Source organism: Bradyrhizobium sp. SZCCHNGR1005 (assembly GCF_032489995.1).
Taxonomy (GTDB): Bacteria; Pseudomonadota; Alphaproteobacteria; order Rhizobiales; family Xanthobacteraceae; genus Bradyrhizobium.
The window spans coordinates 1-56,844 of the sequence record NZ_JAUEZC010000001.1 but is presented as its reverse complement, the minus strand read 5'-3'; the positions used below and the strand labels follow the sequence as shown (position 1 = coordinate 56,844).

General features: G+C 63.8%; 49 protein-coding genes (1 of these 49 only partly in view). 30 read left to right on the top strand and 19 right to left on the bottom strand.

The features are described from left to right. The 4 genes from QXZ85_RS00245 to QXZ85_RS00230 all read left to right on the top strand — a co-directional run. Positions 1-674, top strand: partial view of a methyl-accepting chemotaxis protein gene (locus QXZ85_RS00245; RefSeq protein ID WP_315706255.1) — the end only. The gene continues 1,018 nt to the left of window position 1, outside the view; the window shows 674 of its 1,692 coding nt (coding positions 1,019-1,692); its start codon lies beyond the left edge, outside the window; its stop codon occupies positions 672-674. A gap of 419 nt (positions 675-1,093) precedes the next feature. Next, positions 1,094-2,779, top strand: a complete 1,686-nt coding sequence (locus QXZ85_RS00240; protein WP_315706254.1) for a methyl-accepting chemotaxis protein — start codon at positions 1,094-1,096, stop codon at positions 2,777-2,779. Between the two features lie 219 nt (positions 2,780-2,998). After that, a complete protein-coding gene (locus QXZ85_RS00235) occupies positions 2,999-6,181 on the top strand; it encodes an efflux RND transporter permease subunit (RefSeq protein WP_315806209.1) in 3,183 nt (1,060 codons plus the stop codon). Then, positions 6,171-7,367 carry an efflux RND transporter periplasmic adaptor subunit gene (locus tag QXZ85_RS00230; protein WP_315706252.1) on the top strand — a complete coding sequence of 399 codons (1,197 nt, stop codon included), beginning with the start codon at positions 6,171-6,173 and terminating at the stop codon, positions 7,365-7,367. The genes QXZ85_RS00235 and QXZ85_RS00230 overlap by 11 nt, the downstream gene beginning before the upstream one ends. 90 nt (positions 7,368-7,457) lie before the next feature. On the opposite strand, the gene QXZ85_RS00225 is transcribed toward QXZ85_RS00230, so the two are convergent. Then, entirely contained in the window at positions 7,458-8,153 is a 696-nt protein-coding gene (locus tag QXZ85_RS00225) for an alpha/beta hydrolase (protein ID WP_315706251.1), read from the bottom strand. A 503-nt stretch (positions 8,154-8,656) separates the two neighbouring features. Between QXZ85_RS00225 and QXZ85_RS00220 the strand changes: the two genes are divergently transcribed. Together QXZ85_RS00220 and QXZ85_RS00215 are read left to right on the top strand one after the other, a co-directional pair. Next, positions 8,657-9,652, top strand: coding sequence for an MBL fold metallo-hydrolase (locus QXZ85_RS00220; RefSeq protein ID WP_315729077.1), 996 nt, complete (start codon positions 8,657-8,659; stop codon positions 9,650-9,652). Between the two features lie 33 nt (positions 9,653-9,685). Next, positions 9,686-10,819, top strand: coding sequence for a J domain-containing protein (locus QXZ85_RS00215; RefSeq protein WP_315706249.1), 1,134 nt, complete (start codon positions 9,686-9,688; stop codon positions 10,817-10,819). Positions 10,820-10,867: 48 nt separating this feature from the next. Here the strand turns inward: QXZ85_RS00215 and QXZ85_RS00210 are convergent, their stop codons facing one another. After that, positions 10,868-12,406, bottom strand: a complete 1,539-nt coding sequence (locus tag QXZ85_RS00210; protein ID WP_315741526.1) for an acetyl-CoA acetyltransferase — start codon at positions 12,404-12,406, stop codon at positions 10,868-10,870. 177 nt (positions 12,407-12,583) lie between these two features. Here QXZ85_RS00210 and yghU point away from each other — a divergent pair, with 177 nt between their 5' ends. Next, positions 12,584-13,459, top strand: a complete 876-nt coding sequence (gene yghU, locus QXZ85_RS00205; protein WP_315706247.1) for a glutathione-dependent disulfide-bond oxidoreductase — start codon at positions 12,584-12,586, stop codon at positions 13,457-13,459. A gap of 377 nt (positions 13,460-13,836) precedes the next feature. Here the strand turns inward: yghU and QXZ85_RS00200 are convergent, their stop codons facing one another. Beyond that, positions 13,837-14,448 carry a flavin reductase family protein gene (locus QXZ85_RS00200; protein WP_315741525.1) on the bottom strand — a complete coding sequence of 204 codons (612 nt, stop codon included), beginning with the start codon at positions 14,446-14,448 and terminating at the stop codon, positions 13,837-13,839. 175 nt (positions 14,449-14,623) lie between these two features. Between QXZ85_RS00200 and QXZ85_RS00195 the strand changes: the two genes are divergently transcribed. Next, the gene (locus tag QXZ85_RS00195) at positions 14,624-14,911 is read left to right on the top strand and encodes a hypothetical protein (protein WP_315741524.1); all 288 of its coding nucleotides are present in this window, start codon (positions 14,624-14,626) and stop codon (positions 14,909-14,911) included. Positions 14,912-14,980: 69 nt separating this feature from the next. Here the strand turns inward: QXZ85_RS00195 and QXZ85_RS00190 are convergent, their stop codons facing one another. From QXZ85_RS00190 to QXZ85_RS00180, 3 genes are all read right to left on the bottom strand, one after another. Further along, complete coding sequence (locus QXZ85_RS00190; protein WP_315741523.1) at positions 14,981-15,178, bottom strand: hypothetical protein; 198 nt, start codon at positions 15,176-15,178, stop codon at positions 14,981-14,983. Positions 15,179-15,656: 478 nt separating this feature from the next. Then, on the bottom strand, positions 15,657-16,499 hold the full coding sequence (locus QXZ85_RS00185; protein WP_315741522.1) for an alpha/beta hydrolase: 843 nt from the start codon (positions 16,497-16,499) through the stop codon (positions 15,657-15,659). Positions 16,500-16,727: 228 nt separating this feature from the next. Further along, positions 16,728-17,507 carry an SDR family oxidoreductase gene (locus QXZ85_RS00180; RefSeq protein ID WP_315741521.1) on the bottom strand — a complete coding sequence of 260 codons (780 nt, stop codon included), beginning with the start codon at positions 17,505-17,507 and terminating at the stop codon, positions 16,728-16,730. A 171-nt stretch (positions 17,508-17,678) separates the two neighbouring features. Here QXZ85_RS00180 and QXZ85_RS00175 point away from each other — a divergent pair, with 171 nt between their 5' ends. The 3 genes from QXZ85_RS00175 to QXZ85_RS00165 are packed head-to-tail and all read left to right on the top strand — an operon-like array spanning position 17,679 to position 19,836. Then, on the top strand, positions 17,679-18,470 hold the full coding sequence (locus QXZ85_RS00175) for an enoyl-CoA hydratase/isomerase (RefSeq protein ID WP_315706241.1): 792 nt from the start codon (positions 17,679-17,681) through the stop codon (positions 18,468-18,470). Beyond that, entirely contained in the window at positions 18,467-19,453 is a 987-nt protein-coding gene (locus tag QXZ85_RS00170; protein WP_315741520.1) for a phosphotransferase family protein, read from the top strand. Before QXZ85_RS00175 ends, QXZ85_RS00170 begins: the two co-directional genes overlap by 4 nt. 2 nt (positions 19,454-19,455) lie before the next feature. Beyond that, positions 19,456-19,836 (top strand): DUF6285 domain-containing protein, encoded by a 381-nt coding sequence (locus tag QXZ85_RS00165; RefSeq protein WP_315706239.1) that lies wholly within the window; start codon positions 19,456-19,458, stop codon positions 19,834-19,836. Between the two features lie 127 nt (positions 19,837-19,963). Here QXZ85_RS00165 and QXZ85_RS00160 read toward each other — a convergent pair whose 3' ends face one another. After that, positions 19,964-20,743 (bottom strand): enoyl-CoA hydratase-related protein, encoded by a 780-nt coding sequence (locus tag QXZ85_RS00160; RefSeq protein ID WP_315706238.1) that lies wholly within the window; start codon positions 20,741-20,743, stop codon positions 19,964-19,966. Positions 20,744-20,924: 181 nt separating this feature from the next. Between QXZ85_RS00160 and QXZ85_RS00155 the strand changes: the two genes are divergently transcribed. Next, complete coding sequence (locus QXZ85_RS00155; RefSeq protein ID WP_315806679.1) at positions 20,925-22,199, top strand: acyl-CoA dehydrogenase family protein; 1,275 nt, start codon at positions 20,925-20,927, stop codon at positions 22,197-22,199. 17 nt (positions 22,200-22,216) lie between these two features. On the opposite strand, the gene QXZ85_RS00150 is transcribed toward QXZ85_RS00155, so the two are convergent. After that, a complete protein-coding gene (locus QXZ85_RS00150) occupies positions 22,217-23,092 on the bottom strand; it encodes an SDR family oxidoreductase (protein ID WP_315706236.1) in 876 nt (291 codons plus the stop codon). A gap of 101 nt (positions 23,093-23,193) precedes the next feature. On the opposite strand from QXZ85_RS00150, the gene QXZ85_RS00145 reads away from it, so the two are divergent. Next, positions 23,194-24,003, top strand: coding sequence for a crotonase/enoyl-CoA hydratase family protein (locus QXZ85_RS00145; protein WP_315762199.1), 810 nt, complete (start codon positions 23,194-23,196; stop codon positions 24,001-24,003). 99 nt (positions 24,004-24,102) lie between these two features. Then, the gene (gene ppc / locus QXZ85_RS00140) at positions 24,103-26,907 is read left to right on the top strand and encodes a phosphoenolpyruvate carboxylase (protein WP_315762197.1); all 2,805 of its coding nucleotides are present in this window, start codon (positions 24,103-24,105) and stop codon (positions 26,905-26,907) included. Positions 26,908-26,966: 59 nt separating this feature from the next. Here ppc and QXZ85_RS00135 read toward each other — a convergent pair whose 3' ends face one another. The 4 genes from QXZ85_RS00135 to QXZ85_RS00120 form a co-directional block, all read right to left on the bottom strand. Next, positions 26,967-28,079 (bottom strand): SMP-30/gluconolactonase/LRE family protein, encoded by a 1,113-nt coding sequence (locus QXZ85_RS00135; RefSeq protein WP_315706233.1) that lies wholly within the window; start codon positions 28,077-28,079, stop codon positions 26,967-26,969. 131 nt (positions 28,080-28,210) lie between these two features. Beyond that, positions 28,211-29,125: an SDR family oxidoreductase gene (locus tag QXZ85_RS00130; RefSeq protein WP_315769503.1), complete on the bottom strand. Its 915-nt coding sequence runs from the start codon at positions 29,123-29,125 to the stop codon at positions 28,211-28,213. Positions 29,126-29,224: 99 nt separating this feature from the next. Beyond that, positions 29,225-30,364, bottom strand: a complete 1,140-nt coding sequence (locus tag QXZ85_RS00125; protein WP_315769501.1) for a thiolase C-terminal domain-containing protein — start codon at positions 30,362-30,364, stop codon at positions 29,225-29,227. A 4-nt stretch (positions 30,365-30,368) separates the two neighbouring features. Continuing rightward, the gene (locus QXZ85_RS00120) at positions 30,369-30,782 is read right to left on the bottom strand and encodes a Zn-ribbon domain-containing OB-fold protein (protein ID WP_315769499.1); all 414 of its coding nucleotides are present in this window, start codon (positions 30,780-30,782) and stop codon (positions 30,369-30,371) included. Positions 30,783-31,007: 225 nt separating this feature from the next. On the opposite strand from QXZ85_RS00120, the gene QXZ85_RS00115 reads away from it, so the two are divergent. The 8 genes from QXZ85_RS00115 to alkB all read left to right on the top strand — a co-directional run bounded on the left by QXZ85_RS00115 (position 31,008) and on the right by alkB (position 38,604). Further along, on the top strand, positions 31,008-32,255 hold the full coding sequence (locus QXZ85_RS00115) for an ABC transporter substrate-binding protein (RefSeq protein ID WP_316173704.1): 1,248 nt from the start codon (positions 31,008-31,010) through the stop codon (positions 32,253-32,255). Positions 32,256-32,298: 43 nt separating this feature from the next. After that, positions 32,299-33,225 (top strand): branched-chain amino acid ABC transporter permease, encoded by a 927-nt coding sequence (locus QXZ85_RS00110; RefSeq protein WP_315706228.1) that lies wholly within the window; start codon positions 32,299-32,301, stop codon positions 33,223-33,225. Continuing rightward, the gene (locus QXZ85_RS00105) at positions 33,218-34,138 is read left to right on the top strand and encodes a branched-chain amino acid ABC transporter permease (protein ID WP_316173706.1); all 921 of its coding nucleotides are present in this window, start codon (positions 33,218-33,220) and stop codon (positions 34,136-34,138) included. Before QXZ85_RS00110 ends, QXZ85_RS00105 begins: the two co-directional genes overlap by 8 nt. Further along, positions 34,128-34,859 (top strand): ABC transporter ATP-binding protein, encoded by a 732-nt coding sequence (locus QXZ85_RS00100; protein ID WP_315706226.1) that lies wholly within the window; start codon positions 34,128-34,130, stop codon positions 34,857-34,859. Before QXZ85_RS00105 ends, QXZ85_RS00100 begins: the two co-directional genes overlap by 11 nt. After that, positions 34,849-35,559, top strand: coding sequence for an ABC transporter ATP-binding protein (locus QXZ85_RS00095; protein WP_315706225.1), 711 nt, complete (start codon positions 34,849-34,851; stop codon positions 35,557-35,559). The genes QXZ85_RS00100 and QXZ85_RS00095 overlap by 11 nt, the downstream gene beginning before the upstream one ends. A 125-nt stretch (positions 35,560-35,684) precedes the next feature. Continuing rightward, entirely contained in the window at positions 35,685-37,037 is a 1,353-nt protein-coding gene (locus QXZ85_RS00090) for an amidase (protein ID WP_316173708.1), read from the top strand. Between the two features lie 166 nt (positions 37,038-37,203). Continuing rightward, the gene (locus tag QXZ85_RS00085; protein ID WP_316173710.1) at positions 37,204-37,944 is read left to right on the top strand and encodes a 2OG-Fe(II) oxygenase; all 741 of its coding nucleotides are present in this window, start codon (positions 37,204-37,206) and stop codon (positions 37,942-37,944) included. A gap of 6 nt (positions 37,945-37,950) precedes the next feature. Beyond that, positions 37,951-38,604 carry a DNA oxidative demethylase AlkB gene (gene alkB / locus QXZ85_RS00080; protein WP_316173712.1) on the top strand — a complete coding sequence of 218 codons (654 nt, stop codon included), beginning with the start codon at positions 37,951-37,953 and terminating at the stop codon, positions 38,602-38,604. 6 nt (positions 38,605-38,610) lie between these two features. Here the strand turns inward: alkB and QXZ85_RS00075 are convergent, their stop codons facing one another. From QXZ85_RS00075 to QXZ85_RS00050, 6 genes are all read right to left on the bottom strand, one after another. Continuing rightward, positions 38,611-40,236, bottom strand: coding sequence for a thiamine pyrophosphate-dependent enzyme (locus tag QXZ85_RS00075; protein WP_315769488.1), 1,626 nt, complete (start codon positions 40,234-40,236; stop codon positions 38,611-38,613). A gap of 23 nt (positions 40,237-40,259) precedes the next feature. Next, positions 40,260-41,135 (bottom strand): fumarylacetoacetate hydrolase family protein, encoded by an 876-nt coding sequence (locus QXZ85_RS00070; RefSeq protein WP_315706220.1) that lies wholly within the window; start codon positions 41,133-41,135, stop codon positions 40,260-40,262. A gap of 10 nt (positions 41,136-41,145) precedes the next feature. After that, positions 41,146-42,684: a 5-carboxymethyl-2-hydroxymuconate semialdehyde dehydrogenase gene (gene hpaE / locus QXZ85_RS00065; protein ID WP_316173714.1), complete on the bottom strand. Its 1,539-nt coding sequence runs from the start codon at positions 42,682-42,684 to the stop codon at positions 41,146-41,148. Continuing rightward, complete coding sequence (locus QXZ85_RS00060; RefSeq protein WP_315741508.1) at positions 42,677-43,075, bottom strand: 5-carboxymethyl-2-hydroxymuconate Delta-isomerase; 399 nt, start codon at positions 43,073-43,075, stop codon at positions 42,677-42,679. The genes hpaE and QXZ85_RS00060 overlap by 8 nt, the downstream gene beginning before the upstream one ends. A gap of 38 nt (positions 43,076-43,113) precedes the next feature. Continuing rightward, a complete protein-coding gene (gene hpaH / locus QXZ85_RS00055; protein ID WP_316173716.1) occupies positions 43,114-43,920 on the bottom strand; it encodes a 2-oxo-hept-4-ene-1,7-dioate hydratase in 807 nt (268 codons plus the stop codon). A gap of 65 nt (positions 43,921-43,985) precedes the next feature. Continuing rightward, positions 43,986-44,150: a hypothetical protein gene (locus QXZ85_RS00050; RefSeq protein ID WP_315730972.1), complete on the bottom strand. Its 165-nt coding sequence runs from the start codon at positions 44,148-44,150 to the stop codon at positions 43,986-43,988. Between QXZ85_RS00050 and hpaR the strand changes: the two genes are divergently transcribed. From hpaR to QXZ85_RS00030, 4 genes are all read left to right on the top strand, one after another. After that, positions 44,092-44,553, top strand: a complete 462-nt coding sequence (gene hpaR / locus QXZ85_RS00045; RefSeq protein WP_316173718.1) for a homoprotocatechuate degradation operon regulator HpaR — start codon at positions 44,092-44,094, stop codon at positions 44,551-44,553. The two genes, QXZ85_RS00050 and hpaR, sit on opposite strands and share 59 nt — an antisense overlap. Positions 44,554-44,695: 142 nt before the next feature. Beyond that, on the top strand, positions 44,696-45,781 hold the full coding sequence (locus QXZ85_RS00040; protein WP_315706216.1) for a malate/lactate/ureidoglycolate dehydrogenase: 1,086 nt from the start codon (positions 44,696-44,698) through the stop codon (positions 45,779-45,781). Positions 45,782-45,854: 73 nt separating this feature from the next. Next, positions 45,855-46,634, top strand: a complete 780-nt coding sequence (locus tag QXZ85_RS00035) for an HpcH/HpaI aldolase family protein (RefSeq protein ID WP_316173720.1) — start codon at positions 45,855-45,857, stop codon at positions 46,632-46,634. 111 nt (positions 46,635-46,745) lie between these two features. Then, the gene (locus QXZ85_RS00030) at positions 46,746-48,269 is read left to right on the top strand and encodes an altronate dehydratase family protein (RefSeq protein ID WP_316173722.1); all 1,524 of its coding nucleotides are present in this window, start codon (positions 46,746-46,748) and stop codon (positions 48,267-48,269) included. A 101-nt stretch (positions 48,270-48,370) separates the two neighbouring features. On the opposite strand, the gene QXZ85_RS00025 is transcribed toward QXZ85_RS00030, so the two are convergent. Next, positions 48,371-48,568: a hypothetical protein gene (locus QXZ85_RS00025; RefSeq protein ID WP_315706213.1), complete on the bottom strand. Its 198-nt coding sequence runs from the start codon at positions 48,566-48,568 to the stop codon at positions 48,371-48,373. A 751-nt stretch (positions 48,569-49,319) separates the two neighbouring features. Here QXZ85_RS00025 and QXZ85_RS00020 point away from each other — a divergent pair. The 4 genes from QXZ85_RS00020 (at position 49,320) to QXZ85_RS00005 (ending at position 56,568) form a co-directional block, all read left to right on the top strand. Next, positions 49,320-52,628, top strand: a complete 3,309-nt coding sequence (locus tag QXZ85_RS00020) for a transglutaminase family protein (protein WP_316173723.1) — start codon at positions 49,320-49,322, stop codon at positions 52,626-52,628. 30 nt (positions 52,629-52,658) lie between these two features. Further along, positions 52,659-55,202, top strand: a complete 2,544-nt coding sequence (locus tag QXZ85_RS00015; RefSeq protein WP_315706211.1) for a circularly permuted type 2 ATP-grasp protein — start codon at positions 52,659-52,661, stop codon at positions 55,200-55,202. Next, positions 55,199-56,077, top strand: coding sequence for a transglutaminase family protein (locus tag QXZ85_RS00010; protein WP_316173724.1), 879 nt, complete (start codon positions 55,199-55,201; stop codon positions 56,075-56,077). The genes QXZ85_RS00015 and QXZ85_RS00010 overlap by 4 nt, the downstream gene beginning before the upstream one ends. A gap of 110 nt (positions 56,078-56,187) precedes the next feature. Beyond that, the gene (locus tag QXZ85_RS00005) at positions 56,188-56,568 is read left to right on the top strand and encodes a hypothetical protein (protein ID WP_316173726.1); all 381 of its coding nucleotides are present in this window, start codon (positions 56,188-56,190) and stop codon (positions 56,566-56,568) included. The last annotated feature ends 276 nt before the right edge of the window (positions 56,569-56,844 follow it).

The window sequence follows — 56,844 nt, the reverse complement described above, 5'->3', positions numbered from 1 at the left end:
CCGCCAATGTTCAGTCGGTCGCGACCGCGACCGAAGAGATGGCCTCGTCGGTCAATGAGATCAGCCGGCAGGTGCAGGAATCGGCGCGGATCGCCAACGAGGCGGTCGACCAGGCGCGCAGCACGACCGGCCGCGTCAGCGAGCTGTCGCGGGCGGCGACACGGATCGGCGACGTCGTCGAGCTCATCAATACCATCGCAGGTCAGACCAATCTCCTGGCCCTGAACGCCACCATCGAGGCGGCGCGCGCCGGTGAAGCCGGTCGTGGGTTCGCCGTCGTCGCCACCGAAGTGAAGGCGCTCGCCGAGCAGACCGCAAAGGCGACCGGCGAGATCGGGCAGCAGATCTCCGGCATCCAGGCGGCCACGCAGGAATCGGTCAGTGCGATCCGCGATATTTCGTCGACGATCGAGAAGCTGTCGGAGATCGCCTCGACCATCGCCGCTGCAGTCGAAGAGCAGGGCGCCGCCACGCAGGAAATTTCGCGCAACGTGCAGCAGGCCGCGCGCGGCACGCAAGACGTGTCGTCCAATATCACCGACGTTCAGCGCGGCGCGACCGAGACCGGATCGGCATCGTCCCAGGTGTTGTCGGCCGCCCAGACATTGTCCGGCGACAGCAATCGCCTCCGCCAGGAAGTCAGCAAGTTCCTGACCTCGGTGCGCGCGGCGTAGAATCCTAAGTCTGGCAACGGACCATCGTCGAATGCTTCAGGGAGCCGCGGCGTACCGCCGCAGCTCCCTGTTTGCGTCGCTAGTGCGAGGCATTTGAAGTTTCGGCCGGTTTGTCCGCGCGCACGACACCGCGGAGCCCTATGAAATCAGATTGTTGCAAGTGCTCTTCGGCTCCGACGCTCGCAAACGCGATAGCCGCGAGATGATGTGAATTTCGGAATCGGAGCGCCAGAATCGCAGCCCTCGAGTCGGCTACGTAATTTCACGGTGCGGCAATTTAACGCGATCCTAGCCTTTTCGCTCGATCCTTAATCATTCGCTGCCACCTCAGGCGGCAGATGTTCGTGATTCAGTTCCTGATTCCTGGCGGTGCACGCAATTGTGCGGTTGCCGATCGTGATTGCCCTGAAAGATCTGCCATGCGTAAGAATTTGCCTGTCACCACCGTCGAATATCCGGTCACCGACGAAACCCTGATCGTGTCGCAGACCGACACCAAGGGAAAGCTGACATTCTTCAATGAGGATTTCATCGCCGCCTCGGGCTTTACGCCCGCGGAGCTGATGGGCCAGCCGCACAACATCATCCGCCATCCGGACATGCCGCCGGAAGCCTTCGAAAATCTCTGGAGCACGCTCAAATCCGGCAAGCCCTGGGTCGGCGCGGTGAAGAACCGGCGCAAGAACGGGGACTTCTATTGGGTGCTGGCAACCGCCTCGCCGATCCGCCAGAACGGGCAGGTGACCGGCTACACTTCGGTACGCACCAAGCTGCCTGCCGACCAGCGCGCCGAGGCCGAGCAGGTCTATGCGGCGATCCGCGAGAAGCGGTCGCATAACTACAAGATCGCGGCCGGCGTCATCCGTCGCCGTTCGGTTTTTGACATCTTTGCGATGTTCACGCGCACGCTCAACGCGCGGCTCCTGACGCTCCTCGCGGTGCAGACGGCGATGATACTTGGGATCGCGGCGAGCGCGCTGTTCGGCCTGCCCGGCATCGCGGTGTCGGCATTGGCGGTGCTTGACGCCGCCTTCGCGGGCCTGCTGGTGATGCAACTGCTCCAGGCGCTCGGCGCGCCGCTGCGGCACCTGAACGAGACCATGGGCAACATCGTGCAGGGCAAGCTCGACACCCGCGTGATGATCGAACGTGACGATGAGATCGGCGAGGCCTTACGCAATCTCCAGACTGTGCAGACCATCGTTCGCTTCAGCAAGGAGGAGCTGAAGGCCTCCGAGCACCGCGCTGCGCTCCAGCGCCGTAGTGAAATGACCAAGCTGGCCGACATGTTCGAGGGCGCGGTCGGAGAGATCGTAGAGACGGTCTCTTCGGCCTCGACCGAATTGGAAGCATCCGCCACGACGCTGTCCTCCACGGCCGACCGCAGCCAGGAACTGGCGAGCGTCGTCGCCTCCGCCTCCGAGGAAGCGTCCACCAATGTGCAGTCGGTGGCCTCCGCGAGCGAAGAGATGGCATCCTCGATCCAGGAGATCGGCCGGCAGGTCCAGGAATCGGCGAAGATGGCCGGCGAGGCGGTGCATCAGGCTCGCGCCACCAACGATCGCGTCGGCGAATTGTCCAAGGCCGCAACCCGGATCGGCGACGTGGTCGAGCTGATCAACACCATCGCCGGCCAGACCAACCTGTTGGCACTGAACGCGACGATCGAGGCGGCGCGTGCCGGCGAAGCCGGCCGCGGCTTCGCCGTGGTGGCCTCGGAAGTGAAGGCGCTGGCGGAGCAGACCGCGAAAGCCACCGGCGAGATCGGCCAGCAGATTTCCAGCATTCAGGCCGCAACACAGGAATCGGTCAGCGCCATCCAGGCCATCAGCGTCACCATCGAGCGGCTGTCCGAAATCTCTTCGGCGATTGCGGCTGCGGTGGAGCAGCAGGGTGCAGCGACGCAGGAGATTTCCCGCAGCGTCCAGCAAGCGGCGATCGGCACCCAGGAGGTCTCCTCCAACATCGCCGACGTCCAGAATGGCGCAACCGAGACCGGCTCGGCCTCCGTGCAGGTGCTTTCCGCCGCCAAATCGCTGTCGGACGAGAGCAACCGTCTGAAGCTCGAAGTGGACAAGTTCCTGGATTCGGTACGGGCCGCCTGAGGGCGTCAAAGAGCAGGATAGCGACGCAGGGAGCTGTTCGAGAACCGTCCGCCGCGGCGTAGGGCGCGCCGTGCGGACGGCCTCGTCCAGCATTGTCATGCAGAAGTGAGAGGGGAGCATTCCGCTCCCCTCTTTTCTATTTTGCTGCAGTTGCGCTAGATCAATGCGAATGCTTCCATATGACGTCCGCGCGGGGGCGGGCCTGGAAAAGCTTGATCCATGATTGCACTGGTCCGCATCGCCCTGAGCCGGCCGTACACCTTCGTCGTGCTCGCGCTGCTGCTTCTGATCGTCGGGCCGCTGGCCGCATTGCGGACGCCGACCGACATCTTTCCCGATATTCGCATTCCCGTGATCGGCGTCGTGTGGCAGTACACCGGACTACCGCCCGACCAGATGTCTGGCCGTATCACGACGCCGTTCCAGCGGGCGCTGACCACGACCGTCAACGACATCGAGCACATCGTCGCCAATTCCTATAACGGCTTCGGCATCATCAAGATCTTCTTCCAGCCCGGCGTCGACATCCGCACCGCGAACGCGCAGGTGACGGCGATCTCGCAGACGCTGCTGAAGCAGATGCCGCCGGGCGCGACGCCGCCCTTGATCCTGAATTACAGCGCCTCCACCGTGCCGATCATCCAGGTCGCGCTGTCCGGCGAGGGGCTGACCGAGCAGAACCTCGCCGATATCGGCATCAACCAATTGCGCACGCCTCTGGTGACGGTCCCGGGTGCGGCCATCCCGTATCCGTTCGGCGGCAAGCAGCGCCAGGTGCAGATCGATCTCGACCCGACAGCGCTGCAGGCCCGCGGCCTGTCCGGCCAGGACGTTGCCAATGCGCTGGCCGCGCAAAACCTGATCACGCCGGTCGGCACGCAGAAGATCGGCGGCTTCGAATACAACATCCAGCTCAACAACTCGCCTCTGAAGATGGAGGAGCTCGGCAACCTGCCGATCAAGGCCGTGAACGGGGCGATGGTCTATATCCGCGACGTCGCATCGGTCCGCGACGGCAACCCGCCGCAGACCAACATCGTTCACGTCAACGGCAACCGCTCGGTCCTGATGATGGTGCTGAAGGCCGGCGCCACGTCGACGCTCGACATCATCTCCGGCATCAAGCAGAAGGTGATCGAGGTCCGCGACCAGCTGCCGGACGCGCTCAAGATCGGCTTCATCGGCGACCAGTCGGTGTTCGTGCGCTCGGCCATTTCGGGCGTCGCCTTCGAGGGCGTCATCGCCGCGCTGCTCACCAGCGTGATGATCCTCCTGTTCCTCGGCAGCTGGCGCTCGACCATCATCATCGCCGTCTCGATTCCGCTGTCGGTGCTGGGCGCGATCATCATGCTGGCCGCGATCGGCGAGACGCTGAACATCATGACGCTCGGCGGGCTGGCGCTCGCGGTCGGCATCCTGGTCGACGACGCCACGGTGACGATCGAGAACATCAACTGGCACCTGGAGCAGGGCAAGGACGTCGAGCCCGCGATCCTGGACGGCGCCAACCAGATCGTGACGCCGGCCTTCGTCTCGCTGCTCTGCATCTGCATCGTGTTCGTGCCGATGTTCTTCCTGACCGGCGTCGCCCGCTTCCTGTTCGTGCCGATGGCGGAAGCGGTGATGTTCGCGATGATCTGGTCGTTCATCCTGTCGCGCACGCTGGTGCCGACCATGGCGAAATATCTGCTGAAGCCGCATGTCGCCCATGGCGAGCATGGCCCGGCGCCGACCCGCAATCCGTTCGCGCTGTTCCAGCGCGGCTTCGAGGCGCGGTTCGAGCGCATCCGGTCCGGCTATCGCGGGCTTCTGACCCTGGCGATGCAGGGGCGGGCGGTGTTCCTGCTGGGCTTTCTCGCCTTTGTCGGGCTGTCGTTCCTGCTGGTGCCTTATCTGGGCCGCAACTTCTTTCCCGCAGTCGATGCCGGCTCGATCCTGATGCATGTGCGCACCCAGGTCGGCACCCGCATCGAGGAAAGCGCCAACCAGTTCGCCGAGGTCCAGAAGGCGATCCGCAAGATCATCCCGCCCGGTGAGATCGAGACGGTGGCCGACAACATCGGCATGCCGATCTCCGGCATCAACATGACCTACAACAACACCGGCGTGATCGGCGCGCAGGATGGCGACATCCAGATCAAGCTGAAGGAGGGCCATCGCCCGACCGAGACGTATGTGCAGGCCCTGCGCGAGCAGTTGCCGCGTCAGTTTCCGGGCATGAGCTTCGCATTCCTGCCGGCCGATATCGTCAGCCAGATCCTGAATTTCGGCGCGCCGGCGCCGATCGACCTGCAGGTGCGCGGCGCCAATGTCGCGGCCAACTTCGCCTATGCGGGCAAGCTGCTCGCCCGCATCCGGCATATCCCGGGCATTGCCGATGCGCGCATCCAGCAGTCGGCGAGCAACCCGACCTTCAACATCGATGTCGACCGCACCCGCGCGCAATATGTCGGCCTGACCGAGCGCGACGTCACCAACAGCCTGGTCGTCAACCTCGCCGGGTCATCGCAGGTCGCGCCGACCTATTATCTCAATCCCGATAACGGCGTGTCCTATTCGATCGTGATGCAGACGCCGCAATTCGCGATCGACTCCCTGAGCAAGCTGGAGACGCTGCCGATCTCCGCGACCAATTCGCCTTCGGCGCCGATCCTGGGCGGCATCGCCGACATCAAGCGCTCGAGCTCGAGCGCGGTGGTCTCGCAATACGACATCCAGTCGATGGTGCAGATCTATGCGACCACGCAGGGCCGCGACCTCGGCGCCGTGTCGAACGATGTGAGAGCCGCGATCGCCGACACGTCCAAGGAGGTGCCCAAGGGCTCCTCCGTGGTGCTGCTCGGCCAGGTGCAGACCATGAACAGCGCGTTCTCCGGCCTGCTGTTCGGCCTGCTCGGCGCCGTCGTGTTGATCTACCTCCTGATCGTCGTCAACTTCCAGTCATGGTCCGATCCGTTCGTGATCATCACCGCGCTGCCGGCGGCGCTCGCCGGCATCGTCTGGATGCTGTTCCTGAGCCACACCACGCTGTCGGTGCCGGCGCTGACCGGCGCCATCATGTGCATGGGCGTGGCGACCGCCAACAGCGTGCTCGTGATCAGCTTTGCCCGCGAGCGTTACGAGGAGCTTGGCGATCCCATTGCGGCGGCGATCGAGGCCGGCTTCGTCCGCTTCCGTCCGGTGCTGATGACCGCGCTCGCCATGATCATCGGCATGACGCCGATGGCGCTGGCCCTGGGTGAGGGCGGCGAGCAGAATGCACCGCTCGGCCGCGCCGTGATCGGCGGCCTGATTTTTGCTACCTTCGCCACCTTGATGTTCGTTCCCGTCGTGTTCAGCCTCGTGCATAAGAAGCGCGCCGGCAAAGACGCCGCCGCATTGGAGACCGCGCATGCCCACTGAAACGCACAAGCCGGTCTCGCGCGCAAAGCTCGGGATGTTCGCGCTTGCCGCCGGTGCGGGGCTGGTGTTTGCGGTGGTCACCGGGATCCGCGCCCGTGAAGACAGCGACGCCAAGCTCAAGGAATGGACTGACGACCAGGCGATCCCGACGGTTGCGGTGATCAGTCCCGATGCGAAGGCGTTGAGCTCGACGTTGGATGTGCCGGGGCGGTTGGAAGCTTATTATCGCGCCCCGATCTTCGCCCGCGTCAGCGGTTACTTGAAGAGCTGGAGCGCCGACATCGGCGCGCCGGTGAAGGCGGGCCAGGTGATTGCGGAGATCGAGGCGCCCGACCTCGATCAGCAGCTGTTGCAGGCCCGCGCCGACCTGACCAGCGCGCAGGCCAGTGCTGCGCTGTCGGAAGCGACGCTGAACCGGCGTAAGACCCTGATCGCCTCGAACTTCGTCTCGATGCAGGAGATCGACGAGCGCACCGCCGACCTCAACAACAAGAAGGCCGCGGTGAAGTCCGGCCAGGCCAATGTCGAGCGGCTGGAGGCGCTGGCCGGCTACAAGAAGATCACCGCCCCATTCGACGGCGTCGTCACCGCGCGCGACACCGATGTCGGCGCGCTGATCAATGCCGGGGGCGGCGGGACGCCGATGTTCGTCATTTCGGACATCAAGAAGCTGCGCGTCTATGTCAACGTGCCGCAGAACTACGTGCCGGCGGTGAAGATCGGCGCCAAGGCCACGATATCGGTGCCGGAATATCCGACCCGAAGTTTCGAAGCGACGGTGGAAGCCTCGGCTCAGTCCGTCGACGTCGCTTCCGGCACCACGCGGATGCAGCTCGGGCTCGATAACAGCAAGAGCGAGCTGATGCCGGGCGGCTACGCCAGCGTGAAGCTGAACCTGCAGCGGGACAGCAAGCCGTTGTACATCCCGGCCAGCGCCGTTCTGTTCGATCAGAACGGCCTGCGCGTCGCCACGGTGGATGCGGACAACAAGGTCAAGTTCAGGTCGGTGACGATCGCGCGCGATCTCGGCCGCAACATCGAGCTCGGCTCCGGGTTGACGGTGGGGGATCGCGTCATCGTCGCGCCCCCGGATGGCTTGGCCAATGGCGATCAGGTCCGCGTCGCCGGTCCCAAGAAGGATGCCAAGCCCGAGAAGCTCTCCGCCGCGCAGGACGGCAAGGGCTAGGGCGGCTGCAAACGTTAGCGGGAGCATGCTCTGCGAGCGTCGCCCAGCGTAGCGCGAGCTGTCTCGTCCGGATTAGCTGGACGTCTCCGACTAACTTTCGAGCAGTTCGTCCACGGCCTTCAGAATCGCCGATTTGTTCTCCTCACTATGAGTGGCCCAGCCGTGAAGATTGTGGGGCGCGCCGGGCAAGGTGAGCAGCCTGAACTGTCCATTTTTCCGGAGCTCTTCGCCGTAGATCTCGACGACCCGAGGCGGAATGATGCGGTCATCCTCGCCGATGATCAGGAGCGACTTACCGCAAAAGCGCGCCAGATTCCGCTTCAGTGAGCAGCGTTCGAAGCTGGACGGTTTCCTGATCGCCTCGGTGAAGCGGTCGTCGAATGGCAGGTCAGTGCTGTCATCGGCATACAGGGCAGGGCAGAATAGGACCAGAAATGCCGGAGCGGTGGCCGTGAGGATGCTGGTAGCGACATGGCCACCCATGCTCGTTCCGATCAGAATGGTCGGCCGCTCGTTCATCTCACGGAGCGCAGCAGCGGCTTGGGACGAGCGCCTCGAGAGACTGGAGTGCGCAAGATGCCCTGAGCTGTCGCCGTGGCCGGAGAAGTCAAAGCAGAACAGGCTCGATCCGCCCGAGACTAAATGTTCCGCTAGATACCTGATGCGCTCACGGCCCGCAGGACCCGCGCCATGCAACGAAAGCGCCACCTCGTGAGGGGCGTTCGGTGGGATATAGTGTGAATAGGCGAGGGTCTCGCCGTCGGCCTGAAAAATTCCGGTCAACATGTTCTAGATTTCGGAGTGTTAGGCGGCGGTCGATCCTCGCGGAAGCACCTTACCACTCGTTGCTCTGGTGCGCCATTGCCGGTCACGATGATCTCTAACCAGACCGGCGCGCGAACCATGCTCAGCGGATATGCGAGTGCGATCTTATGACCCGCTGGACTATGACGAAAACGTCAGCGCTCGACGCGCCGAAGGCAAGTTGATCGGCTGCGAACGTAATGAAGACCCCCACTACGCTATCGAGCGCCGTCCAAGTCTCGGAGGATCGACTACGTATACTCCTCACTAATCTCGCCGATTTGAAGGCAAAGCCGTGCTGATCGCGATCGCTACCGGTTGATCGCATCGATCGGCATGGACCTGCATAAGCGTGTGATGAGCACGCGGCCAACAACCTTCTCGTCGAAGGGCCGCCATGGCGCCATATTCCCGGTTACGTTGCGAGCTTGCCTCCCAAGTCGGGGCCTATTCGATTGACGGTCCAATATTCGTGGTAGTGGCTCATGACATATTGTCCTTCGCGACGGAGGCTGCTGCTGTCGGCTTCCAGCGCTGCGGCCGCATTTGGCCTTGATGCCAAGCTGGCCGTCGTTGCGGCGCGGCCGCATCGTCGTACCGAGGATCCGGAGCCGGGCTATTTCCGCGCTCGGATCGGCGAGGCAGAGATCATTGCATTGTACGATGGCGTCTGGGAGAAGCCGCACGAAACGGGCTTCATCAGCAACGCGAGCGTGAGCGAGACCAAGCAGGCGCTCGCCGCGGCCGGCCTGCCATCCGCATTCGTCACGATCCCGATCACGACCTATGTCGTCAGGTTGAAGGGCAAGACCGTGCTGTGTGATGCCGGCGGCGGGGGCCAGGTGCAGGGCTTCAATCCCGATTCGGTGTTCGTGTCCGGCCGCATGCTCGGCAATCTGAAAGCGGCCGGCATCCAGCCCAGGGACATCGACACGATCCTGGTGTCGCATTTTCATCCCGATCATATTTTCGGTCTGCTCGGCGAGGACACCAACGCGCCGGTCTTTCCCGATGCCGAGATCATCGTCGCTGCGACGGAATACAAATGGTGGACCGATGCGTCACTCACTGGCCGGTTGCCGCCGGGCCGGCAGCCGCTGGCCCACCGCATCCAGACCGTGATGCCGAACTGGAAGAATATCTTGCCGGTCGAGGGAGAGGATGAGGTCGTTCCCGGCATTCGCTTCGTCAGCGTGCCCGGCCATACGCCTGGGCACACGGCCTTTCATCTCAGCTCCGGAAACGAGCAGCTGATGATCTCGAACGATACCGCCTACGTGCCGGCGCTGTGCGCGCGGCATCCCGGCTGGCACGGCGCATTCGATCAGGACGGCCCGATGGCGGAGGCCAGCCGCCGCAAGCTGCTCGACCGTGTGGTGGCGGAGCAGATGCTGATCTGCGGTTCGCACTTCCCTTGGACCGGCTTCGGCCGGCTCACGCGCGACGGCGGCAGCTATGCGCTCGACATGCTCCACGCATGACCCCATGCGGGTCGTTGGAGCAGGGTGCCGCGCATGACGATGAAAACCCACTACGAGGTTCTCGGCGTCTCGCCATGTGCCGATATCGAGACCATCAAGCAGGCTTTTCGCAAGGCCGTGAAGGCGCATCATCCGGACCTGCGCCGCGGCCATGACGCCGATGCCGATCGACACGTCAAGATGATCATCGCCGCCTACAGGGTGCTGCGCGACGCTGGTCTGCGCGCGGAATACGACGGCCTGCTTGCCGAGGCGCGCGAGCGCGCGCGACTGGAGCGTTGGAACGCGATCGTCCAGTTCACGGCGATGGCAGCCGTCCTGAGCATCATCCTGATCGGATTGGAAGTTCTGTTCCTGCCCTCGATCCGGGACTGGGTCTCGATCGACTCGATCCGGTCAATGGCGTTGCGATTGCAGCTGCAGTCGCGGTCCGAGCCTGCGCATGAGCCAAGCGCCGACGCGGCGTCGGCCTGGAGCGCGCAGGAGACCGGTGCTGTGCCGCCGGCGGCGCACCGAGCGGAGACCGATGATCACGATCTTGCGCGAACGCCGAGGTTTCCGCTCGGTGTCGCACCGGCGCAAGACATGCTCATGAGCCTCAGTGTGGAGGAGCCTTCCACGGCTGCCGCCTTTCTCGAACGGGCTCTGGATTTCAGCCGCAAGGGTGAGCTCGATCGCGCCATCGCCGACTTCGACGCGGCGATCCGCCTCGCGCCCGCCAATGCGGAAGCCTATGGCGATCGCGCCCGCGGATGGAGCCGCAAGGGCGACCTCGATCGCGCGCTCGCCGATTACGATCAGGCGATCCGGCTCGATCCCAAGAATCCGGGGCTGTTTCACGATCGCGCCCTGATCCGGCAGCAGAGAGGGGAGTTCGACGAAGCTCTGCTCGATCTGGACCACGCCGTGCGAATGAGCTTCAGCGATGCCGACGTCTATAGCGATCGGGGTGCGGTGTGGCTCGCCAAGGGCCGCTACGATCGCGCGTTGGCCGATCTGGACCGGGCGCTCGCGCTCAACCCGCAGCTACCGAGTGCGCTGGCGCGTCGCAACGCGGCGCTCGCGCGCAAGCGCGAACTCGCGGGCAGTGGCCGCGAGCCGCCTCCGGCGCCCGGTACTGATATGACCAGCTCGGTGCCGAAGACGACACCGGGCGGAATGCGTTGAACCGACGGCGACCTGACACGGGAGACGTGAGGTAAACCGAAGCTGCAGCTACGACAGCTGCCACTCCGGCACGCCGTCCCCGGCGGTGGTGATCTCGCCGATCGACCCGACCGGCGTGCGATCGAGATCCATCAGCGCTGCGAGTGTCGTCGTGTCTCGTCCCGGCACGCGGGCGAGCGTTCGTGCATTCGCTTCGGTGCGCAGCATGACGGCGCCATGCTCGATCTCGCCATCGCGATCATAGAGTACGGTGAAGCTTTCGACCTTGCCCTTGCCGCTCGCCTCGGTCACGAAGTCCGGCACCGCGCCGCGGCTGCGGTCGGCGATGGCCTGCACGCTCGTCTCCTGCGCAAGCGGCGCGCGCGGCGCCTCGCGCGACAGCACCAGCGCGTGGTGCTTGGTGACGAAGCCGCCCTGGCCGTAGAGCAGGCCGCGCCCGGCGCCGCCGCGCACTCGGCGCACCATCGCACAGGCGGCATGCGTCATGTAGGTGTTGAGCGGCGCGCCGAAGAAGGTCAGGCCGCCGGTCACGGTCGGCTCGACATCTGTCCCAAGGCCGAGCGTCCGCCGCGCCATCTTCGGCACGCAGGGAAAGCAGCTATAGAGTTCGATGACGTCGAACGCGCTGCCGTTATTGCCGCCTTGGCCATCGACCAGATCCAGTGCCGCGTGCAGCACAGCGTTTTGCGGATGGCTTTCCACGAACTGGTCGCGGGCGAGGTAGTCGCGCGGGTCTTCGGCGGCCGCGCCGCCGAGCGGATACACCATGCGGTTCTCGGCAATCCCGGCGGCACGTGCGCGGGCGAGGCTGGTCAGGATCAGCGCCGCGCCCATGTTGACCATGGGATTGGCCACCATGAGCTTGGTATAGGGCCAGGCGATCGGACGGTTGTCGGCGGAGGGCGTGATGATTTCGTCGGACGAAAAATGCCGCTTCAGCCAGGCATTCGGACTGTAGGCCGCCACCGCCGAGTAGCGCGACCACAAGTCGCCGGATTCCTGCAGCGCTTCGCGCGGAGTCTGGCCCCAGGCCGCCGAGGTCGCGACCTCGTAGAAGGGATAGACCGATACCGGGCGGAAGACGCCGAGCTTCACCGCAAGCGGCTTCTGGAATGCAGCGCCGCGCTTGGGCTCCTCGACATCATGCGCGAACGGGGTCCAGGGCAAAGTCACTCCGGCGCGCTCGGCCTTGGTCGCGGTCGATTGCGCTTCCGCGCCACAGACCACCGCCACCTCGCATTCGCCGCGCGCGATGCGCAAGGCGGCCTCGTGCAGGAAACGGATCGGACTCTCGCCGCCGACCGGGCCGTAATGGGAATGCGCGGGCGTCATACCCAACCGCTGCGCCAGGAGCTTGTCCGGATCGCGGTAGCGCCAGCTCAGGAAATTGACCACGTCGAGCGAGCCGGTGTCGCCGATCAGCTTTGCCCCGGCGTCGAGCTCGGCGCGCCGCGCTGCCTGTTCGAGCAGGGCGAGCGGCTCGAGTCCCTCCAGGATGTCCTTGGGGCGGTCGACGATCTCGCCGACGCCGACGATGACGGGAATGCGCTCGGCAGGAAGCGAACCGGCGGCCGAAGTGGTCAACATGGCGTTTCCAAAGGTGCGGCCGATTGCGGCCGTCATGTTCTGTCGTTACATCGTTCTGTCATTGCGATGCGGCGCAGGCAATGCAGAAATGCGCAACGCAGACGCGCAAGCCGGACTTCCGCCTGGTCCGGTCAGCGCATAAAACGAGGCTCACGCCCGTGATGTCCGGAGGATGCCGTGTCGGAAGAGAACGTCTACATCCCGCCCAAGGTCTGGACCTGGAACAAGCCGAGCGGCGGCCGCTTCGCCAACATCAACCGGCCGATCGCAGGTCCGACGCAAGAGAAGGAATTGCCGGTCGGTCGTCATCCCTTGCAACTCTATTCCCTGGCGACGCCGAACGGCGTCAAGGTCACGGTGATGCTGGAGGAGCTGCTCGCCCTCGGCCACTCCGGCGCCGAGTACGACGCCTGGCTGATCCGCATCGGTGAGGGCGACCAGTTCGGCTCGGGCTTCGTGGCGGTCAATCCGAATTCGAAGATCCCGGCGCTGATGGACCGCAGCGGCGAGGTGCCGATCCGCGTCTTCGAAAGCGGCTCGATCCTGGTCTATCTCGCCGAGAAGTTCGGCGCCTTCCTGCCGACCGCGGCCGCGGAGCGGGCCGAATGCTTCAACTGGCTGTTCTGGCAGATGGGCGCCGCACCCTATCTCGGCGGCGGCTTCGGTCACTTCTATGCCTATGCGCCGACCAAGATCGAATATGCCATCGATCGTTTTGCGATGGAGGTGAAGCGCCAGCTCGACGTGCTCGATCGTCGCTTGGCGGAGAGCGAATATCTCGCCGGCAGCAACTACACGATCGCGGACATGGCGGTGTGGCCGTGGTACGGGGCGCTCGCCAAGGGGCTGCTTTATGACGCTGGCGAATTCCTCTCGGTTCATGAATACAAGAACGTGCAGCGCTGGACCGACCAGATCGCGCAGCGACCTGCGGTGAAGCGCGGCCGCATGGTCAATCGCGTCTCCGGCGACCCGAAGAGCCAGCTGCACGAGCGGCACGAGGCGAGCGACTTCGAGACCAAGACGCAGGACAAGATCGGGCAGGGCGGGTAGTCATTGCGTAGGGTGGGCAAAGCGCCGGCGTAAGGCGGCGCCTGCCCACCGACTTGCATCACGCCTGCAATGGTGGGCACGCTGCGCTTTGCCTCCCTTACCGACCAGAGCGATCGCATATGGGGGAAAACTCGGCCGACGATCTCTCCCGCGGCCGTCCTTCGAGACGTTCGCCTCCGGCGAGCTCCTCAGGACGAGGGCTTGTTTGCGGCAAAATGGCAGACCCTCATGGTGAGGAGCGCCGCATGCGGCGCGTCTCCGGACGATGCTACGCATCGCCGGGAGAACCGTGAGGCCCCGGTCTAGTTTGCGCCATATGCGATCGCCCTGCCTACCGACCGGATCCCGCCTTCCCAGGGATGACAGCCCGTATGCTGCTATTCCATCCCCTTCGCCGGCGGGAAATCCATCCGGTCATTGGTGCGGCAATAGCGGTCGGCGAACATGCGCCCGACCGGGTGGAATAGCTCCATGTGCACCCGCATCTTGTCGCGATCCCATAATTCGTCACGAATGTAGAAATTGACGCCTTCGCCGAACACCAGCTGACGGTCGCCGTTGACGTCGATGATCTTCCAGGTCCGGCATTCCATTGCGAACGGGGCGTCGGCCAGCCGCGGCACCAGCACCGTGCTGGAGGGCGCGAGCTTCAGGCCGAGGTGATCGGGCTCGCTGATCTCGGGCGGGAAGTCGCCGCCGGTATCGTGCATCGCCTGCGCCAGCGGCTCGTCGGTGATGTGCACCACGAATTCCCCTGAGCGGCGGATGTTGACCAGCGTGTCCTTGACGCGGCCGTCCGGCCGCAGATTGATCGCGAATACGCAGAGCGGCGGGTCTTCGCCGAGCACATTGAAGAACGAGAACGGCGCCGCATTGACCACGCCGGTCTCACCCATGCTCGTCACCCAGGCGATCGGCCGCGGCAGCACGAAGGAGGTCAGGATCTTGTAGCGCTCGCGCGGGGACAGATCGGCGGGAAGATATTCCATGGTGGGTCCTGTTTGCTTGCGACGCCGGCGAGCGTAGTGCGCCGCAGCGTGGCGACCAAGCCGATAAAGCGGGCAGGAGCTGCGCGGAACGGAGCCGCTTAATTTGCCGCTTGCCGGAACGCTGCGGCGGCCGCGACGTTCGAAACTGCACAGAACACAGATCTGGAGGATCGCCATGAAAGCGATGGTGAGTGCAGTTGCGATTGCGTGTCTGCTGGCAGCAGGCGCGGCGTCGGCGCAGAGTGGATCGCAAAGCAATCCGCCGAGCGCGCAGAATTCCGGTGCCGGCATCCAGGGCGCGCCGGGGAACAAGAACGGGCCGCCGGCGGACAAGGGCACGGTCGGCTCCAGCACGTCGATGGATCGCCACAATCCTGACGTCAGCAACCAGGATCCGGCCAACGTCAAGGGCATGCCGGGCAACAAGAGCGGCCCGGCGGTCAAGTCGCCGTCGAAGCAGTGACCTGTCGGTCCGTCAGTCCGGGCGCGCGCGTTTGCTCGCGGCCGGACTGACAACAGGTAGGCGTCGCCATCAAACGCAAACGCTGCCTGTCAGGCAAATCACTTGCTCAGTCTCCTGCCGAGTGCGGGTGACCTTCGTGGCCGTGGCCCCGGCGATCGGAATGCGTGGAAAGCCGGATTTTGCCAATCGCTCCAAGCCGATCACCCATCCGAGCCTAGCCGTCACATCCGGCGGCGAAAATTCTTCTTTCGTTTTTTCAGAAATCATGTTTAACTCGCGCTGTCCCGCCTCATGCAGAGGGGCGTATCGCGATCGTCACGGCACGCAGGGCGCGGGATGCGATGGGCGTATCGGGCTGCAGCATGATCCGATCATGCGGACGAACAGCCTGGTGCGTAACGTGAAGTCGTGTGGTCCTGGCGTCCCGGTGCTGACGCCATGCGCAACGTGTTCAACGCGTTGCCGCAGACGCGATGATGCTCGCATCGTCGCGGATACGGGGGCAAGAAAGCCGGTCCCCGGGGAGATCACGTATAAACGTTCAAACCATCGCGCAGGGAAGGCCGGTCGATCCCGGTTGGACCTGTGGTGACTGCCGCCTGCTTTTTTTCTGCAGGCGGGCCGCAGGGCGTCAACCGGCGCCCGGCCTTCCCTGCGCCCTCTCGCTCCCGAGTGGGTCTTGATCAGAACAACTCGGGCGCTCGAGCCGCGCCGCGGGGAGGTGGACGCGCGTCCGCGCCTTGCATCATGGCAGCGCGGCTGCAGCGTTGCTGACGAGCAGGTTGCTCGGGTCGGTCGGCGCGGGTGCGAGATCGCTGGATGTGTCGCCGCCCAAGAAGTTGTCGAGCGTCGCCTGGATGCGCTCCTTGACGGTGGTGGGGCCACGGTCGCTCATCCAGGTGTGCTGGAACTCGGTTCTGACGATGTCAATTCCGTCCTTCTTTGCCACCTGGGGGGCCGGCAGCACACCCGGGTCGGTCTTGAACACGGGGTCATCGGAGCGGAACGACAGGATCTTGAGCTTGTCGCGGATGACGAAGGGAACCCGCAGATTATCGAGCGTCACGATCTGAGAGACGATGTCCGGATGTTCCTTGGCGAAATACATCGCAGTGTCGCCGCCATTGGAATGGCCGACCAGGGTCAGATGCTTGTAGTCGGCATTGGGGTGTCTTTTCTTCAGCTCGTCCAGCACGAACAGGATGTTGGCTTCACCCTTCTTGTAGACAGGGAGCCGTCCGACATAGGGCAGGCCGATCTTGGTCACGAGCGGCGGATCGGTCGGCAGATCCTGCTGGATGCTGGCGACGAGATAGCCTCGCGCGGCAAATACGTTGGCCAGGAAGGAATATTCCGTGTTTCTGACAGTATTGCCATTACTGATGACGGCGACCGGCAGCCGCCAGACGCCGGCATCGGCCTTCATCTGGTAGTCCTTGCGCACGGCGACATCGACCGTGACCGGCCGTTGTCGTGCTGCGTCATAAAGGTCGAGGCTCTCATGCTCGATCCCCAATTTGCTCATCGCGACATAGCCCGCAACCGCCAGGGCAGAGACGCACGCCAGAACCGTTATTCCCCGTCTCATCGCTTCCGTCCCGATCAAATCTTCTTCTTATCTAAGAGGAGAAAACGCGGAGATCACGGAGCCGTCACACCGCGATGTTCATTAAATTTACGAAACGTGACGGAACGTCGCAGGAACTGCCGGCTGTTCCGAGAATGTCGATATGAACGCCCGGGGATATCGGAAAGGAGTGCGCGCGACCAGCCCGGCGGGGCTGGCTGCGTTCCTGCTCGTGTTTCAAGTTCGGGGTCAAAAGGCGGTGTAGCCGCCGTCGATCACGAAACAATCGGCTGTGTGATAGGACGAAGCCTTGCTCATCAGGTAGACGGCGATACCGCCGAAATCCGAAGGCTCGCCGAAGCGGCGCATCGGAATCCGCGGCATGACATTGGCGACGAATTTGTCGTTTGCCATGAGGCCCGCGGTCATGTCGCTCTTGATCCAGCCGGGCAGGATCGCATTGGCGGTGATGCCGTAGCGCGCGAGCTCGACCGCCAACGCACGGCAGAGCGCGTTGATCGCGGCTTTGGTGGCGGCATAGTGCTCGTTACGCGCCGTGCCGAACAGCGAGGCGAGGCTGGAGGTCGCAACCAGCCGGCCGAATGCGTCGCCTTTTTCTGCGCGCTCGGTCATGTGCTTGGCCGCGGCCTGGAACGCATGGAAGACGCCATCCAGATTGGTGGCGAACATCGTGCGCCATTCCTCCTCGCTGCGCTCGATGAAGGGTTTTCGGCCACCGCCGCCGATGCCGGCATTGGCAAAGCAGCCGTCGACGCGACCGAACCTGTCGAGCGTCGCTTTCATGGCCTCGTTCACGGACACAGGATCGGTGACGTCGCAGACGCGGGTATCGACCTGGCCCGGAGCTGCCGCCATCGAGGCCGCCGCCGCCCGGTTCTTCTCGGCATTGCGGCCCCAGATCGAGACATTGCAGCCACTCGACGCAAGTGCCTGCGCGATGCCGAGGCCTATGCCACCATTGCCGCCGGTGACGACGGCCACGCGGCCGGTGAGATCGAATATGCTCATGGGCGATCCTCCGAATTGATGGCGCGTCTCAGCTGCGCGCTTTCGCAACTCTCTTCCGATAGTCCGACCATGGACAAGGTGCGTACAAAAATCAAATATGCAGAAGGATCAGGCTGACCTTGGAATTCCACCACGGAGAATGCAGCCTTGGAAATGCTTTGAGAGGAAACCATGCAGTTCAAGCACGTCACGCTCGATTTCGACGGTTCGGTCGCCGTTCTGACGCTCGACCATCAGGAGGTCATGAACGCGGTCTCGATCGACATGCTCGGCGGCCTCGTCGAGGCGCTTGAGGAGATCGAGGACAGGAAAGCGGAGGTTCGTTGCCTGGTTTTGACCGGCGCCGGCCGTGCCTTCTGCACCGGCGCCAATCTGCAAGGGCGCAATCAGCAGAAGCCCGGCCGCAGCAATGCCGGTGCGGCGCTGGAGACCGCGTTTCATCCGTTCCTGCGTCGCTTGCGCAACCTGCATTGCCCGATCGTCGCCGCGGTGAACGGCCCCGCCGCGGGCGCCGGGATGAGCTTCGCGCTGATGGGCGACATGATCCTGTGCGCGAAGTCAGCCTATTTCCTGCAGGCGTTCCGCCGCATCGGTCTGGTGCCCGATTGCGGCTCGACCTGGCTGTTGCCGCGCCTGGTCGGCAAGGCGCGCGCGATCGAGCTGTCGCTGATGGGCGAGAAGCTGCCGGCGGAGAAGGCGCTCGAATGGGGCCTCGTCAATCGCGTCTTTGAGGACAGCGTGCTGATGGACGAAGCCATGAAGCTCGCCCGTGAACTCGCCAATGGTCCCACGGTGGCGCTCGCACTGATCCGCAGGCTCTATTGGGACAGCCCGGAGAATTCCTTCGAGGATCAGCTCAACCTCGAATATCAGCTGCAGCGCGTGGCTGGCGCGACCGGCGATTTCAAGGAGGGCGTCAGCGCCTTTCTGGAAAAGCGTCCTGCCAAGTTTCAGGGCCAATGATCGAGGCGGCGCTGTCCCTCTGCGTGGCGCGCTTCATGCCGGCGGCGACCGGCGTGAGGGGCGCTGCGAAGCTGTCGGGCGGCGCCAGCCAGGAGACCTGGCGCTTCGACATTCTTGGTCCCGGCGGCGATGTCGGCGCGATCCTGCGCCGCGCGCCGAAGGGCTATGGCGCCGCGCCGGGACGTGCGGCGGGCCTCGCCAATGAAGCGGCGCTGATGCAGCTGGCTTATGAAGCCGGTGTGCCGTCGCCGCGTGTATTGCACGTGCTGACGCCGGAGGACGATCTCGGCACCGGATTCATCATGCTGCGGGTCGAAGGCGAGACCATCGCGCGCAGGATCCTGCGTGATGCCGAATTCGCGGCCGTGCGCCCGCGACTTGCGCGCCAGCTCGGCGGCATCGCGGCCGGCATTCACGGCATCCCCCGCGACAAACTGCCGAGCCTGCGCGAAATGACGTCCGCGAGAGAGCTTGCCGAGCTGAGACGCGAATACCAGAGCTTCGGCTGGCCGCGTCCGGTGTTCGAGCTGGCCCTGCGCTGGCTCGCCGACCACGATCCCGGACCGCCTGACGAGGTGACGTTGGTGCATGGCGATTTTCGCCACGGCAACCTGATCATCGGGCCCGGTGGTGTTCGTGCCGTGCTCGACTGGGAGCTCGCTCATCTCGGCGATCCCATGGAGGATCTCGGTTGGATCTGCGTCAACTCCTGGCGCTTCGGCGAAATCGACAAGCCGGTTGGCGGCTTCGGCTCGCGTGAGGATCTTTTTGCCGGCTACGAGGCTGCGGGCCGCAAGGTCGACCCTGCGCGTGTGATGTTCTGGGAAGTGATGGGGACCCTGCGCTGGGGCGTGATGTGCTGCGGCATGATGCAGCGCTTCCGGGAAGCGCCTGATCATTCGATGGAGCGCGCGATGATCGGTCGCCGCGCTTCGGAGACGGAGATCGATCTGCTGCGGCTGATAGCGCCGAGGGGAGCCTGATCATGCAGGATGAACCGACACCGGCTGAACTCGCCAAGGCGGTCGCCGACTTCCTGCGCAGCGACATCATCCCGCTGATCTCCGGCCATGAGGCGTTCAAGCTGCGCGTCGGCATCAACGCGCTTGATCTTATCGTGCGGCAATTGGCAAAGGCCGGGCAGGACGAGGTCATGGAGCTGGAGCGGCTCAAGGCTTTGCTGGGTTCGGACGGCTCACTGTTCGAATTGAACCGTTCGCTCGCCGGGAAGATCGCCACTGGCGCGATCGATCTTTCGACCCCCGGGCTGAAAGAGCATCTCTGGCAGACCACGCTCGACAAGCTCGCCGTCGATCAGCCGAACTATGCGTCGTATAAGCGGGAGACAGAGAGGGAGAATGGCTAGCGCATCTCTCTCGCCTGTCATTCCGGGGCGCCGCGCAGCGGTGAGCCCGGAATCCATAACCACGATCGCGAGTATGGATTCCGGGCTCGCCCTCCGGGCGCCCCGGAATGACGAGATCCTGGAGAGCTTACCTCCCCAGCCATTTCGGCGGACGCTTCTCGGCGAAGGCCTTCGGACCCTCGACGTAATCCTGCGAATGGATCATCGCTTGCACCGCCGGATAATCGCGCTGCTCGGTGATGGCCTGCTCCAGCGATACGGCAAGGCCTTTTTCGATCGCCTGCTTCGACGCGCGGATCGACATCGGCGAGTTCTTGCAAATCGTCTCGGCCCAGCGTTCTGCGGCCGCCAGCGCCTCGCCTTGTGGCACGACCTCGTTGACGAAGCCGAGCTCGAAGCCTTCGCGCGCGCTGACATGGCGCGCGGTCAGGATCATGCCCATCGCGCGCTTGAGCCCGATCTGTCGGGGCAATCGCTGCAGTCCGCCGGCAAGCGCGGCGAGACCGACCCGCGGCTCGGGCAGGGCGAAGGTCGCATTCTCCGAGGCAATGATCAGGTCGCAAGCGAGTGCGATCTCGAAACCGCCACCCATCGCGACGCCATTGACGGCGGCGATCAGCGGCTTGTCGCAGTCGAACCGCGAAGTCAGCCCGGCGAAGCCGCCCTTGTCCCAGCCGCGCGCGCCGCCGGCGGCTTGCCATTTCAGGTCGTTGCCGGCGCAGAAGGCCTTGTCGCCTTCGCCGGTGACGATCGCGACCCATTGCTCGGGATCGGCGGCAAAGTCGTCGAACACCCTGTTGAGCTCGTAATGGGCCTCGATATGCAGCGCATTGTACACCTCAGGACGCGCCAAGGTGACGATCGTGATCGGGCCCTTGCGGGTTACTTTCGAATATTTCAGCTCCATCGGCGGTCCCTCCAGTTTTTTGATGATGCGAAACGATTACACGCGACACTAGCGCAAGCGTGGCTCGTGTGGAGCTGCAAATACGCAAGGACGTCGCGCGTCACGAGCAGACCGCCGCTGATCGCCTTAAGATGCGCCGACCGCGCGGCGAAGCGAACAACAAAATGCCGGGAGATACGCCATGGACTTTTCCTTGCCTCAGGATCTCGTCGCCTATCTCGATGAGCTCGACCGTTTCATAGCGGCCGAGATCAAGCCGCTGGAAGAGTCCGATGACAACATCCGTTTCTTCGATCACCGTCGCGAATGGGCGCGCACCGATTTCGACAATGGCGGCCTACCGCGGCACGAGTGGGAGGTGCTCTTGCGTCAGGCCAAGGACCGTGCCGACGGAGCCGGTCACCTTCGCTTCGCGATCCCAAAACGCTATGGCGGCAAGGACGGCTCCAATTTGTGGATGGCCGTGATTCGTGAGCACTTCGCCTCGAAGGGGCTCGGCCTGCACAACGATCTGCAGAACGAGCATTCCATCGTCGGCAATTTTCCGATCGTGACCATGCTCGACCGCTACGGCACCGATGCCCAGAAGGAGATGATCGATGGCGCGATCACCGGCAGATATCGCATCACCTTTGGGCTCACCGAGCCGCATCACGGCTCCGACGCCACCCATATGGAAACCCGGGCGGTGCCGGCTGTGCGCGACAGCGTCAAAGGCTGGCTGATCAATGGCGAGAAGATGTGGACCACCGGCATGCATGTCGCGACGCATTGCGCGCTGTTCGCCCGCACCTCCGGCCATGACGGCGACGCCCGCGGCATCACCTGTTTCCTGGTGCCGGCAAAAGCGGAGGGGGTGAAGGTCGAAGAATATCTCTGGACCTTCAACATGCCGACCGACCATCCGCGTGTCTCTTTCACCGATGTGTTCGTGCCGGAAGACGCTGTGTTCGGCGAGGTCGGCCGCGGCCTGTCGCTAGCGCAGTGTTTCGTTCACGAGAACCGCATCCGCCAGGCCGCCAGCTCGCTGGGGGCCGCGGTCTATTGCATCAATGAGAGCGTGAGTTACGCGCGCGAGCGTAAACCGTTCGGCAAGGCGCTGGCCGAGAACCAGGCGATCCAGTGGCCATTGGTAGAGCTCGCCACCCAGGCTGAGATGCTGAGACTTCTGATCCGCAAGACGGCCTGGGAGATGGACTGGATGACGCAGGCGGAGGTGGAGCACTCGCTGTCTGACAAGGTCTCGATGTGTAATTACTGGGCCAACCGTCTCTGCTGCGAGGCCGCCGATCGCGCCATTCAGGTCCACGGCGGCATGGGCTATTCGCGCCACAAGCCGTTCGAGCACATCTATCGCCATCACCGCCGCTACCGCATCACCGAGGGCAGCGAGGAGATTCAGATGCGCAAGGTCGCGGGCTTCCTGTTCGGCTACATGGGAGCGGCAAAACGGTGAAGTCGGGCGCGGTCACCTCAACCGTTTCGCGCCGCGCGGTCCTTCTCATTCTGCGCCTTGATCGATTCCTTGGCCTTGGTCCAGTCGTCGTCGGTCCAGTCGCGCAGCTGATAGAAATTGCCGCCCATCGCGAGTGCCTGGCCGCCATCCATCGCGATCGTCTCGCCATTGATCCAGTCGCAGCCGCCGGAGATCAGGAACACGGCAAGGTTCTGCAATTCCTCCATCGTGCCGACCCGGCCCATCGGGTTCATCGCCTTGGTGCGCGCGCCGGCCTCGTCACCGGGCTTGATGCGCTTGCTCATGCCCTCGGTCGGAATCTCGCCCGGAGCGATCGTGTTGAGGCGGATGCCGTAGCGGCCCCATTCGGTCGCCAACGACATCGTCATCGCGTGAATAGCCGATTTGCTCATCGCCGACGGCACCACATAGGGCGAGCCGTTGCGCACCCAGGTCACGGTGATCGAAACGACATTGCCCGGCTGCTTGGCCGCGATCCAGCGCCGGCCGACCGCATGCGTGACGTAGAAGGTGCCGTGCATCACGATGTTCGCGACCGCGTCAAAGCCGCGTGGACTGAGATCCTCGGTGCGGGAAATGAAATTGCCGGCGGCGTTGTTGATGAGATCGGTGAGGCCGCCTTCCTGGAAGATGTTTTCGATCATCTCCTCGACGGCCTGAGCGTTCCGGATGTCCACGCCATGGCTGGTGACGCGGCCGCCATGGAGGTCCATCAGTTCGGTCGCCGTCTCGTCGCAAACGATTTTCCGTCGCCCGCAAATATGCACTTCGGCGCCGAGCTGCAGGAAACGCGCGGCCATGGCCTTGCCGAGCCCGGTGCCGCCACCCGTCACAAGAATCCGTCGACCTGCGAGGAGATTGTCCTTGAACATCGTTCCTGCCTCAAAATCCCATCGTTAATTGGTTGATTGACTAAATCGCTCTGCCGGTTTCCTGTAAAGCCGGAAAGAAGATGAACAGGGAGAGCCGTTCGATGGAACGAGTCGCGATCGAGATCAAGGACGGCGTCGCCGACGTCCGGTTGGTCAGGGTCGACAAGATGAATGCGCTGGACATGGCGATGTTCGAGGCGCTGGTGAAGGCGACCGAGCGGCTGTCCAAGGAGAAGGGCCTGCGCGCGGTCGTGCTCTCGGGCGAAGGGCGGGCGTTCTGCGCCGGCCTGGACATGGGGCGCTTTGCGGCGATGAACGAGAACGGCGGCAACGGCATTGCCGGCGGCGAGACGCGCGATCTCACCGTCCGCACCCATGGTCAGGCCAATTTCGCCCAGCAGGCGGTGTGGGGCTGGCGCCAATTGCCGGTACCGGTGATTGCTGCGGTGCATGGCGTGGCGTTTGGCGGCGGCTTCCAGCTCGCGCTCGGCGCCGATATGCGCTACGTCGCGCCCGACACCAGGATGTCGATCATGGAGATCAAATGGGGCCTGGTGCCTGATATGGCGGGTACGCCGATCCTGGCGACGCTCATGCGCGACGATATCCTGCGTGAGCTGACCTATACGGGACGTGTGTTTTCCGCAGAGGAGGGGCAGTCCTACGGCCTGGTGACGCGCATCTGCGACGATCCGCGCGGCGCCGCGCTCGCGACGGCGCTTGAGATCGCGGGCAGGAGCCCGGATGCGATCCGCGCCGCCAAGCGCATGTTCAACAGCCTCTCGGTCGATCCCGGTCCGGCGCTGCTGGCCGAGTCGGTCGAGCAGCAGAAGCTGATTGGCAGCCCGAACCAGCTCGAGGCCGTTCGCGCCAATATCGAGAAGCGGGCGCCAAGGTTCGTTGACGTCTGATGCCCCTAGGCCATCCCGAGCGGCCTCCATCTTCATCTTGCGCTGCGGCAAAAAAGTTGCAGACTGAGTGTTGCCGGGCCGCTTCTGGGGAGAAGAGCCATGTCGCCGCAGCCCATGCCTTCAGACGTTGATCCTTCCGACGCCGAGATCAGGCGCGATCGGGCCCAAGAGGCTCAGGCGATGGAGGACGATGCGAGGCTGCGGGAGGATATCCGGTTGCTGGGACGGATCCTCGGCGACACCGTCCGCGACCAGGAAGGTGCCGACGTGTTCGATCTGGTCGAGCGTATCCGGCAGACGTCGGTACGCTTCCACCGCGATGAGGACCGCCAGGCCAGGCGCGAGCTGGAGCAGATCCTCGACAGCATGACGATCGCCGAGACCGTGCGCATCGTCCGCGCGTTCAGCTATTTCTCCCATCTCGCCAACATCGCCGAGGATCAGAACAACATCCGCCGTATGCGCGCCCGCGCGGATTCCAATGGCGGGGGCGGCGTGCTCGCCGAGACCTTGTCGCATGCGAAATCAGCCGGCTTTGGCGCGGCCGATTTGCGCAAGTTCTTTGCGACCGCCTTGGTCAGCCCGGTGCTGACTGCGCATCCGACCGAAGTGCGCCGCAGGAGCACGATGGATCGCGAGATGGAGGTCGCCACGCTGCTCGATCGCCGCGAGCGGGTCCAGCTCACGCCCGACGAGCGCGAGGCCAATGACGAAGCGCTGCGGCGCGCGGTGCTGACCCTGTGGCAGACCAACCTGTTGCGCCGGACCAAGCTCACGGTGCTCGACGAGGTCACCAACGGCCTGTCGTTCTACGACTATACCTTTCTCCGCGAGGTGCCGGCACTGTTGTGCTCGCTCGAGGATCGCCTCAACGACGGCGAGGCCCTGGCCGGCGATCTCGCCTCGTTCTTGCGGATGGGCAGCTGGATCGGCGGCGATCGCGACGGCAACCCGTTCGTGACCGCCGAGGTCATGCGGGGGACCTTGAAGCTGCAGTCCAGTCTGGTGCTGCATTACTATCTTGAAGAGCTGCATTTGCTCGGCGGCGAGCTGTCGATCGCCGCGCATCTGGCGGAGATCTCCGAGGATCTGCGGGCGCTTGCCGAGCGTTCGCCGGATATCTCGCCGCATCGCAGCGGCGAGCCCTACCGGCTGGCGGTCTCCGGCATCTATGCGCGGCTGGCCGCGACCGCGAACAAGCTTGGCATTCAGATCAGCCGGCCGCCGGTCGGCGAGGGCGCGCCCTATAAGAGCGTCCGGGAATTCCAGGACGATCTCGACGTATTGCATCGTTCGCTGATCGCCAACAACGCGCGGGTGATCGCGCGCGGCCGCCTGAGGATGTTGCGGCGCGCGGTCGATTGCTTCGGTTTCCATCTGGCCCGGCTGGATATCCGGCAGAATTCGGCCGTCCATGAACGCACCGTCGCCGAGCTGTTCGACACCGCGATGCCCGGGATGTCATATCTTGCACTGAGCGAAGAGGCTCGCATCGCGCTGTTGACGAGCGAGCTGCGCAATGCACGGCCGCTGGTGTCGCAATTCATCAAATACAGCGACGAGACGGTCAGTGAGCTTGCGGTGTTCCGTGCCGCCGCCGAGGCACATGCTACGTTCGGCGCGGACGTAATACCGCAATGCATCATCTCGATGTGCAAGGGCATGTCGGACATGCTGGAAGTCGCGCTGCTCTTGAAGGAGGTCGGATTGATCGACCCTTCGGGGCGCAGTGCCGTCAACATCGTGCCGCTGTTCGAAACGATCGAGGATCTGCAGGCCTCCAGCGGCATCATGGACCGAATGCTGGCGCTCCATGATTATCGCCGGCTGGTCGACAGCCGCGGCGCCGTGCAGGAGGTCATGCTCGGCTATTCCGACAGCAACAAGGACGGCGGTTTCGTCACCTCAGGCTGGGAGCTCTACAAGGCCGAGATAGGTCTGGTCGAGATCTTCGAACGCCATCATGTGCGGCTGCGTCTGTTTCATGGCCGCGGCGGCTCGGTCGGCCGAGGTGGTGGACCGAGTTATGATGCGATCATCGCGCAGCCCGGCGGCGCGGTGAATGGTCAGATCCGGATCACCGAGCAGGGCGAGATCATCTCCAGCAAATATTCCAACGCCGAGGTCGGCCGCAGCAATCTGGAAATCCTTGCGGCGGCCACCTTGGAGGCGAGCTTGCTGCACCCGCGGCAGCCGGCGCCGAAACGCGAATATCTGACCGCGATGGATCGATTGTCGGAACTCGCCTTCAAGGCCTATCGCGGCCTCGTTTATGAGACCGACGGCTTTGTCGAATATTTCTGGGCCTCGACCGTCATCAACGAGATCGCGACGCTCAACATCGGCAGCCGGCCGGCCTCGCGCAAGAAGACCCGCGCCATCGAGGATTTGCGTGCCATTCCCTGGGTGTTCTCCTGGGCGCAGTGCCGCTTGATGCTTCCCGGCTGGTACGGGTTCGGCAGCGCGGTCGAGGCCTGGATCGCGGAGCATCCGGACCAGGGGATGCCGTTCCTGAAGGAGCTCTATCGCGAGTGGCCGTTCTTCCGCATGCTGCTGTCGAACATGGACATGGTGCTGGCCAAGAGTTCGATCGCGATCGCCTCGCGCTATGCCGAGCTGGTGGCGGACGAGGACCTGCGCGAAAAGATCTTCGGCCGCATCCGCCGCGAATACCATCTGGCGATCGAGACGTTGCTCGACATCATGGGGCAGGACCGGCTCTTGCAGGGCAATTCGCTGCTTGAGCGCTCCGTGCGCAACCGCTTTCCTTATCTCGACCCGCTCAACCACGTGCAGGTCGAACTTCTCAAGGAGCACCGCGCGCAGAATCCCGATGAGCAGATTCTGCGTGGGATACAGCTCACGATCAACGGCATTTCGGCGGGCTTGAGGAACACGGGATAGTCGCGAAGGGCGAGTAGCGAATGGATCGTCCGCTATTCGCTCTTCTCGTTCGCTATTCGCTAACAGAAATGCGCGCCCATCGTCTCCACATAGACCGCGTAGAGTGACTGGCTCGCAGCCATGAACAGGCGATTGCGCTTCTTGCCGCCGAAGCAGAGATTGGCGCAGGTTTCCGGCAGGCGGATCTGGCCGATCCGTACGCCGTCCGTCGGCGCAAACACCTGTACGCCGTCATAACCCTCGCCGACCCAGCCGGAACCGACCCAGATGTTGCCGTCGATGTCGACGCGTACGCCGTCGCCAAGCCCTGACTTGCCGTCGAGCGTCATGTCGATGAACTGCTTCGGATTGGAGAGTTTATCGCCATCAATGTCGTACGACCACACAACGTTCTTCGCTTGCGGATAATGCGTGCTGCCGGTATCGCAGACATAGAGCTTCTTGTAGTCATTGCTGAAGGCAATGCCGTTGGGCTTGAAGGGATCGTCGGCGACCTTGCTGATCTGGCCGGATTGCGCGTCTATGCGATAGACCGCTTCCTTCTGGTAAGGTTGCACGGAACCCATGTTCACGCGCTGACCTTCGTAGATGCTGAGCGCGCCATAACCCGGATCGGTGAACCAGATCGACTTGTCGTTCGGGTGCACGACCATGTCGTTCGGCCCGTTGAGTGGCTTGCCGTTGGCCTGCTCGGCCAAGGTCGTGACGGAGCCGTTATGCTCGTAGCGGACCAGGCGGGTGCGCTCGGCGGTAATCTGCCGGAACTCGGTATCGAAGGTGCTCCCATTGGCTTCGTTCGACGGCTTGTGGAACTGTTCGGAGATGTGGCCGTCGTCATCGAGATAGCGCAGTTGTCGATTGGCCGGGATGTCGCTCCAGACCAGATATTGCCCCTGCGCATTCCACGCCGGCCCTTCAGCCCATAGGCAGCCGGTATAGAGCCGGTGAATCGCGGTGTTGCCGACCTTCGCCTTGAAGCGCTTTTCGTCGATCACAACGATGTCAGGATCAGGATAGCGCTGCGGCTGCGTGCCTCTCCCGTAGTCGCGCGCGGTGGCGGGCGAGACCGCCGCGGCCGCGGCGGCAAAAGCCGCTGCGCCCTTCAGCAGGGCACGGCGGTCGAAGTGATCTGCTTCGCCCGCCGCGTCGGAGTCGTGTCGTGGATTTGTCATATGTGTCCTCCCACGTTCTTGTTGGGAGGAGATCATACGCCATAATTCGGCACAAAGCGGGCAGTGTGAGAATAAAACAACTTATGATAGTTTGCGCTGCAAGGAGCCGTCGACGGCGCATCGGGCGCCAATCAGATCGGATCCCAGCTGAAGATGTCGGCGGAGCGGTCGAGCTTGTAGAAGGACGGCTTAAGGGCCGGCATCGCGTGTTCCGCGACGGTCTGCGGTGTCCACCCTTCGCCGCGGTGGACAGAGCGGATCGGGCGCGACTGGCTCATCAGGAAGATCTCGTTCATGCGCACCGCAAAAACCTGTCCGGTGACATCCTTCGCTTCCTCGCTCAGCAGATAGGCGACGACGGGTGCGATCTTCTCCGGTCCCATCCGCTTCATCCGCTCCACGCGCTCCTGTTCGGCGTCTGTTTCGGTCGGAATGGTGCCGATCATCCGGCTCCAGGCGAAAGGTGAGACGCAGTTCGACCGCACATTGAAGCGGTGCATGTCGAGCGCGATCGATTTGGACAGTCCCACGATGCCGAGCTTGGCGGCAGCGTAATTGGCCTGTCCGTAATTGCCGACCAGGCCGGAGGTGGACGTGAAGTGCACGAAGGAACCGCTTTCCTGCTCCCGGAAGAGCCGCGCAGCGGCATGGGCCACGTAGAAGGAGCCCAATAGATGTACCTTGATGACGGCCTCGAAGGCTTCGACGCTCATCTTGTGGAAGATCATGTCGCGCAGGATGCCGGCATTGTTGACCACGCCGTCGAGCCGGCCGAAGTGATCGGTCGCGGTCTTGATGATCCGGCTCGCCGGAATGGCTTCGGCGACCGACTCGAAATTGGCGACCGCCGTACCGCCGCGCTTACGGATCTCCTCGACCACTTCCTCGGCCGGCGCGGCGCTGGTGCCGGAACCGTCGGAGGCGACTCCAGGATCATTGACGACCACCTTGGCGCCCTCGGCGGCGCAAAGCAGGGCGATCGCACGACCAATGCCGCGGCCAGCGCCGGTGACGATGATGACTTTGTCTTGAAGTAGTTTGGTCAATGCTGCCTCCTGCTGTCGTTCCGGGGCAAGCGAAGCGTGAACCCGGAATCTCGAGATTCCGGGTTCGGTCCTGCGGACCGCCCCGGAATGACGAGCGTGCTACTTCTCATTCGCAAAGATGATCGTTCCCGACGCGGCGAACATGCCGCCGACACCGTGGCAAACCGAGATCTTCGCGTTCGGGACTTGGGCCGGGGCAATGCCGCGCATCTGTCGCACGCTCTCCTGCAACGCGTACATGCCGTACATTCCGGAATGCATGTAGGAGAGGCCACCTCCGTTGGTATTGAGCGGCAGCTTGCCGCCGGGGCGCGTATGGCCCGCCGCGATGAATGGCCCGGTTTCCTCATGCGGCATGAAGCCGAGATCGCCAAGCCCGAACAAGGGCAGATGCGCGAAGGCGTCATAGATCATCAGGTGATCGACGTCGCGATGCGTGATCCCGGCCTCCTTGAAGGCGAGGGGACCTGCGACCTTGAACGCGCGCGAGGAGGTGAAGGTCTCCATCTGGCTCACCATCGGCGTCTCCACGCTCTCGCCGGTGCCGAGAATATACACCGGCTTCTGCGGGAAGTCCTTGGCGCGGTCAGCGGAGGTCAGGATCAGCGCGCCGCCGCCGTCGGTAACGAGACAGCACTGCAAGAGCCGAAACGGATAGGCGATCATCCGCGAATTGAGCACGTCCTCGACGGTGATCGGCTCCTTCATCATGGCGCGCGGATTTTTCGCCGCCCATTCCCGCTGCACGACCGCAACCATCGCCAGCTGCTCATGGGTAATGCCGTAGGTCTTCATGTAGCGCAGTACGGGAATCGGAAACATGCTGGGCGGCCCGAATATGCCGAACGGCGCCTCGAATTGCCCCTGTAGGCTGTCGGCCGGAATCGACCGCGGCGGCTTGCCGATCATCGACCTGCCGCTCTCGGCATGCGTGATCAGCACGGTCTTGCACAGACCGGCTTCGATCGCGGCTGCGGCATGACGGACATGCAGCATGAACGAGCAGCCGCCGACCGAAGTGCCGTCGACCCAGGTCGGGGTGATGCCGAGATAATGGCAGATCTGCTGCGGCGTTTCGACGGCGGTGGCGAAACCGTCGATGTCGGACAGCTTCAGGCCGGCATCGGCCAGCGCGTTCAGCGCCGCGTCCGCATGCAACTGGATCTGCGACATGTCGGGGATCACGCCGAGCTTGGTGGTCTCTGCCGCGCCCGCCACGGCAACCTGGTTTCTGCGCATGCGCTTACCCCTTGGCCGGTCGGAACAAGGGCAGGGTGATCTGCTCGTCGAGCTTTTCGAAGGTCACCTCGAGCGGCATGTCGAGTTCAAGTGCCTCCGGCGTTTGCGGGCAGCCGGTGATGTTGCTCATCATGCGCGGGCCTTCATCCAGTGCGACGACAGCGATCGCATAAGGCGGCGTGAAGCCGGGTGCGGTCGGGCGATGATTGATGACATAGCTGTAAAGCGTGCCCCTCCCGGAGGCCTTGAACACGCTGACCTCGCGGCTGGCACAAGACGGACAGAACGGCCGCGGCGGGAAGTAGACATGGGCGCAGGCGTCGCAGCGCTGCAGCCGCAATTCGCCAAGCCTCGTGCCGTCCCAAAAGTGCTGCGTCTCGGGTGTCGGTTTCAGGCGCGCACGCGCAGCTTCGGCCATCTGTCTCGTCCTCCCGAAAGGCGGGCTCGGCCACCCGCTTGTTTGCAAAGGTGATGCGCCATTTGACTATTGGGCGTCAACGGTCCATCACTGCATGCATGCCGGCCGACGGCATGCGCATAAGCGGACGACACGGCGCGCCTGTCACCTGACAAGCGCACGCTCAATTGCCGCCATGCGAAAAAAGACCAAAAGGTCATACAAAAAAGATCAAGGGAGGAACGGATGTTCAAGCTGATCGGTGCGGGCTTGGCCGCGTGCATCGCGTTCGCGGGTTCGGCTTTCGCTGCGGATGCTCCGGCCGAAATCAAGATCGGCACGCTCTATGCTTCATCCGGCCGTTATGCCTCGATCTCGATGCCCGTCCATAGCGCACTGAAGCTCTGGGCCGACCAGAAGAATGCCGAGGGCGGCGTCTACGTGAAGGCCTTCGACAAGAAGATCCCGGTCAAGCTGGTCGCCTATGACGATCAGAGCAACACGGCCACGGCGTCGACGCTCTATAATCAGCTCGTTACCCAGGACAAGGTCGACCTTCTGGTCGCCGATTCCGGCTCGGTCCTGACGGCACCGGCGGTGACGATCGCCCGCGACCACAAGATGTTCCTGTTCGATCAGACCGGCACCGGCGCGAGCTTCTTCTCCAAGGACAATCCCTATATCGCGCTGATCGCAGACCCCGTCTCGACCGTCTGGCCGAAGCCGGTCGCCGATTTCATCACCCATGACGGGCCCGGGCTCGGCATCAAGAAGATCGCGATCCTCTACGCCACCAACGAGTTTACGGGAACGCAGGCCAACGCATTCCGCAAGTTCGTCAAGGACTCCGGTGCGCCGATCGAGATCGTCTATGATCAGGGCGTGCCGACCGAGACCACCAACTACACGGTGATCATCAACAACATCAACAACGCCAATCCGGATGCCGTGATCCATTTTGGCTACGCCCCCAACGACATCGCATTCCTGCGCAATGTCCAGGACCTGGGCGTCAATTTCAAGATGCTGTTTGCGATCTATGCCGGGCTGGAAACGGAGCTGTTGGAGAAAAACATCGGTGCCAAGGGACTTGAGCACATCTGGACCTATGTGCCGCCTTCCGAGATCGACTATCCTGTCAATTTCGGAATGACGATGAAGGAGTACAAGGCGGCCTGGAACAAAAAATATCCCGACGGCAAGATCGAGTTCGGCTTCAACGCGGTCGCCGGCTACACCACCGGCCTTGTGATCGAGAAGACGCTTTCGGTTGCCACCTCGCTCGATCAGATGGAGTTGCGGCGGGCGGTGTTCTCGCTCTCCAATCAATTGAAGACGCTCGACGGCACCTTTGCGCTCGACGAGATGGGCGGCCAGATCGGCGAGTTGACGCCGCTGGGCCAGCTTGCGCTGGACGAGCATGGGCACATCAAGTTCGTGTCCATCTATCCGCACGAGACCGCCACCGGCAAGCCGGTCTACCCGGCGCCGTAACACCGCAAGAGCGGAGAAAGGACGCCGGGGGGCTGGGCTGGAGATGCTGAGTTACGCGCTGATCGCCGGCGTTCTGTTCGGCCTTTATTTCAGCCTGGTTGGTATAGGCCTCAATCTGGTGTTCGGCGTCATGCGCATCGTCAATCTCGCGCATGGCGATACCATCATGCTGGGCGCCTTCATCGCGCTCGGCGTGGTGACGCTCGCCGGCATCGACCCACTGTTCGCGGTGCCGCTCGCCTTCGTCGTATTCCTGCTCGCAGGCGTGCTGCTCTATTGGGTGCTGGTGCCGCGGCTGCAGGGCTCGGCCAATCCGGAGATGCTGTCGATCATCCTGTTCTTTGGCCTGTCGCAGGTCATCGAAGCCATCACCACGATCTTCGCCGGCACCAGCGAGCGTTCGATCCAGAGCCGGCTGCTCGGCACCGTCTTCACCACCATCAAGGTCAAATGGTTCGGCGGCACGCCGGGCCGCGGCGGGCCGATCCAGATTTTCGGCCAGGGGTTTCCGGCGCCATGGGTGATTGCGGCCGTCACCAGTCTGGTCGCGATCGGCCTCGTCTATCTCTATCTCTATCGGACCCGGCTCGGGACGTTGACCCGCGCGGTGATGTCCCGGCGTGACGAGGCCTTTGCAACCGGTATCGATGTCGACCGTGTTTCGGCCGTTGCGTTCGGCATCGGGCTGGGACTTGCGGCTATTGCCGGCGTGTTCGCGCCGTTCATGTTCGGCTCGATCACGCCGGCGTTCGGAGCGGATGCGACCGTGACATCGTTTGCGATCGTCGTGCTCGGCTCACTCGGAAATCCGCTCGGTACCGCCCTCGGCGGTGTCGTGTACGGCGTCTGCTACATGCTGGTGCAGACATATTTGAGCTCTTGGGCCGACCTTCTGCCCTATGTGCTCCTGATCCTCATTCTTCTCTTGCGCCCGAGTGGACTGCTCGGAAGGCGGGTGCGCGTTGCATAGCGGCCTCAAGCACACGTTGACCATTCTGGTGCCGCTCTTGATCGTGTTCGCGATCGCGCCCGGGGTCTATCAGAACCATTTGTTGCTGTTCAACTTCGTGATCTTCCTGATCCTCGCTCAGGGCGTGAACATCATCTATGGCTTCTCCGGTTATCTGCCGTTCGGCTATGTCGGCTTCTTCGGGGCGGGCGCCTATGGCTTTGCCATCATGGTGATGCATTTCCAGGCGCCTGCGGTTGCGGCTGTGCTCGCCGCAGGTCTGGTCGGCGTGGCGCTTGGGCTTGTGCTGACGCCGCTATTGCGGCTGACCGGGGCTTATTTCGCGATCGCCAATCTTGCAGCCTCCTTGGCGGTGCTGCATCTCGTAGCCAATCCGGCGCTGGAGAGCATCACCAAGGGGCCTTACGGCGTCTCGTTGAGCGGCACGTTCGATCCGGCCTTCGCCTATGATGCCGCGCTGGCCGTGCTCGCACTGACCGTCGGCGTCGTCATCTATTTGCGCAATTCGAGTTTCGGCCTCGCGCTGCAGGCGGTGCGCGAGGACTCCGTCAGCGCCGCGATGGCCGGGGTCGATGTCGTGAAGATGCGGGTGATCGCCTGGCTTGCCTCGGCGCTGGTGGCGGGTCTCGCCGGCGGCGTTTACGCTTGGTATGTCTCGGTATTCTATCCCGACAACGTGTTCTCCGGCGAGTTCTCGATCTTCGCCATCGTGTTCGCGCTGTTCGGCGGGGTCGCCACCATCCTTGGCCCCATCGTCGGCGTTCTCATTCTCTATGGCATCTACAATCTGATCGGCTTCACCACGCCGCAATATTTCCAGCTCGTCTACGGGCTCTTGATCATGGGACTCGTGCTGTTCCTGCCGGCCGGCCTGATGTCGCTGGCAACGCGGAGGGGATGGCATGTCCCCTGAGGCCAAGCCGATCCTCGAGGTCAGCAAGCTTGTGAAGCGCTTCGGTGGCTTCACGGCGCTCGACGGCCTGAGCTTTCATGTCGTGGCCGGCGAGATCCTCGGGCTCGTCGGTCCCAATGGTTCCGGCAAGACGACCGCAATCAACGTGATCTCCGGCCTCTACGCGCCCGATGGCGGCGAGCTCACTTTCGACGGTGGCGCGATTGGCGGCGTCGCTTCGCACAAGCTGGTCCATCGCGGCATCAACCGCACCTTCCAGGTGCCGAAACCGTTCATGTCGCTCTCGGTGCGCGAGAATGTCGAGGTGGCGCTCGCTTATGGCCGCGCGGACGGCACGCCGCCGTCGCTGGATGCGCTGCTCGAGGAATACCGGCTCGCCGATGTCGCCAACCGACCGGCGGCCGATCTCAACAGCGCTCAGCAGAAGATGCTGGATCTGACCCGGGCGCTCGCCACCGCGCCGCGCCTGCTGCTGCTCGACGAGCTCGCAGCTGGCCTCAACCCGGCCGAGCTCGATTGGATCGCAGGCCGGATCAAGGCGCTCGCCGCCAACGGCATGGCCATCATCGTGGTCGAGCATCTGATGGGCTTCATCGAGCACATCACCGACCGCGTCATCGTGATGAATGCCGGCAAGGAGATCTTCGAAGGCAAGCTGGCCACGGCGGTGAAGCAGCCGCAGGTGATCGAGGTGTTCCTGGGAGGCGAGCATGCCGCCTGATACGCCATTGCTCCAGGCTTCCGGGATCGACGCCGGCTATGGCACCATGCAGGTGCTGTGGGGCGTCGACCTCGACGTGCGCGCCGGCGAGACGGTGCTGCTGCTGGGCGCCAATGGTGCCGGCAAGACCACCTTCTTGAAATCGCTGGTCGGTCTGATCGAGGCGCGTCATGGCAGCATCCGGCTCGGCGGCGACGACATCACGCGCATGCGTTCCAGCGACCGGATGCGCCGCGGCATGACCTATATGTCGGAGCTTGCCGTCTTCCCGGATCTCTCGATCGAGGAGAACATCCGCATCGGGGCGCAGGCGCTGGGACACCGCGCTGCGGATGTGGAGCAGCTCTATGCGCAATTCCCGGTCTTGCGCGACAAGCGAAAGGATCCGGCGTCCAGCCTGTCGGGTGGCCAGCGCAAGATGCTCGGCATGGCCAAGGCACTCGCCGCCGAACCGAAGCTGCTGGTGCTGGATGAGCCGTCCGCCGGCCTGTCGCCGCTATTCGTCAAGGAGGTGATCCGGATCCTGAAAGAGCTGCAGAGCCGCGGCATCGCGCTCCTGGTGGCGGAGCAGAACATCGGCTTTCTCGAGGTCGCGACGCGGGTGTTTGTTCTGGAGGGCGGACATATCCGCTTTTCCGGCACGGTGGCGGAGATGACCGACAACGAGGCGCTCCGGCGGGCCTATTTCGGGCTGAAGTGATCCGCCCCGGTCAGGCGAGGGTTCCGCGGGGCTAGGTCCCATCTACCGGCATTGTCGCGGGCAAACCGGTCCGCTATGAGCAGCCGAACGTTGCGGCGCAGCCGCGGATTGGGACGATGGGAATCATGACCGCAGCAAATCCGACCCTTGTTTCGTTGGCCGACGACCTCGAAGCTGGCCGCACCACATCCCGCAAGCTGGTCGAGGAGTGCCTGGCCCGGATCGCCGATCCGGCGGGGGAGGGGGCGCGTGCCTTCGTCCATGTCGACAAGGACGCGGCCCTTGCCGCTGCCGACGCCATGGACGGCCTGCGCAAAGCCAATGCGGTGCCGTCGCGCTTTGCCGGCATTCCTGTCTCGGTCAAAGACCTGTTCGATATCAAGGGGCAGGTGACCCGCGCCGGCTCGCGCGCGCTGGTGGATTCCGCACCGGCAGACGCCGATGCGCCCGTTGTCGCGCGGCTGCGCCGCGCCGGCTTTGTGGTGATCGGCCGCACCAACATGACCGAGTTTGCTTATTCCGGCATCGGCATCAATCCGCATTATGGCACGCCGAAGAGCGCCTGGAAGCGCGAGATCGGCTTTGTTCCGGGCGGCTCGTCCTCGGGTGCGGCGGTCTCGGTCGTTGACCGCATGGCTTACGGCGCGCTCGGCACCGACACTGGTGGCTCCTGCCGCATTCCGGCGGCCTTCAACGGCATTGTCGGCTACAAGCCGACGCAGCGTCGCGTGCCCCTGGAAGGCGGCGTACCGCTCTCGACCTCGCTCGACAGCTTCGGGCCGCTTGCCAACACGGTCGAATGCTGCGCGATCCTCGATGCGGTGCTTGCGGATGAGCCGATCAGGCCGTTGCCGCGGCGACCGGTGAAGGGACTGCGGCTGGCGGTTCCCACCACGGTCGTGCTCGATCAGCTTGATGCGGAGGTCGCGCAGACCTTCGAGCGTGCGCTGCAAGCGCTCTCCAGGCAGGGCGCGCTGGTTGAGCGCATCGAATTTCCCGAGTTCCTCGACGTCGGCATCATCGGCATGAAGGGAGGCTTCGCGGCCGCCGAGAGCTACGCCTGGCATCGTTTCCTCATCACCAGCAAGGGGGATGTGTACGATCCGCGTGTCTCGGTCCGCATCATGCGCGGCGAAGCCATCACCGTGCCGGAATATATCGAGATGCAGGCCGGCCGGCGCTCGCTGGTGGCGCGTGCCGCTGCGCGCATCGCCCCCTATGACGCATTGGTGCTGCCGACCACCGCCAATGCACCGCCGAAGATCGCCGACCTCGAAAGCGACGAGGCGTTTGGCCGCGAGAACATCCGCGCCTTGCGGAACTGCACTATGATCAACATGATGGACGGTTGCGCGATCTCGCTGCCGGCGCATCGCGCCGGCGAGGTGCCGGTCGGCTTGATGCTGGCACAGTCCGGAGGCAACGATCGCAAGCTGTTCGAGGTGGCCGCGGCGATCGAGGGCGTGATCCGGGGCTGACCTGCGCTGGTTCTGTGATCGCGAGCGAAGCAACCCTGCTTAGGATGAAGGGACTGGACCGGTCGCCTTTGGCGTCTCCCGGTGAGGGAGGGGGGCGCGGACCTGCAGGCTCAATTTTGCCGGAAATCGGGTGGCGCCGCGTTCTTGCCGGTGCCATCTTGTCGGTATGAGAGCCGCAACGAAGACAGTTAGTCCGACTCCAGATGCTTTCTCCCGCATCGACACGCTCGACTGGGCGCAGGTCGAACGTGATCTCGACGCACAAGGCTGCGCGGTCCTGGCGAGCCTGCTCTCGCCGGACGAATGTCAGGCACTGGCTGCGCTCTATCCCGATGACTCCCGTTTCCGTAGCCGTATCGTCATGGCGCGGCATGGCTTCGGCCGCGGCGAATACAAGTATTTCTGCTATCCCTTGCCGGAGCCGATCACGAGTTTGCGCCCACGGCTCTATGCGCGCCTGGTGGGGATCGCCAACCGCTGGAACCGGACGATGGGGATCGAGATCGAGTACCCTCGGGATCACGAGGCATTCCTCGCTCGCTGCCATGCGGCAGGGCAGACGCGGCCGACCCCATTGCTGCTGCAATATGTGGAAGGCGACTACAACTGCCTGCATCAGGATATCTATGGCGAGCACGTGTTCCCGATCCAGGTCGCGATCCTGCTCTCCGAGCCCGGACGCGATTTCGAGGGCGGCGAGTTCGTGCTGACCGAGCAGCGCCCGCGCATGCAGTCGCGTGCCGAGGTGGTGCCGCTCAGGCGGGGCGATGCGGTCGCCTTCGCCGTGCATGTCCGCCCCGTGCAGGGCACGCGCGGCAGCTACCGCGTCAACATGCGCCATGGCGTCAGTCGGCTCAGGTCTGGGCGGCGTCACACACTCGGCGTGATCTTCCATGATGCGAAGTGATCCGCATTGACCGCCGATCTGTTTGAAAACCTCGATGCCTCGGCGCCGATCCGCGAGCAACTCGCGGTCGGCGCGGTGCTGCTGCGTGGTTTCGCCCGTCCGCGCCAGCATGAGTTGGTTGCGGCAATCCAGACCATCACTGCGCAGGCGCCGTTCAGGCGCATGTTCACGCCTGGCGGCCACCAGATGTCGGTCGCGATGACCAATTGCGGAGAGGTCGGCTGGATCACCGATCGCAGCGGCTACCGTTATGACGCGATCGATCCTGACAGCGGCCGGCCCTGGCCATCGATGCCGCCGCTGCTTCGTGACCTCGCTGAGCAAGCCGCAGCCGAGGCCGGCTTTGCCGGTTTCGCGCCCGACGCCTGCCTCATCAATTGCTATGAGCCGGGCGCGAAGATGTCGCTGCACCAGGATCGTGACGAGCGCAACATGAGCGCGCCGATCGTGTCGGTCTCGCTGGGCCTGCCGGCCACGTTCCTGTTCGGCGGGCTGAAGCGCAGCGACAAGTCGCAGCGCTATCGGCTGGCGCATGGCGATGTCGTGGTGTGGGGCGGACCGGCGCGGCTGGCCTTCCATGGTGTTGCGCCGCTCGCCGATGGCGAGCACGGGTTGCTCGGCCGCAGGCGGATCAACCTGACCTTCCGCCGCGCGCGTTGATCCCGGTCACGGCTTCGCCGGGTGAATGAACGCCCACGGCGAGACTTCGCTGTCTTTGGGAACCTCGATATCGATAAGATACGGTCCGCCATGCTCCAAGGCCTTCTCCAATGCCGGGCGGAACTGATCGGGCGCAGTGACCCGGCTCGCGGCGACGCCGAAGGACTCGGCGAGCTTGACGAAGTCGGGATTGACGAGGTCGGAGGCGACGACGCGGCCATCGAAGCGTTCGCGCTGGTCGCGTCGGACATTGCCATAGGCATTGTTGTTGAACACCAGCGTCACTACGCCGATGTTGTATTGCACGGCGGTCGCGAGTTCTTGTACGGCGAACATGAAGCCGCCATCGCCGGTGATGGCGACGACCGGCTTGTCGGGGCAGGCGACCTTGGCGCCGAGTGCAGTCGGAAAGCCCGCGCCGAGCGTGCCCTGATAGCCTGAGGTGATGAAGGTGCGGGGCTCATAGACCGGGAAGCCGTACCACGAGGCGAAACCGACCTGCGACAGCTCGTCGGTGACGATGGCATCGTGCGGCAGCACCTCGCGCAACACATTCAGGTAGGCCATCTGCGGCTGTACCTTCTGGATCTCCTGCTGGGTCATAACGGTGGCCTCGCGAATTGTTGCGCGTCGGCCGGCGGTCTTCTTATGACCCGCCTTACTGACGGCGCTGACGAGCGCAGCCGTCCCGGCCTTGGCATCGCTGACGATGCCGACGTCGACGGTGACTCGCCGCATTTCGGCCGGATCGATATCGATGCGGATGGACTTCAGCCCGTCGGGCCGGAACGGCCAGCGGAAGGTGGTCGGCAGCTCCATGCGACTGCCGATGCCGATCATCAGGTCGGTCTGCGGCCAGAGTCTATAGGCCGCCGCCATCGTCAGGCCGAGCTCATGCGCGTTGGAGACGATGCCACGGCCGGAGCGGAAGGCGACCACCGGCGCGTCGATCATCTCGGCCAGTTCGAGGATCTCCTCGCGCGCATCGATCGCGCCGGCGCCAACGAAGATCATCGGCGCCTTCGCGCTGGCAATCAGGGCTGCTGCCTTTGTGATGCGATCCGGATCGGGCATCGGTGCCGGGAACGGCGCAAATGGCCTGGCTGCTGCCGTCTCGGCCCGCTGCGTGAATACGTCCCACGGCATTTCCAGCGCGGCCGGTCCGCGCCGGCCGGAGAGCATCTCCTGAAAAGCGCGTGCCACCAGCGTCGGCGCGGCATCCGGATATTCGATCCGCTCGGCCCATTTCACGAAGGTGCGCAAGGTCGCGAGCTGATCCGGCATCTCGTGAAGGTGGCCGCGGCCCTTGCCGAGATAATCGGTCGGCACCTGGCCGGTCAGGCACAGCACCGGCTCGTTGCAGCCGAACGCGGTGAGCAGCGCAGCGCCGGCGTTGAGCACACCGGGGCCAGGCACCACGCTGAACACGCCGGGGCGGCCGCTCGCACGCGCATAGCCGAACGCCATATAGCCGCAGGCCTGCTCGTGACGGGCGCCGATCACCTTCAACTGGGCCTGGTGAAAGGCATCGAAGAGGCCATAGACCTGCGCGCCCGGCAGGCCGAATACGGTGTCGACGCCGTGGACGAGGAGGCCGCTGACGATCGCTTCGCCGCCGGTCATTGTGGTCATGGGCAGTTCCAATTCGAAGGGGGTTACAGAGGTTCGTCGATGACGCCGTTGCGCAGGATGCCCATGCCTTCGGCTTCGATCTCGACGATGTCGCCGGGCTTCAGATAACGCGGCGGATCGAAGCGCGCGCCGGCTCCGGTCGGCGTGCCCGTCACGATGACGTCCCCCGGCACCAGCGTGGTGAAGGTCGAGATGTAGTTGATGAGATAACGGAAGCCGAAGATCAGCCGCGAGGTGCGGTCATCCTGGCGCAGTTCGCCATTCACGCGGGTGGTGAGCCTGATGTCCGCGATCTGCGCCTCATCCGTATAGGGCACGATCCATGGCCCGAGGCTGCCGGTCGAATCGAAATTCTTGCCTTGGGTGACGTTGAATTTGGCATGTCGGACCCAGTCGCGGATCGTGCCTTCGTTGCACAGCGTCAGCGCGGCGACGTGGTCGAGCGCATCCTTCTCGGCGATATGGCGGCCGGCCTTGCCGATGACGATGACGAGCTCGCCTTCATAATCGAGCTGCAGCGAGGCGTGTGGGCGCACCAGGGGCGTGTTGTGGCCGACGAACGAGCGCGGCGTGCGCATGAACATCGATGGATATTTCGGGGCGTCCTGGCCGTCCTTGTACTCCGCATTGCGATCGGGATAGTTGACGCCGATGCAGATGATCTTTTCGGGCGACGGGATCGGCGGCAGAAAGGTGATCGCCTCGAGCGGGTGATCCGGCGCGCGGCCAGCCGCGGCCTCAGCCAGCTGCTGCAGGGTGCCGGCGGCGATCACCTCGCGCAGGCTCGGATAGTCCTTGGCAAAGCGCGAGGAGAGGTCGACGATGCCGCCGTCCGTAACGGCCCCGTAATGAACGGTCCCATCGATGGCGTAGGTTGTGAAGCGGGCAGGGGCGGGCATGGGTTTCTCCTTACACGCCGAGCCGCTGGATCTTGTGGGTGCCGCGCGCCAGCGAGACGTGCTTGGTCTCCATATAGAAGTCGAAGGAGTAGTCGCCGCCGTCGCGGCCGATGCCGGACGCCTTCATGCCGCCGAACGGTGTCGGCAGATGGCGCACATTCTCGGAATTCAGCCAGATCATGCCGGCCTCCAGCGCGTCCGCCACGCGCAACGCGCGGCCCATGTCATTGGTCCAGACATATCCAGTCAGGCCATATTTGATATCATTCGCGATCTCGATCGCATCCGCCTCGTCGCGGAACGGGATGACGGTGAGAAACGGGCCGAACACCTCTTCCTGCGCGACGCGCATCTTGCTGTTGGCGCCGGTGACCAGGGTCGGCTGCACATAATGTCCGCCACCCGGTCCATCATGCGAGCGACCGCCGACGGCGATGGTCGCACCATCCTGCCGCGCGATCTCGAAATAGGAGCACACCTTCGCAAGATGCCGCTCGTGGATCAGCGGCCCAATTTCGGTAGCAGGGTCGAGCGGATGGCCGACCTTCAGCGCCTTCACGCGTGACGCAAGCTTATCGATGAAAACATCGGCGATGCCTTGCTGGATCAAGAGGCGGCTCGACGACGTGCAGCGCTCGCCATTCAGCGAGTAGATCATGAACATCACGGCGTCCAGTGCGCGATCCAGGTCAGCGTCGTCGAACACGATGACCGGGTTCTTGCCACCGAGCTCGAAATGTACGCGCTTCAGGGTCGGCGCGCCTTGCGCCATGATGGCCGAGCCCGTCGCGCTCTCGCCGACAAAGCCGATCGCCTTGATCGCGCTGTGTTGTGTCAGCGCCTTGCCGGCCTCTTCGCCGAAGCCGTGCACGGTGTTCAGGACACCATCGGGAATATCGGCCTCTTTCACGATCTTCGCCAGCCAATACGCTGTGATCGGCGACCATTCCGCCGGCTTGTGCACGACCGTGCAGCCGGCCGCCAGGGCCGGGGCGATCTTCCAGGTCGATAGCATGAACGGTGTATTCCAGGGCGTGATCACCCCGACGGGGCCGATCGGGACGCGTGTCGAGACATTCCAATGTTCCTCGCTCGGCATGTTGCGGCCGTCGCGGGCCTCCGTACATTTGTCGGCGAAGAAGCGGAAGTTCTCGGCGGCGCGGATCGCAGCCTTGGCCATGAAGCGGTAGGCTTGTCCCGTGTCGATGCATTCGAGCACCGCGATGTCTTCGGCGTGATTCTCGATCCCGTCGGCAACGCGGTGCAGGAGCTTGCGTCGAAGCGATGGTGTCATTTCGCGCCAGCTTCTGAAGGCCAGTGCGGCGGCTGTCGCGGCGCGATCGACGTCCTCGGTATTGCCGCGTGCCACGGTCGTGAGCAATGCGCCGTCGATCGGAGAGCGCGTCTCAAAGGTCGCGCCGGAGACCGAAGGCATGATCTTGCCGTCGATGAAATGGCCGATGCCGTCGGCGTTCAGCTTGGCGAGCAGGGGAGCCGCGCGGTCCAGATTGGCCTTGAAGATGTCTTGTTTGGGCGTGGCTTTATCCATGGGCTGCGTCCGCTTTCAGGGCGTCGTGGATGTTGTTGCGCTTCCAGCTCGTCGCAGCATCGTTGATCTGCATGTCGAATGAGAGCGCGAATTTGCTGCTTGCAAAGATGGGCTCGAGATGGCTCGAGAGAGCCTGGAAGACGTGTTCGCCGGCCTTCTGGCGGGCGGGGAGATCGCGGCCTTCGCCGAGCCGCAACAGCATCGCAAGGAAGCCGTAGTCCGGCTTGCCGTCGGCGATCGCATAATGCTCGCAGCGGATGGCGCGGACGCGGATGCCGCCGACCGGAAAGATGCCGGTTTCTGCTGCCGCTTTGCGGACGACCTCGCAGAGGTTTTGCATGTCGACGCGCGGCTCGAGATTGGCGGAATATTCGATGCTGAAATGCGGCATGATTGGATCGCTCCAGGAAACCTCTCAAGCGAAAACGCTCAAGCGAAGTAACAGCTCACAGTCCCATACGCTCCATAGTCGGCCTGGATCGTGTCACCTTTCCGCGCCTCGATCGCGCGGATGAACGAGCCCGCCAGCACCACCTGGCCCGGCTCCAGCGCGAGCCCCTGGGCGGCAATCCTGTTGGCGAGCCAAGCCACGGCGATGGCGGGATGATTGAGCACGCCGGCGGCAAGCCCGGTCTCTTCGATCTGGCCATTCTTGGAACACAGCGCGCCCACCCAGCGCAGATCCGCGTCCAGGGGCCGCAGCGGGCGGCCGCCGAGCACGATGCCGGCATTGGCGGCGTTGTCGGCGATCGTGTCGAAGATCTTGCGCGTGGTCTTGGTATCCGGGTCGACCCGCTGAATTCTCGTATCGAGGATCTCCAGCGCCGGCACCACGAAATCGGTCGCATTCAGGACGTCGAACAAGGTGCAGTCCGGACCCGAGAGCCGCTGCTTCATGACGAAGGCCAGCTCGGCTTCTATCCTGGTGGCGATGAAGCGATCGGAGGGAACAATCCCGCCATCCGCAAAGAACATGTCATCGAGCAGGACGCCAGAATCCGGCTCGTCGATGCCGAGCGCGCTCTGCATCGCTTTCGAGGTCAGTCCGATCTTGTGGCCTTTGACGGTCCGACCTTCGGCAACTTTGATCTCGATCCACGCCTTCTGGATGGCGTAGGCGTCTTCGATCGTGATCTGCGGGTATTCCTGCGAGAGCTGGCGGATTTGGATGCGGCTTTTCTCCGCTGCGTCCAGGCGTTTGGCAGAGAGCGCGATATCGTGAGATGCGAGTGCCATGTGCGGATATTTGCTGGCTGAACTTGACCGGTCGGAGCTGCGGGCAGATGATTAACATGTTAAGTTTATTGAGGCAAACCGACCGTTTGTTGTGCGGTGCAAACTCTTGTGATGGCGAAGAAATCAAAAAACATAAAAGCCGCGATTGCAAAGGACGCGCATCCGGTTCCAATGCGAGACTTTTCGCGCTCGCTGCCGATGGCGCTGTTGCGGGCGAGGGAAGCCGTCATGCGGCAGTTTCGTCCCAATTTGCGCAGACACGATCTCACCGAGCAGCAATGGCGGATTCTGCGCGCGCTGGCGGCCGTCGATGCGATCGAGGCGACCGAGCTGGCTCGCGTTGCCTTTCTGCTCGGACCGAGCCTGTCCCGCATTTTGCGCGACCTCGAAGGTCGCGGCCTGATCGCGCGGACGGTCGGCGAGAACGATCTGCGCCGCCGGTTGCTGACCATTTCACCGAGAGGGCTCAAGCTGATCGCGAAGGTCGCGCCGGACTCCGAGGCCGTCTATGGCGCCATCGCCAGCCGCTACGGCGCGCGCAGGCTTGCCGCGCTGCACAAAATGCTTGAGGCGCTGGAACGGAGCGTTGAGGGGCTCGATGATGCAAGGGACGACGCAAAGAATGAGGACTGAGCGGCATTGCCGTTGCTGCGCTTGGCAGGTTCTTGACCAGTTTGATAAGAAGCAATGCAACTGAGCGGAGACCGGCTGCGTCGCCTGCATGGGCATTCATGCTAACCGTGTTCTGTCTGCCCGATCGTCTCAGCGAGTTCTCATGGTCACCATCAAGGTCGCAAACCTCATCGATTTCGTCGCCGACATTTTTGAGCATGCCGAATCCTCGTCGGATGAAGCGCGTCGGATCGCAACCTACCTCACCACCGCGAACCTCACAGGACATGACAGTCACGGCGTCATCCGCGTGCCCGTCTACATCCGATGGAAGAAGATGGGCTCGATCGTGCCCAACCAGACGCCCGAGATCGTGGTTGATACGCCCTCGCTCGTGGTCGTCGATGGCAAGTTTGGCTACGGGCAGACGGTGACGCCGCAGGCCGTGAAACTCGGCATCGCGAAGTGCAAGAAGGCAGGGTTGGCCGCGCTCGCGCTACGCAATTCCGGCCATCTCGGCCGGGTTGGCGATTGGGCCGAGATGGCTGCGGCCGAGGGGCTGGTGTCCGTGCATTTCGTGACCGCCGCCGGCTCGCTTCTGGTCGCGCCGTTTGGCGGCGTAGAGAAGCGGTTTTCCACCGCGCCTTATTGCGTCGGGATCCCGCGCCCCGGGCAGGACCCGATCGTGCTGGATTTCGCGACTTCGGTCGTCGCCGAAGGCAAGGTGCTGGTCGCAAGCCGTGGCGGCAAGAAGCTGCCGGAAGGCGCGCTGATCGATGCGGACGGCAGCTTGAGCGAAGATCCAGCCGTGCTCTATGGACCCTATGAGGCGGAAGGACCGCGCGACCATACCAAGGGGACCGGCGCGATCCGCGCCTTCGGCGAGCACAAGGGCTCGGGGCTGGCGTTCATCTGCGAATTGTTGGGCGGCGCGCTGACTGGTACTGGAGCAACCTCCGCCAATCGACGTTTCGCCAACGGCATGCTGGCGTTCTATATCGACCCCAAGGTGGTCGACCCGTCCAGCTTCTTCGACGAGGAGGTCACGCGCTACACGGATTTCATTCGGGCGACCAAGCCGATCGCAGGCGTCGATCAGGTGCTCGTTCCCGGCGATCCCGAGCGGAAGATGCGCGCAGAGCGTACCGCGAACGGCGTGCCCTTGCCGGATGACACCTGGGCGGCGATAGTGAATGCGGCGCGCGAGGTCGGCGTCAGCGAAGCGAGCATCCAGCGGGCAACCGCGTAGCGCCTCCATTATGCACGGATCGAAGTCATCTGCGCAGTGACCGCGGAGACGATAGGGGAAGGAAATACGGAAAGTGGCAAATAACAACGTCAAGCGACTCTGGGCGCAGGGCAAAGCCGTCGTGAACGCATGGCTTGCAATTCCCTCGGGCTTCTCCGCAGAGGTCGTGGCGCAATGCGGCTTCGATAGCGTCACAGTGGACATGCAGCACGGGGTGCAGGACTATCTGTCCATGGTGCAGTGTTTCCAGGCCATGCACGGCCACCCGGTGACGCCGATGGTGCGTGTGCCCTGGAACGAGCCCGGCATCATCGGCAAGGTGCTGGATGGCGGCGCCTATGGGGTGATTTGCCCGATGGTGAACACGCCGCAGGAAGCCAAGAATCTCGTCTCGTACTCAAAATATCCGCCGCATGGCGTGCGCTCGAACGGACCGATCCGCTCCGGCATGTATGGTGCGGCCGGCGCGTATCAGAAGACGGCGAATGACGAGATCGTACTGCTGCCGATGATGGAGACCAAGACGGCGGTCGAGAACATGGAAGCCATCCTCGACGTCGAGGGCATCGACGGCGTCTATATCGGTCCGTCCGATCTTGGCTTCTCCTATGGCTTGGTGCCGAAGCTCGATCGTGAGGAGCCGGAAATCCTCAAGATCTACGAGAAGATCGTGAAGGAATGCGGCAAACGCGGGCTCAATCCTGGGATTCACTGCAGCGGGGCTGAGGGCGCGGTGCGCGCGATCAACATGGGCTTCAAGCTTGTCACCCTGTCGAACGAGGTCGGGCTGATGGCGACCTACGCGAAGATGCAGGTCGCGCAGACGCGGAATGATTCCGGCGGCAAGGCTTGAGAGGCGAATTGCGAATAGGCGGTAGCGAATAGGGAGGCTCTTCCATTCGCTACTCGCTACTCACCATTCGTCGGCGTTCGGCGATCTATGTATCTACTGAGAGATCTCTCCATGGCACCCGTTTCCGTTATCCATCTGCATCCCGACGACAGCGTGCTGATCGCGCGCGCGAGCCTGCCACCCGGCACGGTCCTTGCCGATGGAATCGTGGCCTCAGAGCGGATTCCGGCCGGCCACAAGGTTGCGATCCGGCCGATTGCGCAGGGCGAGCCGATCCGTCGCTACGGCCAGATCATCGGCTTCGCAAGCGCGCCGATTGGGCCGGGGCAGCACGTCCATACCCAGAATTGCAGCATGGGGGATTTTGCCAAGGACTACGCGTTCGGTGTTGACGTTAAGCCGACACCGAATTTCGATCTGCCGGCAACCTTCGATGGCATTCGTCGGCCGGACGGCCGTGTCGCGACCCGCAACTATATCGGCATTCTCACTTCGGTGAACTGCAGCGCTCATGTCGCGGGTCTGGTCGCAGACGTGTTCAAGAAGAACCCCTTCACCGGCGATAATCCATTGGCGGACTATCCAAATGTCGACGGTGTCGTGGCGCTGACCCACAAGACCGGCTGCGGCATGACACTCGACGAGCCCTTGCGGCTGTTGCGACGAACGCTCGGCGGCTACGCGCGTCACGCGAATTTCGCTGCCGTGATCGTGCTGGGGTTGGGCTGCGAGGCCAATCAGATCGGCGGGCTGATGGAGGAGCAGAAGCTTGCGGGTCGGCTTCGTGCGATGGACATCCAGGAGGTCGGTGGTACCCGCAAGACGGTGGAAGCCGGCATCGCCTTCGTGAAGGAGGCGCTGACTGACGCCAATAAGGTCAGGCGCGAGCCGGTCCCCGCGAGCGAGTTGACCGTAGCCCTGCAATGTGGCGGCTCCGACGGATATTCCGGTATCTCAGCCAATCCCGCGCTCGGCGCGGCGAGCGATCTTTTGGTCCGCCACGGTGGCACCGTGATTCTGTCGGAAACGCCTGAAACCTATGGCGCCGAGCATCTCCTGACCCGGCGCGCGGTGAGCCGCGAGGTCGGCGAGAAGCTGGTCTCATTGATGCGCTGGTGGGAAGAATATACCGCGCGCGAGGGCGCGGAAATGAACGCCAATCCGAGCCCGGGAAACAAGGCAGGCGGGCTCACGACCATTCTGGAGAAGTCACTGGGGGCCATGGCCAAGGCCGGCAGCACCAACCTGGTCGATGTCCTGCATTACGCCGAGCCCGTCACCAAGAAGGGCTTCGTGTTCATGGATACGCCCGGCTACGATCCCGTCGCAGCCACCGGTCAGGTTGCGGGTGGCGCCAATCTGGTCTGCTTTACCACCGGACGCGGCAGCGTTTTCGGCTGCAAGCCTGCGCCGTCGATCAAGCTTGCCACCAACACGCCGATGTATACGCGGATGGAAGACGACATGGACGTCAACTGCGGCACCATCCTCGATGGTGAGGAGACGGTGCAGGAGTGCGGCCAGCGCATCTTCGACTTGATGCTGAAAACCGCCTCCGGTCAGCCGACCAAGAGCGAAAGCTTCGATTTTGGCGGCGCCGAATTCGCTCCCTGGGTGCTGGGAGCGACGATGTAACCGAGAGCCATGTAACTCAGGCCCGACGTAACTGCGGCGTGGCCTAGTAAGGAGCGGCGCAGCCCGGCGCAATGTCCGGGCTGCCGCGCGCCCCCAAAGCTTCAGCGCTGGTGACCGAGGCCGATTCCGAGCGCCAGGGCCTTCTGCCGCAGCGAGCCTTCGGTCCGCTTCATCTGCTTGGCGATCTTCGAGACCGGGGTCTTTGATTTCGAATGCTGCTTCAACAGCTTGATGTCGGCTGCCGTGTAGGGTTTACGCGCCAGCTTCTTCTTCGCTGCCTTCTTGGTTGCCTTGGCCACCTGATTCTCCTTTGATGGTTCGCTCTAAATAACACGCCTTTGCCGGCTATCAAGCAACTGAGGCGCGTGAAATCGCTATTAGTCGCTGTTAGTTGGTGTCATGGTTGTTGATATAACACCAGAGGACGAGGTCAATCTTATGTGAGGGGCGGTCTCCGCCTGTGGACAACTCGCCTTCGGCCGGGACACTGGTAATTCCATCTTCGAACCAGATCAACTCCAATATGTTACCATAGGCCGTGCCGTAACCTGCGATGGCATGCGCTCATTTCCGGTCTAATTAGATGGAACCGGCGCGGCAGGTCGGCAATTTCGGCTGTGCTTTAACCATCCATCTCGCCGGCCAGTGAGTTACGAACTACACTGTTACTCGATCTTCCGGGTATGAGGATGGCGGCCGGGAATTAGCTTCGGTTCCTCGAGCCAAGCTCCTGCAAGCTACCGGCGAGCTAACGTCTGAAACAAATCAGCCCGGATTTGAGGACTTCTAAGGCCGCCGTTCGATCCAGGAGCGCGCTTCCGAGGTCGCTGCGAGGTCGGCGAATCCCGAATTCCGGATCCCGGCAAACTTATGATTTTAGTAACGCTTTTCGATCTGACCTCCTGGAAAGCCAGGGAAGCTCTTCGCGGAGCGGAGTTGGGAGCGGCGGTACCGGAGCGGGTAGTTCGTAGGCAGGATTGCCCGTTGTTAATGCTTGATCCTGCGGCACGGCAATGTTCTGCTTAAAAAAGCTGCTGGAGCAATCAGTCCGTGTCAATCTACGTCGCGTTACATCACGTTACTCATTATAAGTATGACCGTTCAATCGACGTTGGCCCACAGACCATCCGATTGAGGCCGGCGCCGCACACCCGTACGCCGATCCTGAGCTACTCGCTCAAGGTGACCCCGCCGAACCATTTCGTGAATTGGCAGCAGGACCCTCAGGGCAACTGGCTGGCCCGCTATATCTTTCCGGAAAAGGTGAATGAACTCAAAATCGAGGTCGATTTCACGGCCCAGATGACCGTGATCAATCCCTTCGACTTTTTCGTCGAGCCTTATGCGGACAGCTATCCTTTCAACTACCCGGATGGGCTCAAGGCGGAGCTCGCCCCCTATCTCGAGACCACCGAGCCTGGTCCCTTGCTTGCGGACTATCTGAGATCGATTCCGCGCGAGGCGAGTAACACGGTCAGCTTCCTGGTCGATCTCAATGCCGAGCTGCAGAAGAAGATTCGTTACATCATTCGGATGGAGCCGGGCGTTCAGACTCCGGAGGAGACGCTGTCGACCTCGGCCGGATCCTGCCGCGATTCCGCCTGGCTCCTGATCCAGATCTTGCGGCACCTTGGATTGGCGGCGCGCTTCGTGTCCGGCTATCTGATTCAGCTCCGCCCCGACATCGACCCGGTCGAGGGACCGCGCGAGGTCGAGAGCGACTTCACCGACCTGCATGCCTGGGCCGAGGTCTACCTGCCCGGCGCCGGCTGGATTGGCTTCGACGTGACCTCCGGCATGCTGGCGGGCGAGGGCCATATCCCGGTGGCTGCCACGCCGCACTACCGATCGGCCGCACCGATCTCGGGCAGTGCCGGCATCGCCGAGGTCGAATTCAGCTTCGAGATGAATGTGAGACGCATCCGCGAAGCGCCGCGGATCACCAAGCCGTTCTCCGACGAGGCCTGGACCAAGCTCGATCGGCTTGGCGAAGCCGTCGATGCCGATCTTGCTGCGCATGACGTGCGCCTCACCATGGGCGGCGAGCCGACCTTCATCTCGATCGACGATATGGAATCGGCGGAATGGAACACGGCGGCGGTCGGCCCGGCCAAACGCGGGCTGGCCGACGATCTCATCAGGCGGTTGCGGACACGCTTCGCGCCCGGCGGCCTGCTGCATTACGGCCAGGGCAAATGGTATCCGGGCGAGAGCCTGCCGCGCTGGGCGTTCGGGCTCTATTGGCGCAAGGACGGACAGCCGATCTGGCGGAATGGCGATCTGATCGCAAGCGTGGACGGCCCGCGCAATGTCACGATCGAAGACGCCGAGCAATTCCTCGATATGGCCGCCGAGACGCTCGGGCTCAGTCCTGATTACGTGCAGCCGGCCTTCGAGGATCCCGCACATTGGCTGCAGAAGGAAGCCGCGCTGCCGGAGAATGTCGACGTCCTCGATTCCAAGCTCGCCGATGCTGAGGAGCGCGCGCGCATGGCGCGGGTGTTCGACGAAGGCTTGCATATTCCGCGCGGCTTTGTGCTGCCGATCCAGCGCTGGAATGCGGACGCCCGCCGCTGGCGCAGCGAGCGCTGGAAGCTGCGGCGCGGCCGGCTGTTCCTGGTGCCGGGCGACTCGCCGCTCGGCCTGCGGCTGCCGATCGGCTCGCTGATGTACATCCCGCCGGAGGATTATCCCTACGTCCACCAGCAGGATCCGCTCGAGGCGCGCGGTCCCTTGCCGGAGTTTATGTCTGGGCGCACGGCGATCGCCCCCTCGATCCCGCCGCTGGAAAGAGTAGACCGTCCGCCGCAGCAGGACGTGCAGTATCAATCGTGGACCGGGCCAGGGGTGCGCACCGCGATGTCGGTCGAAATTCGCGACGGCGTCCTCTGCGTGTTCATGCCTCCGGTCGAAAATATCCAAGATTACTTGGAGTTGATCGCAACTGTCGAAGCGACGGCAGAGGCGATGCAGATCAAGGTTCATGTGGAAGGTTATGCGCCGCCTTACGATCCTCGCATCGAAGTGATCAAGGTCACGCCCGATCCCGGCGTGATCGAAGTCAACATCCAGCCGGCGCAAAACTGGCGGCAGGCGGTCGACATTACGTTTGGCCTTTATGAGGACGCGGCCAAAGTCAGGCTCGGCGCCAACCGCTTCCTGATCGACGGCCGCCACACCGGCACCGGCGGCGGCAATCACGTCGTGGTCGGCGGGAGCAGTCCGCCGGACTCGCCGTTCCTGCGCCGGCCCGACCTGTTGAAGAGCCTGGTGTTGTATTGGCAGCGCCACCCGTCGCTGTCCTACCTGTTCTCCGGCATGTTCATCGGACCCACCAGCCAGGCGCCCCGGATCGACGAGGCCCGGCATGACAGCCTGTACGAACTCGAGATCGCGCTCGCCCAGGTGCCGCCGGCCGGTCAGAGCGTGCCGCTGTGGCTGGTCGACCGTCTGTTCCGGCATCTGCTGGTCGATATCACCGGCAACACCCATCGCGCCGAGATCTGCATCGATAAGCTCTATTCTCCGGAAGGCCCGACCGGCCGGCTCGGCCTGGTCGAATTCCGCGCGCTCGAGATGCCGCCGGATCCCCGCATGTCGCTGGCGCAGCAGCTTCTGATCCGGGCGTTGATCGCAAAGCTGTGGCGCGAGCCGCAGGAGGGCAAATTCGTGCGCTGGGGCACGGGGCTGCATGACCGATTCATGCTTCCGCATTTCATCTGGGAAGATTTTCTTGATGTGTTGGATGAACTGCGGCAGTCCGGCTACGAGTTCTCGCCGGAATGGTATCTGGCGCAGCTGGAGTTCCGTTTTCCGACCTTCGGCCGGGTGCAGCATGGCGGCGTGACGTTGGAACTGCGCCAGGCGCTCGAGCCCTGGCACGTGCTGGGCGAGGAGGGCGCGGCCGGTGGCACTGTCCGCTATGTCGATTCGTCGGTCGAACGGCTGCAGGTGAAGGCGGAAGGTTTCGTCGAGGGGCGCCACGTCGTGACCTGCAATGGCCGGCGGCTGCCGATGACCCCGACCGGCCGTTCGGCGGAAGCGGTGGCAGGCGTCCGCTTCAAGGCCTGGCAGCCGGCTTCGGGCCTCCATCCGACGGTCCCGGTGCATTCGCCGCTGACATTCGACCTCATCGATACCTGGAACGGCCGCTCGCTCGGGGGCTGCGTCTACTACGTCGCCCATCCCGGCGGTCGCAACTATGACACCAAGCCGGTCAATTCCTACGAGGCGGAGGCCCGCCGACTGGCGCGCTTCCAGGATCACGGCCACACGCCCGGCAAGGTCGATTCGCCGCGCGAGGAACGCACAATTGAATTTCCGATGACCCTCGACTTGCGACGGCCGCTCCGTCATTGAGATGAGACAGCTTTGTGCAGGAGAGCAGGCATGGTCGATGCGACCGGCCCGAAGCAGCAGGGGAACCGTCAGGCCGCCAACAGCCTGGCTGCCGAGGCGCGTCCGGCCTCGCGGCGGGTGGCGCAATGGTTGCGCGACTATCATCCGCTGCCTGGAATCCCCGACGAGTTCATCGCCGGCGATGGCAGGGCACGCCCGGTGTGGTCCCGCTTCATCGATAGCTTTGCTGCGCTCGCGCCTGCCGACATCGAGCGGCGCTTCGCTTCCGCCGACCGCCATCTGCGCGAGGCCGGCGTCACCTATCGCGCGCCGGGCGAGGGCACCGAGCGGCTGTGGCCGCTCAGCCATCTGCCGCTCCTGATCGACGAGGCGGAGTGGGCTCAGCTCTCCGCCGGCATCATCCAGCGCGCCGAACTGCTCGAACGCATCCTGCAGGACCTCTATGGCGAGGGGCGGCTGGTGGCGGAAGGCGCCATTCCCGCGGCCGCCGTTGCCGGCTCCAGCGAATATCTGCGTCCGATTGCGGGCATGAAGCCGCCCGGCGGGCGGTTTCTCGGCGTTTACGCCGCCGATATCGGTCGCGGGCCCGACGGGCGCTGGTGGGTGTTGAGCGACCGCACGCAGGCCCCGTCGGGAGCCGGCTATGCGCTGGAGAACCGCTTGGTGCTGTCGCGCGCTTTCTCCTCGCTCTACAAGTCCATGAACGTCGCTCGGCTGGCGCCGTTCTTCGAAGCCTTCCGCGATTCCTTGCGCGCCAGCGCCGACCGGGACGAGCCGCGCATCGGTCTGCTGACGCCGGGTGCGTTCAGCGAGACCTATTTCGAGCACGCGACCCTGGCGCGTTATCTCGGTTTCCTGCTGGTCGAGGGTGACGATCTTACCGTCAGTGGCGATCGCGTTCATATCCGCACCGTTGCCGGTCTGAAGCGCGTCGATGTGCTGCTGCGGAGGGTCGATTCCAACTCGCTCGATCCGCTCGAGCTCGACGCAGCCTCGCGGCTCGGCGTGCCCGGGCTGGTCGACGTGCTGCGCAAGGGCGGGGTGGTGGTCGCCAACATGCCTGGCTCCGGCGTGCTGGAGGCGCGGGCGCTGCTCGGTTTCCTGCCTAGCTTGTGCCGGCGCGTCCTCGGCGAGGAGCTGAAGGTGCCGCATATCGCGACCTGGTGGTGCGGCCAGAAGGCCGCGCGCGAGGAGGTGTTGGCGCGGCTCGATGACTTCGCCATTGCTGGCGCGTACGGGCGCGGCGTGCCGGGCTTCGCCACGGACGGTCCAGTGCTTCCGGGCGAATTGTCGGCTGCTGACCGTGAGCGGCTGCGGGCCGCCATCGCCGAGCGGGGCGTCGACTATGTCGGCCAGGAGGTGGTGCGATTGTCGACGACGCCGGTCTGGGAGCAGGGCAAGATCACGCCGCGGCCGTTCGTGCTCCGCGTGTTCGCTGCCGCTACCGCCGACGGCTGGGCGATCATGCCGGGCGGCTTCTGCCGGATCGCCGACAAGTCCGATGCGCGCGCGGTCACGATGGGGGACGGCGCCCGCGCCGCGGATGTCTGGGTCGTCGCTGACAAGGCGGTAGCGGCGCATACGCTTTTGCCTGGTTCGGACAGCGTGCACATCCGGCGCATTGCCGGCGTGCTGCCGAGCCGTGCCGCCGATAATCTGTTCTGGCTCGGCCGCTATCTCGAACGCGCGGAAGCCACGTTGCGGCTGATCCGCGCACTCGGCGCGCAGCAGCGCGATCCCGGCAGGGGCTCGCCCGCAACGCTCGCGGCCGCCGAACGCATCCGCCGGCTGCTGCTCGCCTGGGGCGCGATCGCGCAAGGCTCGCGCGGGCAGGATCCGCGCGCCGCCGCCGAGGCGCTGCAAGCCGAGGCGCAATTCGGCTCGGCGCTGTCGCTGTTGCGCGCGGCCCAGCGGACCGCGACCTCCTTGCGGGAGCGGCTGTCGCCGGATGCCTGGCAGGTGATCGCCGAGATGCCGACGCTGCTCACGCAGGAGATCGTCGATGATGACGGCCTCGTCAGCGCGACCGAGGCGACCCTCAGCGCGCTCGCGAGCTTTGCGGGGCTTGCGCAGGAGAACATGAATCGCGCTGCCGGCTGGCGCTTTCTCGAGATCGGCCGCCGCGTCGAGCGCGGCATCAACACGCTGCGCTTCGCCCGCCAATTCGGCTATGACGAGGCCACGCCCGAGGATCTTGACGTCCTGCTCACGCTGGTGGATTGCCAGATCACTTATCGTTCGCGCTACCTGATCGGACCATTGCTCGCGCCGATCAGGGATCTCGTCGTGCTCGATCCCTATAATCCACGCTCCGTCGCGTTCCAGGTCGAAGCTTTGAACGAGCACATCGCGAGCCTGCCGGTCCTGAAGGAGAACGGACTGATCGAGCGCCCGCAGCGGCTCGCCGTTTCGGTTCAAGCGGCGCTGACCACGGCGGAGGCCGCGCATCTCGATACCAGGATCATGTTCGCGCTGGAGCAGGATCTGCTCGCGCTCTCTGACGCGATCGGGCAGCACTACTTTCCGCATGGGGCTCATGCCAGTCGCCCGGAAAAGCTGACGGGACTGGCGTGATCTACGACATCCGGCATGTCACGACCTATGAGTACGAAAGCGCGGTGAGCTTCGCGCGCTGCACGCTGCGGCTGGAGCCCTCGAGCGGCAGCGGCCAGGAGCTGATCTCGCATAGCGTCGACATCCGCCCACGCCCGGTCGAGCGCACCGCGCGGCGCGATTTCTTCGGCACGCTGACCGAAAGCATCGTGATCGACAAGTCGCATCGCAATTTGCGCATCGATTCTCGTTCGCGCGTGAAATTGTCGCGCACGCCGCCTGAACGCAGCGCCCCGAGCCCCGCTTGGGAGACCGTGCGCGACGCCGCGTTCGCCGCGACCAGCCTCGGCCCGTCGTCGCCGATCGGATACGTCTTCGCCAGCGCGCTGGTGCCGATCCAAAAGCCGGTCACCGACTACGCGGCTGTGAGCTTCCCTGTGGGCGCCGGCATCATTGCCGGAGCTGCCGAATTGATGCACCGCATCCGCAGCGAGTTCAGATACGATCCCAAGGCGACCGTGATCTCGACGCCGCTTCGCGAGGTGTTCGCCAACCGCCACGGCGTTTGCCAGGATTTCGCTCACGTGATGATCGCCGGCCTGCGCGGGCTCGGTCTGCCGGCCGCCTATGTCAGCGGTTACCTGCGCACGACTGCGCCGGAAGGACAGCCGCGCCTGCAGGGCGCCGACGCGACGCATGCCTGGGTGTCGCTCTGGTGCGGCGAAGAGCTCGGTTGGCTCGGCTTCGATCCGACCAATGACCTCATCGTTGCCAACGATCACATCATCCTCGGCACGGGTCGCGACTTTGCCGACATTTCACCGGTCGACGGCGTCATCGTCGGCTCGCCGAAGCAGAAGCTCGGTGTTGCCGTCGATGTGATTCCCGTGGTGTAGGCTCGCCGCAAAGTCGGTTTCGATCGCCGGAACCGGCGGAACGAATTGCTGCAGTCGCGCTTGATCAGGCCGAGGGCGGGGGACCGCCAGGTTCCATTCCGAACAATGGAGTGATCGCCATGACACGTGTATCGGTTGTAGTTGGCTTGTTGGCCGCCTGTGTTGCCGGCAGTGCGTCCGCGCAACCTCTTCCCAATCTCACCGGCACCTACCGCTGCATCCAGATGTGCCGCGACGGCATGATCGGTGCGCCGGCCTTCGTGACCCAGAACGGAGATGCTGTGAATCTCACCACCGAGACCGGTGAATCCTATCAGGCTTGGCCCGACTGGAATGCTCCGGACAGCCGGCTGTGGATCGATGCCCGCGACGAGGGCGCCGTCTATTCGCCCGATGGCGTGCGCATCCAGTTCGATGACGGCCGCGTCTGGCAGCGCGACCTGCCGCCGCCAATGATCGTGCGGCGCGCGCCGGTCGTGTACGGCCGGTAGATCATACATGTCGGCGTCATTATGAACGAAGCGAAGCAATCCGGGCTCGATTAGCCTGGATTGCTTCGGCGCTTTGCGCCTCGCAATGACGGCCGAGCCTGATAGAGACGGCACGAATTGAGTCGACACGACGAGTACCTGCGTTCTCGCGACGCGACGCGTCCGAGTGATGCTGATCGGCTCGACCCTCTTGTCAGGAAGAGGGTGCAGGGAATGCCGCATAGGCGTTAAGGTAGCGCGAGCATCGATTGATACTTGCGTTTTCGAGGAGGCTCG

What these genes read in the sequence shown, in the direction of transcription:
- QXZ85_RS00070 (WP_315706220.1), bottom strand. Translation starts at nt 41,135, where the DNA reads ATGCCCGCCCCTGCCCGCTTCACAACCTACGCCATCGATGGGACCGTT.
- ppc (WP_315762197.1), top strand. Translation starts at nt 24,103, where the DNA reads ATGTCGCCGCAGCCCATGCCTTCAGACGTTGATCCTTCCGACGCCGAG.
- QXZ85_RS00225 (WP_315706251.1), bottom strand. Translation starts at nt 8,153, where the DNA reads ATGTTGACCGGAATTTTTCAGGCCGACGGCGAGACCCTCGCCTATTCA.
- QXZ85_RS00040 (WP_315706216.1), top strand. Translation starts at nt 44,696, where the DNA reads ATGGTCACCATCAAGGTCGCAAACCTCATCGATTTCGTCGCCGACATT.
- hpaE (WP_316173714.1), bottom strand. Translation starts at nt 42,684, where the DNA reads ATGGATAAAGCCACGCCCAAACAAGACATCTTCAAGGCCAATCTGGAC.
- QXZ85_RS00145 (WP_315762199.1), top strand. Translation starts at nt 23,194, where the DNA reads ATGGAACGAGTCGCGATCGAGATCAAGGACGGCGTCGCCGACGTCCGG.
- QXZ85_RS00075 (WP_315769488.1), bottom strand. Translation starts at nt 40,236, where the DNA reads ATGACCACAATGACCGGCGGCGAAGCGATCGTCAGCGGCCTCCTCGTC.
- QXZ85_RS00125 (WP_315769501.1), bottom strand. Translation starts at nt 30,364, where the DNA reads ATGCGCAGAAACCAGGTTGCCGTGGCGGGCGCGGCAGAGACCACCAAG.
- QXZ85_RS00195 (WP_315741524.1), top strand. Translation starts at nt 14,624, where the DNA reads ATGAAAGCGATGGTGAGTGCAGTTGCGATTGCGTGTCTGCTGGCAGCA.
- QXZ85_RS00170 (WP_315741520.1), top strand. Translation starts at nt 18,467, where the DNA reads ATGATCGAGGCGGCGCTGTCCCTCTGCGTGGCGCGCTTCATGCCGGCG.
- QXZ85_RS00060 (WP_315741508.1), bottom strand. Translation starts at nt 43,075, where the DNA reads ATGCCGCATTTCAGCATCGAATATTCCGCCAATCTCGAGCCGCGCGTC.
- QXZ85_RS00180 (WP_315741521.1), bottom strand. Translation starts at nt 17,507, where the DNA reads ATGAGCATATTCGATCTCACCGGCCGCGTGGCCGTCGTCACCGGCGGC.
- QXZ85_RS00200 (WP_315741525.1), bottom strand. Translation starts at nt 14,448, where the DNA reads ATGGAATATCTTCCCGCCGATCTGTCCCCGCGCGAGCGCTACAAGATC.
- hpaH (WP_316173716.1), bottom strand. Translation starts at nt 43,920, where the DNA reads ATGGCACTCGCATCTCACGATATCGCGCTCTCTGCCAAACGCCTGGAC.
- QXZ85_RS00175 (WP_315706241.1), top strand. Translation starts at nt 17,679, where the DNA reads ATGCAGTTCAAGCACGTCACGCTCGATTTCGACGGTTCGGTCGCCGTT.
- QXZ85_RS00235 (WP_315806209.1), top strand. Translation starts at nt 2,999, where the DNA reads ATGATTGCACTGGTCCGCATCGCCCTGAGCCGGCCGTACACCTTCGTC.
- QXZ85_RS00190 (WP_315741523.1), bottom strand. Translation starts at nt 15,178, where the DNA reads ATGATTTCTGAAAAAACGAAAGAAGAATTTTCGCCGCCGGATGTGACG.
- QXZ85_RS00160 (WP_315706238.1), bottom strand. Translation starts at nt 20,743, where the DNA reads ATGGAGCTGAAATATTCGAAAGTAACCCGCAAGGGCCCGATCACGATC.
- QXZ85_RS00185 (WP_315741522.1), bottom strand. Translation starts at nt 16,499, where the DNA reads ATGAGACGGGGAATAACGGTTCTGGCGTGCGTCTCTGCCCTGGCGGTT.
- QXZ85_RS00220 (WP_315729077.1), top strand. Translation starts at nt 8,657, where the DNA reads ATGACATATTGTCCTTCGCGACGGAGGCTGCTGCTGTCGGCTTCCAGC.
- hpaR (WP_316173718.1), top strand. Translation starts at nt 44,092, where the DNA reads ATGCGAGACTTTTCGCGCTCGCTGCCGATGGCGCTGTTGCGGGCGAGG.
- QXZ85_RS00090 (WP_316173708.1), top strand. Translation starts at nt 35,685, where the DNA reads ATGACCGCAGCAAATCCGACCCTTGTTTCGTTGGCCGACGACCTCGAA.
- QXZ85_RS00155 (WP_315806679.1), top strand. Translation starts at nt 20,925, where the DNA reads ATGGACTTTTCCTTGCCTCAGGATCTCGTCGCCTATCTCGATGAGCTC.
- QXZ85_RS00240 (WP_315706254.1), top strand. Translation starts at nt 1,094, where the DNA reads ATGCGTAAGAATTTGCCTGTCACCACCGTCGAATATCCGGTCACCGAC.
- QXZ85_RS00215 (WP_315706249.1), top strand. Translation starts at nt 9,686, where the DNA reads ATGACGATGAAAACCCACTACGAGGTTCTCGGCGTCTCGCCATGTGCC.
- QXZ85_RS00230 (WP_315706252.1), top strand. Translation starts at nt 6,171, where the DNA reads ATGCCCACTGAAACGCACAAGCCGGTCTCGCGCGCAAAGCTCGGGATG.
- QXZ85_RS00015 (WP_315706211.1), top strand. Translation starts at nt 52,659, where the DNA reads ATGGTCGATGCGACCGGCCCGAAGCAGCAGGGGAACCGTCAGGCCGCC.
- QXZ85_RS00135 (WP_315706233.1), bottom strand. Translation starts at nt 28,079, where the DNA reads ATGACAAATCCACGACACGACTCCGACGCGGCGGGCGAAGCAGATCAC.
- QXZ85_RS00120 (WP_315769499.1), bottom strand. Translation starts at nt 30,782, where the DNA reads ATGGCCGAAGCTGCGCGTGCGCGCCTGAAACCGACACCCGAGACGCAG.
- QXZ85_RS00100 (WP_315706226.1), top strand. Translation starts at nt 34,128, where the DNA reads ATGTCCCCTGAGGCCAAGCCGATCCTCGAGGTCAGCAAGCTTGTGAAG.
- QXZ85_RS00115 (WP_316173704.1), top strand. Translation starts at nt 31,008, where the DNA reads ATGTTCAAGCTGATCGGTGCGGGCTTGGCCGCGTGCATCGCGTTCGCG.
- QXZ85_RS00210 (WP_315741526.1), bottom strand. Translation starts at nt 12,406, where the DNA reads ATGTTGACCACTTCGGCCGCCGGTTCGCTTCCTGCCGAGCGCATTCCC.
- QXZ85_RS00030 (WP_316173722.1), top strand. Translation starts at nt 46,746, where the DNA reads ATGGCACCCGTTTCCGTTATCCATCTGCATCCCGACGACAGCGTGCTG.
- QXZ85_RS00110 (WP_315706228.1), top strand. Translation starts at nt 32,299, where the DNA reads ATGCTGAGTTACGCGCTGATCGCCGGCGTTCTGTTCGGCCTTTATTTC.
- QXZ85_RS00085 (WP_316173710.1), top strand. Translation starts at nt 37,204, where the DNA reads ATGAGAGCCGCAACGAAGACAGTTAGTCCGACTCCAGATGCTTTCTCC.
- QXZ85_RS00050 (WP_315730972.1), bottom strand. Translation starts at nt 44,150, where the DNA reads ATGACGGCTTCCCTCGCCCGCAACAGCGCCATCGGCAGCGAGCGCGAA.
- QXZ85_RS00095 (WP_315706225.1), top strand. Translation starts at nt 34,849, where the DNA reads ATGCCGCCTGATACGCCATTGCTCCAGGCTTCCGGGATCGACGCCGGC.
- QXZ85_RS00165 (WP_315706239.1), top strand. Translation starts at nt 19,456, where the DNA reads ATGCAGGATGAACCGACACCGGCTGAACTCGCCAAGGCGGTCGCCGAC.
- QXZ85_RS00150 (WP_315706236.1), bottom strand. Translation starts at nt 23,092, where the DNA reads ATGTTCAAGGACAATCTCCTCGCAGGTCGACGGATTCTTGTGACGGGT.